General features: G+C 71.7%; 40 protein-coding genes and 1 pseudogene (1 of these 41 running past the window's edge). 15 read left to right on the top strand and 26 right to left on the bottom strand.

The features are described 5' to 3' along the window. Positions 1 to 277, top strand: the 3' portion of a protein-coding gene (gene soxR, locus ACFC09_RS07320; RefSeq protein WP_376524664.1) for a redox-sensitive transcriptional activator SoxR. Its footprint begins 209 nt before the window's first position; the window shows 277 of its 486 coding nt (coding positions 210-486); its start codon lies off the left edge, out of view; it ends in the stop codon at positions 275 to 277. A gap of 102 nt (positions 278 to 379) precedes the next feature. On the opposite strand, the gene ACFC09_RS07315 is transcribed toward soxR, so the two are convergent. Next, positions 380 to 1021: a TetR/AcrR family transcriptional regulator gene (locus tag ACFC09_RS07315; protein WP_376524663.1), complete on the bottom strand. Its 642-nt coding sequence runs from the start codon at positions 1019 to 1021 to the stop codon at positions 380 to 382. Positions 1022 to 1390: 369 nt separating this feature from the next. Between ACFC09_RS07315 and ACFC09_RS07310 the strand changes: the two genes are divergently transcribed. Continuing rightward, positions 1391 to 4270 carry an FUSC family protein gene (locus tag ACFC09_RS07310; RefSeq protein ID WP_376524661.1) on the top strand — a complete coding sequence of 960 codons (2880 nt, stop codon included), beginning with the start codon at positions 1391 to 1393 and terminating at the stop codon, positions 4268 to 4270. A gap of 134 nt (positions 4271 to 4404) precedes the next feature. Here the strand turns inward: ACFC09_RS07310 and ACFC09_RS07305 are convergent, their stop codons facing one another. From ACFC09_RS07305 to ACFC09_RS07290, 4 genes are all read right to left on the bottom strand, one after another. Continuing rightward, a complete protein-coding gene (locus ACFC09_RS07305; RefSeq protein ID WP_376524660.1) occupies positions 4405 to 5376 on the bottom strand; it encodes a PfkB family carbohydrate kinase in 972 nt (323 codons plus the stop codon). Continuing rightward, positions 5373 to 6851: a purine-cytosine permease family protein gene (locus tag ACFC09_RS07300; protein ID WP_376524658.1), complete on the bottom strand. Its 1479-nt coding sequence runs from the start codon at positions 6849 to 6851 to the stop codon at positions 5373 to 5375. Before ACFC09_RS07300 ends, ACFC09_RS07305 begins: the two co-directional genes overlap by 4 nt. A gap of 148 nt (positions 6852 to 6999) precedes the next feature. Next, complete coding sequence (locus tag ACFC09_RS07295) at positions 7000 to 7992, bottom strand: ADP-ribosylglycohydrolase family protein (protein WP_376524656.1); 993 nt, start codon at positions 7990 to 7992, stop codon at positions 7000 to 7002. After that, positions 7989 to 8708 carry a GntR family transcriptional regulator gene (locus ACFC09_RS07290; RefSeq protein WP_376524654.1) on the bottom strand — a complete coding sequence of 240 codons (720 nt, stop codon included), beginning with the start codon at positions 8706 to 8708 and terminating at the stop codon, positions 7989 to 7991. The genes ACFC09_RS07295 and ACFC09_RS07290 overlap by 4 nt, the downstream gene beginning before the upstream one ends. Before the next feature lie 507 nt (positions 8709 to 9215). On the opposite strand from ACFC09_RS07290, the gene ACFC09_RS07285 reads away from it, so the two are divergent. After that, on the top strand, positions 9216 to 10184 hold the full coding sequence (locus tag ACFC09_RS07285) for a hypothetical protein (RefSeq protein ID WP_376524653.1): 969 nt from the start codon (positions 9216 to 9218) through the stop codon (positions 10182 to 10184). Between the two features lie 85 nt (positions 10185 to 10269). Here the strand turns inward: ACFC09_RS07285 and ACFC09_RS07280 are convergent, their stop codons facing one another. The 3 genes from ACFC09_RS07280 to ACFC09_RS07270 all read right to left on the bottom strand — a co-directional run bounded on the left by ACFC09_RS07280 (position 10270) and on the right by ACFC09_RS07270 (position 12350). Continuing rightward, positions 10270 to 11238 (bottom strand): aldo/keto reductase, encoded by a 969-nt coding sequence (locus ACFC09_RS07280; protein WP_376524651.1) that lies wholly within the window; start codon positions 11236 to 11238, stop codon positions 10270 to 10272. Positions 11239 to 11671: 433 nt separating this feature from the next. After that, the gene (locus tag ACFC09_RS07275; RefSeq protein WP_376524649.1) at positions 11672 to 11857 is read right to left on the bottom strand and encodes a hypothetical protein; all 186 of its coding nucleotides are present in this window, start codon (positions 11855 to 11857) and stop codon (positions 11672 to 11674) included. 94 nt (positions 11858 to 11951) lie between these two features. Next, entirely contained in the window at positions 11952 to 12350 is a 399-nt protein-coding gene (locus ACFC09_RS07270) for a hypothetical protein (RefSeq protein ID WP_376524648.1), read from the bottom strand. A gap of 462 nt (positions 12351 to 12812) precedes the next feature. Between ACFC09_RS07270 and ACFC09_RS07265 the strand changes: the two genes are divergently transcribed. Continuing rightward, positions 12813 to 13589: a hypothetical protein gene (locus tag ACFC09_RS07265; RefSeq protein ID WP_376524646.1), complete on the top strand. Its 777-nt coding sequence runs from the start codon at positions 12813 to 12815 to the stop codon at positions 13587 to 13589. Between the two features lie 102 nt (positions 13590 to 13691). Beyond that, on the top strand, positions 13692 to 15635 hold the full coding sequence (locus ACFC09_RS07260; protein WP_376524644.1) for a protein kinase: 1944 nt from the start codon (positions 13692 to 13694) through the stop codon (positions 15633 to 15635). 18 nt (positions 15636 to 15653) lie between these two features. Here ACFC09_RS07260 and ACFC09_RS07255 read toward each other — a convergent pair whose 3' ends face one another. After that, entirely contained in the window at positions 15654 to 16193 is a 540-nt protein-coding gene (locus tag ACFC09_RS07255) for a hypothetical protein (protein ID WP_376524642.1), read from the bottom strand. 182 nt (positions 16194 to 16375) lie between these two features. On the opposite strand from ACFC09_RS07255, the gene ACFC09_RS07250 reads away from it, so the two are divergent. Next, positions 16376 to 17143 carry an FHA domain-containing protein gene (locus tag ACFC09_RS07250; RefSeq protein WP_376524640.1) on the top strand — a complete coding sequence of 256 codons (768 nt, stop codon included), beginning with the start codon at positions 16376 to 16378 and terminating at the stop codon, positions 17141 to 17143. A gap of 143 nt (positions 17144 to 17286) precedes the next feature. Here ACFC09_RS07250 and ACFC09_RS07245 read toward each other — a convergent pair whose 3' ends face one another. Then, positions 17287 to 18285 carry a LacI family DNA-binding transcriptional regulator gene (locus ACFC09_RS07245; RefSeq protein ID WP_376524639.1) on the bottom strand — a complete coding sequence of 333 codons (999 nt, stop codon included), beginning with the start codon at positions 18283 to 18285 and terminating at the stop codon, positions 17287 to 17289. Between the two features lie 490 nt (positions 18286 to 18775). On the opposite strand from ACFC09_RS07245, the gene ACFC09_RS07240 reads away from it, so the two are divergent. From ACFC09_RS07240 to ACFC09_RS07220, 5 genes are all read left to right on the top strand, one after another. Beyond that, positions 18776 to 20113: an ABC transporter substrate-binding protein gene (locus ACFC09_RS07240; RefSeq protein ID WP_376524637.1), complete on the top strand. Its 1338-nt coding sequence runs from the start codon at positions 18776 to 18778 to the stop codon at positions 20111 to 20113. A gap of 7 nt (positions 20114 to 20120) precedes the next feature. Then, positions 20121 to 21068 carry a carbohydrate ABC transporter permease gene (locus tag ACFC09_RS07235; RefSeq protein WP_376524635.1) on the top strand — a complete coding sequence of 316 codons (948 nt, stop codon included), beginning with the start codon at positions 20121 to 20123 and terminating at the stop codon, positions 21066 to 21068. A gap of 47 nt (positions 21069 to 21115) precedes the next feature. Further along, complete coding sequence (locus tag ACFC09_RS07230; RefSeq protein WP_376524735.1) at positions 21116 to 21922, top strand: carbohydrate ABC transporter permease; 807 nt, start codon at positions 21116 to 21118, stop codon at positions 21920 to 21922. Between the two features lie 88 nt (positions 21923 to 22010). Further along, positions 22011 to 24737 carry an alpha-mannosidase gene (locus ACFC09_RS07225; protein ID WP_376524633.1) on the top strand — a complete coding sequence of 909 codons (2727 nt, stop codon included), beginning with the start codon at positions 22011 to 22013 and terminating at the stop codon, positions 24735 to 24737. Between the two features lie 56 nt (positions 24738 to 24793). Further along, positions 24794 to 27781 (top strand): glycoside hydrolase family 2 TIM barrel-domain containing protein, encoded by a 2988-nt coding sequence (locus ACFC09_RS07220; RefSeq protein ID WP_376524631.1) that lies wholly within the window; start codon positions 24794 to 24796, stop codon positions 27779 to 27781. A 115-nt stretch (positions 27782 to 27896) separates the two neighbouring features. Here ACFC09_RS07220 and ACFC09_RS07215 read toward each other — a convergent pair whose 3' ends face one another. Next, the gene (locus ACFC09_RS07215; RefSeq protein WP_376524629.1) at positions 27897 to 28571 is read right to left on the bottom strand and encodes a TMEM175 family protein; all 675 of its coding nucleotides are present in this window, start codon (positions 28569 to 28571) and stop codon (positions 27897 to 27899) included. 423 nt (positions 28572 to 28994) lie between these two features. Between ACFC09_RS07215 and ACFC09_RS07210 the strand changes: the two are divergent. Next, positions 28995 to 29331: pseudogene (locus ACFC09_RS07210) on the top strand (SAM-dependent methyltransferase); the annotation flags it as partial. On the opposite strand, the gene ACFC09_RS07205 reads toward ACFC09_RS07210, so the two are convergent. Continuing rightward, the gene (locus ACFC09_RS07205) at positions 29318 to 30355 is read right to left on the bottom strand and encodes a PP2C family protein-serine/threonine phosphatase (protein ID WP_376524628.1); all 1038 of its coding nucleotides are present in this window, start codon (positions 30353 to 30355) and stop codon (positions 29318 to 29320) included. The pseudogene ACFC09_RS07210 and the gene ACFC09_RS07205 overlap by 14 nt on opposite strands. A gap of 308 nt (positions 30356 to 30663) precedes the next feature. Between ACFC09_RS07205 and ACFC09_RS07200 the strand changes: the two genes are divergently transcribed. Further along, on the top strand, positions 30664 to 31926 hold the full coding sequence (locus ACFC09_RS07200) for a MalY/PatB family protein (protein WP_376524626.1): 1263 nt from the start codon (positions 30664 to 30666) through the stop codon (positions 31924 to 31926). A gap of 38 nt (positions 31927 to 31964) precedes the next feature. On the opposite strand, the gene ACFC09_RS07195 is transcribed toward ACFC09_RS07200, so the two are convergent. The 10 genes from ACFC09_RS07195 to ACFC09_RS07150 form a co-directional block, all read right to left on the bottom strand. Beyond that, positions 31965 to 33113 carry an ROK family transcriptional regulator gene (locus tag ACFC09_RS07195; RefSeq protein WP_376524733.1) on the bottom strand — a complete coding sequence of 383 codons (1149 nt, stop codon included), beginning with the start codon at positions 33111 to 33113 and terminating at the stop codon, positions 31965 to 31967. Positions 33114 to 33302: 189 nt separating this feature from the next. Beyond that, complete coding sequence (locus ACFC09_RS07190) at positions 33303 to 36434, bottom strand: alpha-mannosidase (RefSeq protein WP_376524624.1); 3132 nt, start codon at positions 36432 to 36434, stop codon at positions 33303 to 33305. Continuing rightward, entirely contained in the window at positions 36427 to 38421 is a 1995-nt protein-coding gene (locus ACFC09_RS07185; protein ID WP_376524622.1) for a DUF2264 domain-containing protein, read from the bottom strand. Before ACFC09_RS07185 ends, ACFC09_RS07190 begins: the two co-directional genes overlap by 8 nt. Then, entirely contained in the window at positions 38418 to 40046 is a 1629-nt protein-coding gene (locus ACFC09_RS07180; RefSeq protein ID WP_376524621.1) for an ABC transporter substrate-binding protein, read from the bottom strand. Before ACFC09_RS07180 ends, ACFC09_RS07185 begins: the two co-directional genes overlap by 4 nt. An 8-nt stretch (positions 40047 to 40054) precedes the next feature. After that, positions 40055 to 40996: a carbohydrate ABC transporter permease gene (locus ACFC09_RS07175; RefSeq protein WP_376524619.1), complete on the bottom strand. Its 942-nt coding sequence runs from the start codon at positions 40994 to 40996 to the stop codon at positions 40055 to 40057. Continuing rightward, a complete protein-coding gene (locus tag ACFC09_RS07170; protein WP_376524617.1) occupies positions 40993 to 41970 on the bottom strand; it encodes an ABC transporter permease in 978 nt (325 codons plus the stop codon). The genes ACFC09_RS07175 and ACFC09_RS07170 overlap by 4 nt, the downstream gene beginning before the upstream one ends. A 122-nt stretch (positions 41971 to 42092) precedes the next feature. After that, a complete protein-coding gene (locus tag ACFC09_RS07165; RefSeq protein ID WP_376524616.1) occupies positions 42093 to 43109 on the bottom strand; it encodes a hydroxyacid dehydrogenase in 1017 nt (338 codons plus the stop codon). 48 nt (positions 43110 to 43157) lie between these two features. Next, positions 43158 to 46187 (bottom strand): alpha-mannosidase, encoded by a 3030-nt coding sequence (locus tag ACFC09_RS07160; protein WP_376524614.1) that lies wholly within the window; start codon positions 46185 to 46187, stop codon positions 43158 to 43160. Between the two features lie 107 nt (positions 46188 to 46294). Further along, positions 46295 to 47392 carry a Gfo/Idh/MocA family protein gene (locus ACFC09_RS07155; RefSeq protein ID WP_376524613.1) on the bottom strand — a complete coding sequence of 366 codons (1098 nt, stop codon included), beginning with the start codon at positions 47390 to 47392 and terminating at the stop codon, positions 46295 to 46297. After that, positions 47377 to 48033, bottom strand: a complete 657-nt coding sequence (locus ACFC09_RS07150) for a ThuA domain-containing protein (protein WP_376524611.1) — start codon at positions 48031 to 48033, stop codon at positions 47377 to 47379. The genes ACFC09_RS07155 and ACFC09_RS07150 overlap by 16 nt, the downstream gene beginning before the upstream one ends. A 685-nt stretch (positions 48034 to 48718) precedes the next feature. Between ACFC09_RS07150 and ACFC09_RS07145 the strand changes: the two genes are divergently transcribed. After that, positions 48719 to 49972, top strand: a complete 1254-nt coding sequence (locus ACFC09_RS07145) for a glycoside hydrolase family 71/99-like protein (RefSeq protein WP_376524610.1) — start codon at positions 48719 to 48721, stop codon at positions 49970 to 49972. Between the two features lie 39 nt (positions 49973 to 50011). On the opposite strand, the gene ACFC09_RS07140 is transcribed toward ACFC09_RS07145, so the two are convergent. Together ACFC09_RS07140 and ACFC09_RS07135 are read right to left on the bottom strand one after the other, a co-directional pair. Further along, positions 50012 to 52180: an ROK family protein gene (locus ACFC09_RS07140; RefSeq protein ID WP_376524609.1), complete on the bottom strand. Its 2169-nt coding sequence runs from the start codon at positions 52178 to 52180 to the stop codon at positions 50012 to 50014. Then, on the bottom strand, positions 52173 to 55193 hold the full coding sequence (locus tag ACFC09_RS07135; RefSeq protein WP_376524607.1) for an alpha-mannosidase: 3021 nt from the start codon (positions 55191 to 55193) through the stop codon (positions 52173 to 52175). The genes ACFC09_RS07140 and ACFC09_RS07135 overlap by 8 nt, the downstream gene beginning before the upstream one ends. Before the next feature lie 427 nt (positions 55194 to 55620). On the opposite strand from ACFC09_RS07135, the gene ACFC09_RS07130 reads away from it, so the two are divergent. Next, positions 55621 to 55761: a hypothetical protein gene (locus tag ACFC09_RS07130; RefSeq protein ID WP_376524605.1), complete on the top strand. Its 141-nt coding sequence runs from the start codon at positions 55621 to 55623 to the stop codon at positions 55759 to 55761. 54 nt (positions 55762 to 55815) lie between these two features. Here the strand turns inward: ACFC09_RS07130 and ACFC09_RS07125 are convergent, their stop codons facing one another. Then, positions 55816 to 57096 carry an enolase C-terminal domain-like protein gene (locus ACFC09_RS07125; RefSeq protein WP_376524604.1) on the bottom strand — a complete coding sequence of 427 codons (1281 nt, stop codon included), beginning with the start codon at positions 57094 to 57096 and terminating at the stop codon, positions 55816 to 55818. A 128-nt stretch (positions 57097 to 57224) separates the two neighbouring features. After that, complete coding sequence (locus tag ACFC09_RS07120) at positions 57225 to 57590, bottom strand: IclR family transcriptional regulator (protein ID WP_376524603.1); 366 nt, start codon at positions 57588 to 57590, stop codon at positions 57225 to 57227. Between the last annotated feature and the right edge of the window lie 81 nt (positions 57591 to 57671).

Here is a 57671-nt window from a genome sequence, read left to right as displayed (position 1 = left end):
CGCGGCCGTGTTCACCACGCTCCCCGGCGACCGCGCCCCGACCCATCAGGACTGGCAGCGCGTCTCCCTTGCCTGGAAAGGCCAGTTGGAGGAGCGCCGCCGGGCCATCGAGAACCTGGAGCACGAACTGACGGGCTGCATAGGGTGCGGGTGTCTGTCGATGAAGGCGTGCCTGCTCCTCAATCCCGACGACGCCCTCGGCCCGCAGGGCCCCGGGCCGGTCCGCCTCCAGGACGGCGGTTCCGTACGACCGCCGCGCCACTCCGGCCGCGGTTAGCCCGTCGCACACCGCGAACGCCGTGCCGACGGGGCCGCGACCGGCGTCCCCTTGGCCGGTCACGGTCTCGTGGGCGCGGGCCGGTGCGGTGGGGAATGCCGTTCAGGTCGATGTGGTCCGGTCGGCGAGCAGCCGGTGTACGGCGGTGACGATCGCGTTCGCCGCCAGTTCGGCGGCGAGTTCGGCGGTCCCGCCGGCCTCGTGGACGACGGTGTGGGTGAACAAGGGGCTCAGATGCACGGCCATGATCTGCCGTAGTCGTTCCGGTGCCGCTCCCCGGCCGCCCGCGGCCTCCCACAGGGTGGCCGCGATGCCCGCGTGCACGCGCTCGATGGCGCCCCGGTTCTCGGCGACGGATGCCGCGAGCCGCGGCGGCAGGCGTCGGGTTCTGGCCTCCCAGCTGAGCCGGCCCGCGTCGGCCGCCACCCGATGCATCACGGCCGTCACCTCGGCGAGCCACGCCTCCCAGTCGCCGCCGGGGTACCGGGGAATGCCGCGCAGGTGGTCTTCGGTGCTGGCGGCCAGGGCTGCGAGCAGAAGGTCGTCGCGGGTGGCGAAGTGCCGGAACACCGTGCGCCGCCCCACGTCGGCCAGGGCCGCGATGTCGTCGACGGTGACGTCGAAGCCGTACTCGGTCAGCCCGCGCTGAGCCGCGTGGACGAGTGCGTCGACCGTGACCTGGCGCTTCTGGCGCTGGAGGGTCGTCTGTGTCCCCGTCGGCCCCTGTGCCGGCCCGGTCTCCATGGCGGCCCACTCCCGATCCCCGATTTGACATCCTTAAGTGTCACGATAACACTTTCATATGTCTTGAGTGGCACTCATGAGTGCCACTTCGGGTCCGGCAGAGGGAGGGGGCGCGTCCCGTGCCGGTCCAGCGCGTGCCGGACCGGTCGCCGCGGCGGCTCGGACGAGCACCGTTCCTGCACCTCCCGGTGCGGACGAGGAGTGGATCGTGTGGATCGTCCTCCGCACCCTCCTGGTCGCCGGGTCCGCCGGACCGGCTCCCCGCCGCGGTCACCGCGGCGGGCGGGCGGATCCGGACCACACCATGCCGCTCGCAGATACGGCGGACGGCTGCCCGTCAGATGTCAAGGCGTCCCCCTGGGAGACCGGTTGTCCACTCCAGCTGCTGACTCCACTGCGACCGTGGAGGCGGCCCGCCCCGCTCCCCTGCACGTCCCGGACCGGGTCGGCGGGCCGAGACGCTGGTGGGACTGGATCCTCGCCGCCGACCCCGGGCTGGCCGCGTTGCAGGCGGGCTGGCGTTCGCTGGTGTCGATACCCGCCGGTCTCGCGGCGGGCTACGCGATGGCACACGCCGTGGACGTACCGGCCATGTTCGGCCTGATGGTCGGCGGCATCATGGGGCTGGTCACGTCGATCGCCGTCGCCGAGAACTCGGCGCTGCGGCTGGCCAACGCCATCCTGTGGCTGCCGTTCCCCTTCGCCGCGGCGCTGGCGCTCGCGTCGTGGCTGCACCCCCACCGGACGCTGGAGACGTGCCTTCTGGTGGTCGCGATCGCCCTGCAATTCCTGCTGATGCGCTACGTACCGCCGTTCGGGCTGCTGACCGGCATCGCGCTGCTCGTAGGCTTCATGATCGCTTCCATCGCGGTCGTGCCGCTGGGCATCTGCGGCTGGATCTTCCTGGTCGCCGCGGTGACCGCGGTGGCCGTGCTCGCCGCCCGGCTGCTGCTCTGCTTCCCCATGCCCCGCGAGGACCTGCTGCGCACGCAGCGCGCGTTCCTCATCGAGGCACGCAGGGTCATGGACGCCGCCGCGACCGCCCTGCACACGGGCCAGGCCACGGCGGTCCGCCGGATGGGGCGCGCGCTGAAGCGGCTGAACGTCACCACCCTGACCGTCGACGGCCGCCTCGCCCAGCCGGAGGTGGCCGCCGACGCGGACATGGCGGAGCTGTTGCACCGGCACCTCTTCGACGCCGAACTCGCCCTGGAGGGGATCGGCCGGGCGATCGATCGGATGACGAGCCGTCAGATGTCGTCCCGGCTGCGCGAGGCAGTGGTGTTCGCCCTGGTGATCGCCCGTGACGCGCCGCTCGGCCGGTCCGACTCGCTGCACACGGCCGCCGAGCTGATCCGGCAGATGACCGCGACGGCACCCGCCGCACCGGACCGGGACGCCGACGACGCGGAGGTCCGCGCCCTGGCCCAGCGCGTCGCCGCCCTGCTGGACTCGCTCGCCGACGCCCTGGGCAACTGGCTGCGGCTGGGAGAGAGCTCGCCCACCGCGCGCGTACGGGTGCCGTTCCAGCCGACGGTCGTGCTCCAGGGGAACCGGCCGGCCGGCAGCGGCCCCGCCGCCGCCCGCGCGGCCGGCGCGTCGGACGGCCCCGTGTGGCGGCGCGTCATCGCCCAACTGCGCGTCCCGCTCCAGGCGACGATCGCCGGAGCCGTCACCTTTCCGATCGCCCATGCCATCGATCCGTCCCGCTCCTACTGGGGACTGGTCGGGGTGATGGTCGGCCTCACCGGGAGCAACACCACGACGGAGCGGGTGCGCCGGCTCGTGCACCGGGTGGTGGGCACGGTCGTCGGCGCGGTCATCGGGATCGTCCTGGTCCACGTCATCGGCCCCGGGCACGTCTACTGGACGCTGGCGGCCATCGTGGTCCCGCTCGCCCTCGGCTCGTGGGGCATGCCGTATCGGTACGCCTACTTCGTCACCGGCCTGGTCATCGCCCTGGTGCAGGTGTACGGCATGGCCCAGCCCACCGGATCGCTGGACTCGCTGCTGGCGAAGCGGGTGCTCGACAACGCGCTGGGCATCGCGGTGGCCGCCGTGTGCGCGGCGGTGGTCTTCCCGGTCTCGACCCGCAAGATCACGCGGGAGGTCGACCGTGCGTACTTCTCGGCGCTGGAGGAACTGATCGCGCAGGTCGCGCGGCGCTGGCAGGAGCCCGCCAGCCCGGTCCGGCTGCGCGGCGCGGCACGCGCGGTGGATGCCGCGCTGCATCAGGTGCAGAGCGTGGTCCGGCCGCTGGTCCGGATGCCGGTGAGCGCACGCGGCCGCCGCGACGAACACCTCCTCGCGCTGCTCGGCACGGCCACCTGGCACGCCCACCGGCTGGCCGCCGCGGCGGATGTCGATGTCCGGCTCGCCCCGTCGCCGCTCGCGCAGGTCGAGCGGATCGCCGAGGTCTTCGGTGCGTCGCTGCGCGCCCTGCACCAGCAGGTCGCGCCCGGTGAGCACAAGGGACGGTGGGTGCGGGTCGGCCCGCTCGTCGGTGAGCTGCGATCCACGCTCCGGGCCGCCGCGGGCCCGCGGACCGACCGGCTGCACAAGGCGCTGCTCGAACTCGCCGCGATGGACGAGGTGCTGGCGAGCCTGGCCGCCGACCGGGGCCTGACGGTCACCGTCCCCGCCACGCCCCGCGCCGCCGGCGCGGGCGCCGCAACGGAGACGCCGCCCGCGGCCGCCGAGGGAGGTTCCGCGTTCTCGTCGGACCGCCAGGCGCCGACCGCGCAGGGCGCCGACGCCCACCCGCCCACCACGACAGGCCGTCACGCGGCCCCCGGCCGGGACGACGCCCACGGCCCGGCAGCCGCAAGTACCGCTCGCGACGCCGAGGACCGTACGGCGGGCCGCGACCGCGTCCCGCCCCCGGCCGGGAAACACGCGGCCGTGCCGCACGGACGGCAGACCGACGCGGCTCCCTCCGCCGCGCGGACCACCACGTCCACCACGTCCACCGCGTCCACCACGTCCACCGCGTCCGTGAGCGGCACCCTGCGCTGCCGGCGCCACCCCGGCGGCTGCAAGGGGTGGATCATCGTGGTGTCCGGTCTCGGCAAGCGCCAGGCCCGGGTCGATTCCACGGACGACGGCCGCTACCGGATCACCGGCCTGGCTCCCGGCGCGTACACGCTCATCGCGTCCGGCCCGGCGCACGCGCCACGGGCCGAATTCCTCCTGGTGGACCGGGGTTTCGGCACCATCCACCGTGACATCGGACTGCACCCCGCGGCTTGAGCCCGTCCCGTCGTCCGGGGCGGTCCCGACTCGGTCGCCCGCGGGACCGAGGACGGCCTGTGCCGGACCCGGGAGGTGTCGTGCGCCGCGTCGGCCGGCCCGAGGGTCCGGTGTGCGCTGTCGTCTCGCCGCCCTCAGCGGCTGCCGGCGCCGTCGGACAACCGCTGCGCGAGGGGGTCCTCGCCCAGGAACGCGGCCAGCGCCGCCCGGTCCGGCGCGGTGGCGGGGCCCCGGCGGCCCACGGCGTAGGCCGCCGCCGCGTTGGCGCCACGGGCGGCCGTCAGGGGGTCGTGCCCCTGGCTGAGCAGGGCCAGGAAGGAGCCGACGTGGGCGTCTCCCGCGCCGTTGCTGTCCACCGCGTCGACCGGGAACCCGGCCACATGCGTCGGTTCCTGGCCGGGCGCCGCCAGCCAGCAGCCGTCCTTGTCGGCCCGTACGATCACGCCCGCACCCGGGCCGAGCCGGTCCCGCAGTGCCGCCGCCGCGGCCCGCGGGTCCTCGTGCCCGGACATCAGACGGGCCTCGCGGGCATTGGCGCTGAGCCAGTCCGCGCGGGCGAGGACCGGCGCGAGGACGGTCTCGGGGATGTCGGCGATCAGGGGCGCCGGGTCGAAGCAGACGGTGATGTCCGCCGGGAGTCCGGCCGTGAAGCGGGCGAGCAGCGGGCCGTTGCCCGGCATCACCAGCCCGTAGCCGGAGAGCTGCACCAGATCACCGGGGCGCAGCCGCGCGGCGACCGTCTCGACGTCCGGCTGCGTCAGCGTGGCCTCGACCCCGAAGCTGGTGACGAAGGTGCGTTCGCCGCCGCCGTCGATCAGGGCGACGGTGAACCCGGTGTCGCCGTCCGCCCGCACGGGCAGCAGCGTCCCGACGTGCTCGGCGGCGAGCGCCGCGCGTACCAGGTCGCCGTAGGGTCCGGTGCCGTGCAGCCCGGCGAAGACCGCTTCCGTGCCGAGGCGGCGGGCCGCGACCAGGGTGTTGAAACCGCCGCCCGCGGTCGTCTCGGTGCGGGTGCCGATGACGTCGCCGCCGCGTTCGGGCAGCGCGGGGACCTCGATCACCAGATCGGCGATGACGTTCCCGGCGAGGACCAGACGCCCGTTCACCGTCCGGCCTCCTGAAGTGCCGGAGAAGCCGGTTCGTTGCCGTCGGCCGCGGCGGCGCCGGGACGGCCGCCGAACAGCGCGTACACCGCGCCGGCGACGACCATGGAGATCGCCCAGCCGAGTCCGTTCACCCCGAGCCAGGTGCTGGAGAGCGGGCCCGCGAACCAGACGTCGGTCGCGCTCGTCGATGCCTTGGTGAAGAGGAGACCGGCGACGATGGCGGCGACCCAGCCGAGGACGGAGGGCAGCCGGAATCCGGCCGAGAACCAGTACCGGCTGGAGCGGCTGGTGTCCATCAGCGCCTCCGGGTCGTACGTACGACCGCGCAGCGAGTCCACGATGATCACCCCGGTCCAGGCCGAGATGGGTACGGCCAGCAGGGACAGGAAGGTGGAGAACGGCCCGTAGAAGTCGTCGGCGATCAGCATGAAGTAGATGCCGCCCGCGAACATCACCACCACGTCCAGGGCGACGGCGGCGGCACGCGGGACGCGCAGCCCCAGGGTGATCATCGTCAGCCCGGCGGAGTAGGTGGAGAGGTGGTTCGACATCAGCAGACCGCCGAAGGCCGCGATGAGATAGGGGATCGCCATCCAGGAGGGCAGCATCGCGTTGATGGCGGCGACCGGGTCGGAGGCGGTGGCGAGCGTCCGGTCGCCCGCGGAGAGCAGGGAACCGAGCGAGATCAGCAGCAGCAAGGGGATGCCCGCGCCGAACGCGGAGGCGCCGATCAGCCGGCGACCGGGGATCTCACGGGGCAGGTAGCGGGCGTAGTCCGCGCCTGCGTTGGCCCAGCCGATTCCGGTGCCCGCGGCGATGAAGCCGATCCCCGCGATCACCCCGCTGGTCGGACCCGCCGAGACGTGCAGCACCTTGGACCAGTCGACGGTGGCGACGAGGAAGCCCATCACGACCAGGTTGAGGATGCCGAAGACGACCGTGGCCCACTTGTTGATCCACATGATGGTGGCATGGCCGAGTCCGCTGATCAGCAGCGTGCAGCCGATGAAGACCAGCAGGCAGACGAGGGTGAGCGGGGTGTTCTGGCGGACCCCGAACGCGGTGTGCAGCAGTGCGAGCAGTGCGTACGCGGCGGTGGTGGTGGAGATGGTCTCCCAGCCCACCCGGCTCATCCAGGCGATCAGCGTCGGGCCGGCGTTGCCGCGCTGTCCGAAGACCGCGCGGGAGAGGGTGAGCGCGGGCGCACCGCCCTTCTTGCCTGCCAGGCTCAGGACTCCCACCAGGGCGAACGAACCGAAGGAACCGAGGGCGGCGACGAGGACCGCCTGCCAGATGTTCAGGCCGCGGAAGGCGACGAGGGTGGCACCGAGCGGGAGCCCGAGGATGCTGATGTTGGCGGCGAACCAGGTCCAGAACATCTGGCCGGCATGGCCATGCCGCTCCTGGTCGGGGACCGGTTCGATCCCTCTTGTCTCTATGGCACCGACGCGATCGTTCGTCTTCGAAACGGCCATGACGGAACCTCCTTGCGGGGTGGGGACGTGCGCTGTGGGGACGTGCGGGGTGGGGACGTGCGGGTGGTGGGTGTGGGGAGATGTGCCGGGTTGGGCGGCGGGGACTCGGGAGGCGGTTCGGCCCCGCCCGGCTTCGGGTTCGGGCGGCTCAGCGGAGTGCGAGCAGCCGGGCGGTCAGTGGTTCCAGGTCGAGGGAGTTGACGGTGCGCAGGGTCCGGACGGCTTCGGCGGGCAGGCCCGAGAGCCCGGTGACCGACCCGGCGACCGCACCGGCGATCGCCGCGATGGTGTCGCTGTCGCCGCCGAGGTTGGCGGCGAGCAGGCCGGCCCGCCAGGGGTCGCCGTCGGCCACGGCGAGCACCGCGAACGCGGCGGGCACCGACTCCTGGCTCGCGACGCTGGTACCGACGAGCGCGACGATCCGGTCCAGGGCGGCGGCCTCGGGGAGATCCCGCACCAGGTCCCACGCCCATGCGATCCGGGACGCGATGTCGGCGCCGGCGATCCAGTGCCCGCGCCGGGCACCGGCCCGTGCGGCGGCCACCGCGACGGTCACGGCCTCGTCCAGCGAGCCGCCCGCGACGCCCGTGCTGACGGCGGCGGCGACGGCGGCCGCGCCCGCGATCCCGATGCCGGTGTCATGGGTGACCTGGCAGGACTCCACGACATGGTCGAGGAAGGTGTCCAGCGGCTCGGCGGCGAAGGCGATCCCGACCGGGGTGACGCGCATGGCGGCGCCGTTCGTCGTGCCCTGCTTGCCGGCCTCCTGGATCGGGACACCGCGGGCCACCGCCTCCAGGGCGGCCTTGGTGGACGGGCCGAGGAGATCGAAGGAACCTTTCGCCTTCATCTCCTTCTCCCAGTCGAGCAGCTCATGGGCGAGGCGCAGCGGGTCGATCCGGCCGCGGCCCTCGTCGATCAGCCGGCCGACGATGAGTGCCTGGTCGGTGTCGTCGGTGACGGACCCGGCCGGCATGCCCGCGCTGACCGGGTTGTCGGGGCGGGCGGGCTCGAAGCCCGTGAGGGTGCCGTAGACCCGGACCACCTCCTGTCGGGACATCACCTGTGTGGGCATGCCCAGGGCGTCACCGAGGGCGAGTCCGTAGTAGGCACCGAGGGCGCGGTCGAGTCGGTCGGTCACAGTCGGCCTCCTCGGCCCGAGCGTACGTGCAGTTCAAACCTGGCGGGGTCGAGCAGGCTGGTGACCTGTTCGACGACGGACCCGTCGGCGGCCCGGTACACCTGGACGAGCCGCAGGAAGGACTCGCCGGGCGCGCGGTGCAGGACGGCGGCCTCCGCCGCGTCGAGCCCGCGCACCGACACCACGCCCTCGCCGGAATCGGCGATCCGGCCCGCGGCGATCAGCGCCCGGCTGAGCGAACCGCCGTCGAGGCCGCGCTCGGGCAGCCCGGACAGGTCCCCGGTGGCCGGGACCCTGCTGTGTTCGAGCGACACGCCGGGCCCGTCGGCCAGCCGTCTGACCCGGTCGAGGGCGATGAACCCACTCGACGCGAGTCCCAGCTCGGCGGCGAGTCCGGGGTCCGTCACCTCCTCGAAGCGGAGGGTCTCGGTCGTCAGCTCGGTGCCCTGTTCGGCCAGGGCCCGGGTCCAGCCGAGGCGGTTGTCGAGCGGCGTTCCCTCGAAGGTGACGAAGGAGCCGATCCCGGCGTGGGTGGAGATGAGCCCTTCCTCACCGAGAACCTGAAGTGCCTGCCGCAGGGTGGTGCGGCTGACACCGAACCGCTGGGTCAGCGCGTACTCCCCCGGGAGTCTGCTTCCGTCGGTGTGGACCCCGGCTCGGATCTCGTCGGCGAGGACGCGTGCGATGCGGTGATGCTTGTGTACCTGTCCAGGCATGTCTAGACAGTAGATGAACAGGTCGCTCCGGTCCATAGCCGACGGAGGATTCCTCCCGACCCGGAAACAGACCCGGGGAGGGCACCGGACCGGAAGCGGCCCAGGCGCCCCCGTACTCACAGCGCCACGTCCGGCGCGACCGGACATCCCACGCCTCTCTCCCCCCGGCTCGCGGTCAGGACGCGGACGACGGGGCCGAACCGGGACGGCCGAGCCGGCGCCCCGGCCGGACCGCCCGCCGATCCGTCCTCCGCCCCCGCCCCACCACCGCGCGCGGGCCCGGGACCGGGAGCGGGTGTGTCCACGCCTCGCGGGAGCGGATGTGCCCACCCCTCGCGGGAGCGGATGTGCCCACCCCTTGCGCGGGCGTCGGTCGCGACAGCCTCCGACATACCCCCTACCTGTATACGCCCGATACGGCTCACCGACTTGACTTTCTACCCCCCGGGGGTATGTTGATGGGCGTCGAACCGCCCACAGCGGCACATCAGGAGACCAGGAGTGACCATGAACACCGGGCTGCGGATCACCGTCTTCGCCGCCGCGCTCGCCGCCACGTTCGGCACCGCCTACGGCGTGGGCAGCGGCATCGGCGAGATCTCCCCCAAGGCCGACAGCGCGGCACACGACCAGCACACGGACACCTCGCACGGCGAACACGGCAGTGCGGCACAGGCGTCGGCGGCGCTTCCCGGCGGACTGCAGATATCCGAGGCGGGCTACACCCTGGACCTGAGGACGCCGGTCGTCGAGGCAGGGAGGACGACCGAGCTGCGGTTCGCGGTCCTGAAGGACGCGAGCGGACGGGCGCTGACCGACTATCAGCAGGAGCACACCAAGGAACTGCACCTGATCATCGCCTCGCGGGACCTGACGACCTTCCGGCACCTGCACCCTTCGCGCGCGGCCGACGGGACCTGGTCGACGCCCGTGACCCTGCCCGAGGCCGGCGCGTACCGGGTCTTCGCCGACTTCACCCCCCGCGGCGGCGACGGACTCACCCTCGGCGCGGACCTCACCGCGACGGGCGCGTACGCCCCCGCTCCGCTCCCCGCACCGAGCCCCACGGCCACCGTCGACGGGTACGAGGTGCGCCTTGACGGCGAGCTGACACCCGCTCGGGCGAGCGAGGTGACGCTGACCGTGACGAGGCAGGGCAGGCCGGTCCGCGACCTCCAGCCCTACCTCGGCGCCTACGGCCACTTGGTGGCACTGCGCTCCGGTGACCTCGCCTATCTGCACGTACACCCGAACGGCGAGCCCGGCGACGGGAAGACCCAGCCGGGCCCGGACATCTCCTTCACCGCCACGGCGCCCAGCGCGGGCACCTACCGGCTGTTCCTGGACTTCAAGCACGACGGCGCGGTCCACACCGCCGCGTTCACCGTGCGGACGGATGCCGCGGCGAAGCAGCCGGACGTCTCCGGGACGGAATCCACCGCGCCGGAGGAGACCCGGTCCGGACACGCGCACTGAACGCCGCTCCCCGAGTCCGCCGCCGTCGGCATCCCCCGGCACGGGCGGGTGCGACGACGGCGCTCGCCGTGCCGGTGTCGCTCCGCTACTCCACGCCCTCGGGAGCGGCGCCCGCGACCTGGACGGCGTCGGCGGTGATCCGCTCGATCTCGGCGACGTCCCCGCCGGTCAGCTCCACGTCGGCGGCCGCCAGGCTGTCCTCGATGTGCCGCGGGCTGCGGGCACCGACGATGGCCACGTGCACACCGGGCTTGGCCAGGGTCCAGGCGATGGCCAGTTGACCGACCGTGACGCCCCGGTCCGCCGCGAACGCCTTCAGCCGGTCGACGATCCGCAGGTTGTGCCGCAGGTTCTCACCGGTGAAGGCGGTCGACCGCGACCGCCAGTCGTCCGGGGCGAAGGTGGAGTCCGGGGTGAGGGCGCCGGTGAGCAGGCCGCTGCCCATGGGGCTGTAGACCAGTACGCCGATGTCGTGCGCCCGGCAGTACGGCATCGGGTCGGCCTCGATGTGCCGGCGGAAGAGGTGGTACGGCGGCTGAAGGGTCTCCGCCGGCCGGACGGCGTCGAAGGCCGTCAGTTGCCCGGTGTCGTAGTTGGAGACGCCGGCATGGCGGATCTTGCCCTCGTCCACCAGTTCCTGGAGCGCCCCCGCGGTCTCTTCGGCCGGCGTGTCGGCGTCCGGCCAGTGCACCTGATAGAGGTCGATGTACTCGACGCCCAGATGGCGCAGGCTGTCCTCCACGCCCTGCCGCAGAAAGGCCCGGCCGGCGTCGCGCGGCCGGTCGCCACCGGGACGGACCCCGCCCTTGGTGGCGATCAGCACCGAGTCCCGGTCCCGCTTGAGTTCTTCCCGCAGCGCTCGTCCGAGCAGCGCCTCGGAGCGGCCGAAGCCGTACGCCTGAGCGGTGTCGAAGAGGTTCACGCCCAGTTCCCGGGCCTGCCGGATGGCGCGGGTCGCCGTCTCCTCGTCGAAGGAGCCCCAGTCGCCGCCCAACTGCCAGGTGCCGAAGGCGATCCTCGACACCCGCAGTCCGCTCCTGCCCAACGTCGTCATACGCATGATCTTGAGTTGCCCTTCAGTGTGCGGTCGCGCGCCATGGTCACATACGCCGGCCCGGAAAGTCCGGTGTGGCGTACCGGCGGTGGCGCCGTCCACCGCGCGTCGCTTTCCCGCAGACCACGGTGGCGCCGGTTGCCGCCCGCCGCAAAGGCGAGCCGGACGGATCCGGCGACGCGGACAGGTGAAGGGAAACAGCGCGAGATCACCCCGAGATCACGGCGAGATCACCCGGATGTCCGCGGCACCCGCAATTCAGCGATCGTTTCCGCCGGTTCCGCGGCGCGAACCGCCGAAGGCCGGGGAGGGGAGTGTGCCGTACACAATGCGCGGCACAAACGGCCTTCGACGGTTCACACGCGCGACGGCCGCCATGACCGACCGCTTCTGCGCCCGCCGGAGTCCGGCACGGCGGATCGAGCCCGGTCCCTCAGGACGCCACCCTGCCGGAAAGAGGCACCGGCGTGTCGTCGGTGTCGGGGGACGCTGAGGACACGGGCGGTTCCTTCTCCGGAGCCGACGCGGGCTCAAGGGGTTTCTTGGCGGCGACGATCGCGGTGCGGGCGACTTCGGCGCGCACCAGCGCGCGGATGACGGCATAGCTGTCGTACGGCATGGGGGTGCTCTTCCTGTGTGGGGAGTTGCTGTGGGCGGCAGGCCGCGCGCCCCCGGGAGCCGCCGGGGGATCCAGGGGCGCGGGCCGGGCCCGGTCAGCAGCGCAGGAGGGCACTCCGCTGGAACGGCTCGCGGACATCCGCCGAGGCAAGGCCCGGTGGGGCGTTCTCGGGCGGCAGGAGCGTGGCGAGCGTGGCCGGGGTGTCGGTGACGACCGGGGCACTCGGGCTGTGCACCGACGTGCGGACGACCCAGTGCTGCGGATGCGACGGTGTCTGAGCACCGTGCTCGGAGCCGCTGGAGCGCAGTTCGACGCGTTCCACCGCGGGCACGGCCGTCGGTGTTTCGAGGACCGTCCGGCCGACGGAGGTGACGTCCAGGCGAGCGGGTCCGACGCTGAGGGCGCCGTGGACGAGGACGAGCATCACCAAGCACGCGATGGCGCACGTACCGTTGATCGCCGCCTTGCGGACGGCAGCAGCCCACTGCCTCATGCGGACCCCCAGACCTTCGCACCCAGGTAATCCCCAAGAAGCCGCAGAATGCCGAGATCCATCCCTCGAAATAGGGAAGAATTTCACGCTCAGGAGTGAAGAATCCAGGGACGTTTCAGCAGTCCCATTCGCTATGCACGGATCCTGTGGGCGACCTGGCGACCGGGCACAGCCGTCGGGTTCACGGTGCGGTCAGGCATTCGCCGTTCGACGGCAGGAGTTCACCCACCGGGATAAGGCACCAGGACGGCCTAAAACGCGACAACGCGATGAAATGATGAATTGCGGTGGGCGAACTCGACCTCCCCTACCGGGTGTTTCTCCTTCTCGTGCACCGGCTGCCCCGCACCGGTGTCGGCCACTCGCGCCGGGACCCCTCCCGGGCGCCCGCTCCTACGGTGCTGCCGCGCACCGGCCGGCCGGGCGGAGTGCGGACGGGTGATCGAGGGCGAGCGAGGGACGATGACCATTGACGAGGACGCGCACTTCCCCGAATACCGGGCCCCGTCCGGGTGCGTGGGCGGGCTGGCCCTACCCAGTACGGGGCTGGTCGGGATCACCGCCGGCCTGGCCCAACTGTCCCGCAACGGCGCGCCGTTGTGGGTGTTGCTGGGACTTCCGGTCTTCCTGGTCCTGTTGTTCCTGCTGATGCGGATCGGGGCCGGTCGCCTGGCGACCCTCACCGGGCCGGACGGCATCACGGCGAAGCGGCCGTTCGGAGCGCGCCGCACGGCGTGGCGGGACATCCAGGCCATCGAGATCCACTCCGACCCGTCCGCGGTCGTGGACTCCTCAGTGATCGCGGAGTACGTCGTGCTCTACGACCGTGACGGACGGCGGGTGCTGCTTCCGCATCTCAACAGCAGGACGGTGGCCACGCTGCGCGAGGACGTCGCGAAGCTGCGGGCGCTCTGGGAGCGGCTGCGCGGTGCGGACTGGGTGGCGTCGCCCGGGGTCGCCGAGAAGATCACCGCGACGCGGCGGCGCACCGACCGGCAACGCGGTGTCGTGGTCGGCGTGGTGGTGTGCAGCGGTGTGGTGATGGTCGGGCTCGTGCTGTTCCTCGTACTGGTGCTCACGGGGGCCCTCGACGACGCCGGGGAGAACGCACTGGGCCTGACCGTCCTGGGGTTCGCGGTGGTGGGAGTGGCGGCGGGGGCGGTGCTGGGCCGCCGACTGGCACGCCGGGGCGCGCTGCCCGCACCCGCGCGACCGCGCGGCAGGGGGCGGCACGAGTGAACGCGAACATCCGGTGAAGGCCCTGGGTGACTGCCCGGTAACCCACTACATTCGGTTGCCGCAGGCAGCGGTTCTGCGGAGCGTGGGTGAGGGGTCGTGCCGGTGCGCCTGGGAACGACGATGGGTGGGCGCTACCGGCTCACGCGAGGTCCGCTGCGCGGCGGCATGGGCGAGGTGTGGCTCGCCCGCGACCTGCGGCTGCCACGCGATGTCGTCCTCAAACGGCTGCTCGCGGCGGACGACCCCGCGTCGTTCGACGGACTGGAGGCCGAGGCCCGCGCCCTGGCCCGCTTCGGCCATCCCCACGTCGTCACCCTGCACGACGTGCTCAGCCTGCCCGCCCCGAGGATGCGCCGGACGGGACGCGGACCGGGCGGACGCGAGTCCTGGCTGGTGATGGAGTACGTCTCCGGGGGCAGTCTGGAGAACCGGCCCCCGCTGTCGCCGGAACGCGCCGCCCGGGTCGGTGCCCAGATCGCCGACGCCCTGGCCGCACTGCACGCACAGGGCCTCGTGCACGGCGACGTGAAGCCGGGCAATGTCGTCGTCACCCCCGACGGTCTCGCCAAACTGGCCGATTTCGGGGCGGCTTACCGCGTCGGCGGCGCCGAGACCATCACCCCGAGGCACAACGTCGGCTACACCCCGGACTACGCCGCACCCGAAGTCGTTCTCGGCCGCCCCGAGCCCGCATCGGACATCTTCTCGCTGGCCGCCACCCTGCACCGCCTCGTGACCGGCAGGCCGCCGCGCCCCGGCGGCACCGCCGCGCCCGCCGACCCGTACGTGATCGCCCGGCAGGCCGCCCGCGGTGAGGTGGAACTCGCCCCGGATCTCGGTGTGTTGAGCACCGTCCTGCCGCCCATGCTGGCCCGGGACCCCGAGCACCGCCCGACCGCGGAACAGGCCCGTCTGCTGCTCGCCGAGATCGCCGGGGCACAGGAGCCACTGCCGCCACCGGACGACGCGGGTGAGGGCACACCGGTCCCGGAGCCGCCGTCCGTCCGGCGTGGCGGCTCGGCCGGACCGGTGCTCGGCGCGCTCTCCGGGACCGGGCGATCCCGGAGATCCCTCGTCGGGCTGGGCTCTCTCGTCGTGCTGGGCGCGGTCGCGGCCTTGGTGGCCGGGCTGCTGGCCGGCGACCGTGGCACAGCGGCACCGTCGGCCGGCACCCCGACAGGAGCCGCACGCACCGCGTCCCTCTTCGGTGACCACCGTACGGCCGACCCGTGCGCGCTGGTCGAGCCGTCGGTGTTCGGCCGGTTCGGGACGGTGGAACTGGATCCCGCCTACGGCAACTTCGACCGCTGCGACGTCCTGGTGGACACCGGCGGCGGCGAACCCGTGGACGTGGAGATCCTGTTCGAGAACGGCGACGGCTCGGACCTCGCCGCACCCGCCCGGACAGTCCACGGCGTCGGCGTGGTCGAGGAGGCGGCGGACGACCAGGAGTGCGTCAAGGACCTGCTGCCCGCCACCGATCCGGGCACCCGGGTCATCGTCCAGGCCAAGCGGGACGAGCAGCAGGACGACGGCAGGTCGCTGCTGTGCACGATGGCCGACACCGCCGTCGACCACGCGCTGCGGGTACTGGACCGCGGCCGGATCGCCCGCCGTACTCCCCCGGCTGCCGACTCGTTGATCCGCCAGGACGCCTGCACGCTGCTCGACTCGCATGCCCTGGAAGCCGTCCCCGGTGTCGATGCCGACCATCCGGACGTCTCGTTCGGCAGCTGGGGCTGCCAGTGGCACAGCACCACCGGCCCGCTCTGGGTGGGCCTGCGCTTCGACCGCGGCCGGCCCCTCAGCGCGTCCGACGGTGCGCTCACCCGTATCGGCGGACACACCGCCGTGGTCGAGCCGGACGCGGACGGCGACCGCACCTGCCTGATCAGCGTCGCCCACCGTTCCTTCACCGACATCGGCGGCGACGCGGCGGTCGAGACGGTGGAGTTGACGGTGGGCGGCGATCCCTCCGCGGCACAGCTGCGCGGGCTGGCCACGCAGTTGGCCACCGCGGTGGTCGCCCGGCTCCCGCGGGCCTAGCGCGGTGACCGGAAGGGGCTATTTCTTCGGGAAGAAGTCGAGGACGGCCTGCCCGTCGTGGAGTTCCGCCACCCGGAAGCTCAGCCCGTTCAGGCTGCCGGTTCCGCCCTCGCCCACCGAGGTGGACAGGAACACCCCGCCGCCCGATGCCTGGACCACCACCGAGCGCGCCGTGATGCTCGTGACCTCCAGCGAACCGACACCGAACCGGTCGTCGACCGGGATGCGCGTCGGCTGCCCGGTCACCCGGACCTCGCAGCGCCCGTCGAAGCAGGCGGCGACGTCGCTGCCGTCGTCGGTTCTCCGGGCACCGGCCGGCGGGACGGAGCGGGAAGCGGCGGCGGGCCGGGAGACGGACGGCGCGGCGGTCGGAGAGACGGACGAGGCGGACGATGCCGGTGAGGTGGACGAGGCGGCTGCGGACGGGGACGGCGGCTCGGACCCCTGTGCCGAGCCGCCGTGCCCCGAGCCCGCGTCCCCCGACCCGCAGCCCGCGAGGACCACGGCCGTACCGAGCCCGACCACGGCCAGGACACCCCGCTGTGCGCCGATCCCCATCGCTGTGCTCCTCACCGTCCGCCCGTCGCCCGTACCGCACGGGCCTTTCACGGTCTGTCCGTTCCACGGCCTTTCTAGGGGCACACCGTGGGGACGGGTCCCGAACACAGCGGCGCACCCTGGCGGGGCGTACTCGCGTCACCCGGGGACAGGCCCTGGGGCCACCACCTGAGGAGACCGCGATGCACTTCTCCGACGACAGCCTGGCGCGCGGTGTCGCCCCCGCGGGACCCGGCACCCTGCACGCCCGCACCGTCACCGGCGGCCTCCGGGTCAGGCCGCGGCCGGGGCTGACGATCTGCTTCGGCCGGGGCGAGGAACCGGACGTCGACCTGGGCGTCGGTGTGGACGACCTGCGGGTCAGCCGACGACACGGCGAGCTGACGTACCGCAGACGGCAGTGGTGGCTCACGAACACCGGGCAGCAGTTGCTGCGGTTGCCGCGCGGTCGGATGGTGCACAGCAGCAGCGAGCCGGTACCGCTCGCACCGGGGTACACCCCACTGTTCGTGAAGGGCTCCGGTTACCGCGAGCACCTGGTCGAGCTGTACGTGACGGGCCACGACGACCCGGGCCTGGTCTCCCGTCGCCGGGCCGACACCATGGCACCCGACCGCTGGCCGCTGGCGGAGGACGAGCGGCTGCTGCTGGTGGTGCTGGGCCAGCGCTACCTGCTGTACGAGGAGGAGCCGCGTCCGCTGAGCTACGGCCGGGCCGCCGAGCAGCTCGGCTACCTGTGCCCCGGGGCGGGCTGGAGCGAACGCAAGATCGAGTACCGCATCGAGGCGGTGCGCCGGCGCCTGCACGGCACCGGATTCCCCTACCCGCTGATGCACGACACGTCGGCCGGCCGGCCCTCGGACAACAGCCTGTTGCACAACCTCCTCAAGGGCCTGGTGGAATCGACGACGCTGGTGCCGCCGGACCTGGACCTGATGGAGGAGGACTGACAGTGAGGATGTGTGGTGTCTTCTCCGCCGGGTCTGACTCACACCGACCGTGATGACCGCGCGGGCGAGGGGGCCCGCGCGGTCGATCAGGGCGCGGCACCGGCGGAGGACCGCGGCGGGCGGGCCGGATTCGCCGGGTGACGCTACGCGGACTCGCGCAGCCGCAGTTCCGCCCGGGTCACCAGGTCCTCGGGACTGAGCGGGTCGCTGCCGGTGAGCAGGCGGGCGGCCTGTTCGACGGCGAGAGCCCCGAGCCTGCGGGTGTCGAGCGCCACACTCGACAACTGGGGCTCGACGAGCGTGCCGAGGCCCACTCCGTCGAAGCCGATCACGGCCAGGTCCCGGGGAACCTTGCGGCCGATCCGGCGCGCGCCGCGCAGCGCGCCGATGGCGATGACGTCGTTGAAGGTGAAGACGGCGGTGACCTCGGGATGCTCGGTGAGCAGGCGTTCCAGTGCGAGGTCACCGCCTTCCACGCTCTGGTCGGCGCGGCACACCGGGCCGGCACCGAGTCCGCAGGCGGCCATCGCGTCGGCGAACCAGGCGTGGCGCACGCTCGGCTCGGCCCGAGCGGCGTGGTCGAGCATGCCGATGTGCCGATGGCCGGCCTCGACGAGGTACGAGATCGCCGCCCTGACTCCGTCGCGCCCGTCGATCCGGATGGAGCTGAACCGTTCGGCGTCGCCCTCTCGGTCGATGAGTACGACCGGCAGCCCCCGGGCGAGCCGTTCGATCTCGCCCTCGGACCGGCTGAAGTAGCCGACCACGGCGTCCACCTGCGAGGCGATCACCTGGAGTGTGCCGAACTCCTCCTGTGCGCTGTCCGCGGTGTCGTAGACGACGACATGCCAGCCGCGGGCCCTGGCCGCTTCCAGGGCCGCGTGGGCGACCTCGGTGAAGAACGGGTTGAGCAGGTCGGGGATCACCAGGCCGACGGTGATCGTGTCCTGGCGCACCAGGCCCCGGGCGAACCGGCTCGGCCGGTATCCGAGGGCCAGGGCCGCGTCGAGCACGCGCTGCTTGGTGGAACGGTCGATCTCCCCCTTGTCGTTCAGCGCACGTGACACGGTCTGCCGGGACACACCGGCAGCGCGGGCGACGTCATGGATCGTCACCCTGCGGGACTCGGTCCCGGACGGCACTATCGCTCACCTCCACACATCAGACGACACAGCTGCGTCGCGGCGGTCCGAGTATGCCTCAGCCCCGGAGTGAGGCATGTCTCGCCCAGTGCGAGGCAGCCGGGCGGGCTTCCCGCAGAGCCGCTCGTACACCCGCTGACCAGCTATGAGTCTGCTCACCCCCAGCGGTCCCGGAGTCCGGCCCGAACTGCTGCCCGGCGGTTCCGCGTAACCTGCCCGAATCCTGTTTGACCCGAAAGTCTTGACACTCGACCGCACCGGAGCGCACACTTCCGAACACTTCACCACAATTCGTGAGCGCTCACGTGAACGTTCACGGGAACGCTCACGGACCAAAAAATACATGACAGGGCCAACGAAGCGCCACGGTGTTCGACCGCCGTGCCGACGCCCGTTGCGTCTCGTCCATTCCAACCAGAAGGCATATCGCCCGAGGTGTCAACGTCGACCCGTCTAGCACCACCGCTAGTCGTTCTCTGGAACGGAAGATATGAGCAGCACAGTCACGCGCATCCGCCTTGCCGTCGCCGCGGCAGCCAGTATTGCCGTACTCGCCGGATGCTCGTCGTCCCCCGCTTCATCGGGTAAGGATTCCGCCGCGGCCTCCTGCGAGCCCTCGAAGGGCAAGGTCACCCTGCAGTACTGGAACACCGTTCCGGGCATGGACAAGGTCGTCGACCTGTGGAACAAGAAGAACCCGGACATCCAGGTCGAGATGAAGAACATCTCGAACGACCAGTACGGCACCATCAGCAACGCCCTCAAGGCGAACAAGGCGCCGGAGCTGGCCCAGGTCGGCTATGACGAGCTGCCCAGCCTGCGTACCCAGGGCGCCTTCGTCGACGCCTCGGCCTGCAAGGAGGCGACCGCCGCCAAGTCGAAGTTCGTCCCGTGGACCTGGTCGCAGACCAGCTTCGGCGACACCGGCGTGTTCGCCATGCCGCAGGACACCGGCCCGATGGCCCTGTACGTGCGCTCCGACATCTTCAAGAAGTACGGCATAGCGGTCCCCAAGACCTGGGTCGAGTACCAGGCGGCGGCGCAGAAGCTGCACAAGGCCGACCCGAGCCTCACCATCACGTTCTTCGACCCGAACAACGCCGAGTGGTTCAACGGGCTCCTCTGGCAGAACAACGCCGAGATGTACAAGTACTCCGGCGACAAGTGGCAGGTCTCGGTCGTGTCGGACCAGAGCAAGCAGGTCGCGGACTACTGGCAGAAGCTGATCTCCGACAAGCTGGTCCGCACGGACCTCGCCAACGGTTCGACCCAGATGTACGCGGCGTACCAGAAGAACCAGATCGCCACCTACGTCGGTGCCGCCTGGGGCTACAGCATGCTGCGCGACAACCTGCCCAGCCAGTCCGGCAAGTGGTCCGTCGTCCCGATGCCGACGTGGGGCACGAACGGCGCGTCCGGTGACTGGGGCGGGTCCACCGTCGCGTTCATGAAGGGCAACAAGCACCTGTACGAGTCGGTCAAGTTCAACACCTGGCTGAACACCGACCCGGAAGCCCTCGCGCTGGAGAACAAGCTCGGCGGTCTCTACCCGGCGGCCACCGACGGCCTGAAGCTTCCCGAGCTGTCGAAGGGGGTTCCCTTCTACAACAACCAGAAGATCTTCGACGTCTTCGCCGAGTCCTCCAAGAAGATCGACACCAACTTCGCCTGGGGTCCCACGCAGAAGACGGTGAACCTGACGCTCCAGGACGCACTGGCCAAGGCGGCGGCCGGCAGCGGCACGCTCAGCGACGCGCTCACGGCCGCGCAGAACTCCGCGCTGAAGTCGATGAAGGACCAGGCGATCCCGGCAGCGGCGGGCAAGTGACCGCGGCATGACCGACATCACCCATCGCGCAACCCGCGTGGCGTCGCACAGGGGCCGCCGTCGTCGTCTCAACGGCGGCGGCCCCCGGGCGGGCACCATCACCGCGTTCCTGACCCCGTTCTTCCTCCCGTTCGTCCTGTTCTACCTCGTGCCGATCGTCTACGCGCTCTGGCAGAGCTTCCGCGTGGTGCGCCGCTCCGGCGGGCAGTACGGCACGTCATACACGACCTTCGGCGGGTTCGAGCAGTACTCGCAGGTCTTCCACAACTCCGAGTTCTGGTCCAGCATCGGCCGTATCGGACTGTTCGGCATCGTGCAGGTGCCGGTCATGCTGTTCGTCGGGCTGATCATGGCGCTGCTGCTCGACAGCCCCCTGCTGAAGATCAAGTCGTTCTTCCGCGTCACGGCGTTCATGCCGTACGCGGTGCCCGGTGTCATCGCCGCGATCATGTGGTCGTTCCTCTACTCGCCGCAGCTCAGCCCGGTCGTGGACATCCTCCAGGGCGTCGGTCTGCATCCCGACTTCCTGGGCCCGGGCGCGGTGCTGTGGTCGGCGGCGAACGTCTCCACCTGGCTCTGGACCGGCTACAACATGCTGATCATGTTCTCGGCGCTCCAGGGGATCCCGCAGGAGATCTACGAGGCCGCAAAGCTCGACGGTGCGAGCAACTGGAAGATCGCGTGGCGGATCAAGGTACCGATCATCGCCCCGTCGATCGTCCTCACCACCGTCTTCTCGATCATCGGCACGCTGCAGCTGTACGCCGAGCCCGCCGTGCTGCGCCAGATCTCGTCGAACATCTCCAGCACGTTCACGCCGAACATGCTGGCCTACGCGGTGGCCTCCGGGAACAACTACCAGCAGGCCGCGGCGATCTCCGTGGTCATCGCCGTCATCACCTTCGTCTTGAGCTTCGGGTTCATGCGACTGACCTCGAAGAAGGCCGGACTGTGAAGAACCAATCCCCGATCCGCGAAAGCCGGGTCAGCCGAACGGCCGCGATGGCCGTGATGTTCCTCCTGGCGATCTACTTCCTGCTGCCGATCTACTTCCTGATCGTCGCGGCGACGAAACCGCAGGGCGATCTCGCCTCCACCAACGGGCTGGCGTTCTCGCACTTCAACCTGTTCGACAACCTGAACACCCTGTTCTCCCGCGGCGACGGCATCTTCGGGCGCTGGGCCCTCAACACCGTGATCTACGCGGTGCTGGGCGCGGCCGTCGGGACCCTGGTGTCGGCGCTGTGCGGATACGCCCTGGCCAAGTTCAGCTTCCGGGGCCGTGAGTTCCTGTTCTCCGTCATCCTCGGCGGCGTACTGGTTCCCACCACCGCCCTCGCGCTCCCGCTGTTCCTGCTGTTCTCGGCCACCGGGATCGTCAACACCTACTTGGCGGTGTTCCTGCCGAGCATCGTCAACCCGTTCGGTGTCTACCTGGCACGCATCTTCGCCAACGCCTCCGTCCCCCAGGAGCTCATGGAGGCGGCCCGGCTGGACGGTGCCGGCGAGTTCCGCACGTTCTTCTCGGTGGCGCTCAAGCTGATGACACCGGCGCTGGTGACCATCTTCCTGTTCCAGTTCGTCACGATCTGGAACAACTTCTTCCTGCCGATGGTGATGCTCCAGAAGGAGTCCCTGTTCCCGATCACCCTCGGCCTGTACGAGTGGAACGGCCAGACCGCCCGCGTCCCGCTTCTCCAGGAGTCCGTGATCACCGGCGCGCTCGTGTCGATCGTGCCCGTGATCATCGTCTTCATCCTCCTGCAGCGATTCTGGCGCACCGGAATCGCCGCCGGCTCCCTCAAGTGACACCTCGGCAGTGACACCTCGGCACCGCCGACGTCACACCCCGCTTCACCCCCCTCCTGCCCGCTCAGCCCAGAAGGTTCCTCTCGCCATGCCCAATTCCGCCGTCTTCGTGCCCCATTTCCACTGGGACCGCGAGTGGTACGAGCCGTTCCAGGTGTTCCGGCACCGGCTGGTCACCGCTCTCGACACCGTGCTGGAGACGGCCGAGGCGAACCCTGACTTCCGGTTCACCGTCGACGGGCAGATGGCCGCGGTCGAGGACTACCTGGAGATGCGGCCGGAGAACCGCGACCGGGTGGTGGCCCTGGTCAAGGAGGGCCGGCTCGCCATCGGCCCGTGGCTCATCCTGCTCGACGAGTTCCTGTGCTCCGGCGAGACCATCGTGCGCAACCTTCAGATGGGCTGGGCGGCAGCGGCGGAACTCGGTGGTTCGATGTCCACCGGTTACCTGCCGGACATGTTCGGCCACATCGCGCAGATGCCGCAGATCCTGGCCCGGGCCGGCATCGAGCACGCGGCGCTGTGGCGCGGGGTGCCCGGTACCGTCGACGGCCACGCCTTCCACTGGCGCGCTCCCGACGGCTCCCAGGTGCGCACCGAGTTCCTCTTCGACGGCTACGACAACGGCCTCGACGTCCTGCTGGTGCCGGACCAGATCGGCCGCGCGCTCGGCGAGTACGCGGAGATGACGGCCGAGCGCTGGGGCAACGACCCGGTGCTGGCGATGGCCGGCACCGACCACAACGCGCCCGACCCGCAGTTGGCGGCCTGGCTGCGGCGGGCGTCCAGCGAGGAGCGCGCCATCACCATCGCGACGCTCGACGAGTACATCCGTGAGCATGTTCGCGACGAGGTGTCCGCGGTCGTCACCGGCGAACTGCGCAGTCATGTGCGCGGCAACATCCTCCCGGGTGTGCTCTCCGTACGGCTCGGGCTCAAGCAGCGGATGGCCCTCGCCGAGCGCACCATCGACCACGCCGAGCGGGTGAACGCCCTGTGGTCCGGGCGGGACGACACGCCGTTCCTCTCGCTCGCCTGGCACAAGATCATCGAATCGACCGCGCACGACTCGGTGGTGGGCTCCGGGACCGACGAGACCTGCGACCAGGTCGAGGCCCGGCTCGCCGAAGCCGCCCAGACCGCGCGCGCCGTCCGGGACGCCGCACTCGCCGAACCCGCTGCCCGGGTGCCGAGCGACGGCCACCTGGTGGCCAACCCGCTGCCGTTCCCCCGTACGGCGCTGGTCGAGGTGGACGTCGTGGCCCCGCCCGAGGGATCCGCGCTGGTCGCGACCGCCGCCGACGGCTCGGTGCAGCCGGTGCAGCTGATCTCCGAGGCCCCGACGGTGCTCAGCGACGAGCGCATGGACGCCTCGCAGCTGGAACGCGTCCTGCGCCGCATCCACCGCCGTGAACTCTTCGGCCGGCTGATCGACCACTACGAGCTGACGGCGGGCTCACTCGTCTTCCACCTCGCCGAGGTGCCCACCAGCGGCCCGTTCGACCTGCTGATCCTGCGCCGCGAGGTGGCCGCCGCGGCCGCCGCGCACCCGGGCGAGTGGCGGGTGCTGACCCTGGAGGAGGCGCGGGCCACCGCGCTGGTGCCGGTGCGGGTGCCCGCCTCCGGGCTCGCGAGTTTCCGGGTCTCTCCCGGCGAGGCGCCTGCCGCCGCACCGACGGGCGCCCCCGCGACGGCGACGGATCGCACGCTCGCCAACGGCCTGGTCGAGGTCGTGGTCGCCGCCGACGGCACGCTGACCGTGACCGGGGCCGACGGCACCGTGCTGTCCGGCGTCGGCCGCCTCGTCGACGGAGGTGACCGCGGCGACAGCTACAACTACGCTCCCCCGGCGCGGGACGTGCTCGTGTCGGAGCCGACGGAGGTCGCCGTCGAACTCCTCGACAGCGGCCCGCTGCGCGGGAGGCTGTGCGTCACCCGCGTCTACGAGTGGCCCGCGGCGCTCTCCCCGGACCGCGACGTGCGCAGCGGCCGGACCGTGCCGACACCGGTGGAGACGCTCGTGGAGGTACGGGCCGGCGAGCCGTTCGTCCGCGTCTCCACCTCGTTCCTGAACCAGTCCGCCGACCACCGGCTCCGCTTCCACGTGCCGCTGCCCGCGCCGGTGGCCGTCTCCGCCTCCGCCGGCCAGTTCGCCGTCACCGAGCGCGGCCTCACCGCCGAGGGCGGCTGGGGCGAGTACCCGATCCCGACCTTCCCGGCGAGTTCCTTCGTGTCGGCCGGGGCGGCCAACGTCCTGCTCGACCACTCCGCCGAGTACGAACTGGTCGGCGACGGCTCCGAACTCGCCCTCACCCTGCTGCGCGCGATCGGCTCCATCAGCGTCAACATCCATCCCCTCCGCGACGAGCCCGCGGCCAGCGAGATCCCCACGCCCGGTGCGCAGGATCTCGGCATGCGCATCGAGAACCGGTTCGCCGTCGTTCCCTCGGCCACCGGCTGGCAGGGCGCGCACGCGGTCGCGCTCGCCGAGGAGTTCCGCAACGACGTCCTCGTCGCCCGCGGAACCGCCCCCGCCGGCGGCACCCTGCCGCCGGACACCACGGGCGTACGGGTCGACGGCGAGGACGTCTTCGTGTCCAGCATCCGCCGCGTCACCGACGCCGAGCGCGGGGCCGGTACCGAGGTGCGGCTGGCCGCGATGAGCGACACCGGCTCGACCGTCCGTGTGACGGGCGCGTTCACCGAGGCCACCACGGTCGACCTGCTCGGCCGGCCCCTTGCCGGGGCGCCGGTCGACAACGGGCTGGAACTGGTCCTCGGCCCCTGGGAGATCCGCACCGTGGTGGTCCGCTGACCGGCCGCGATCGACGTTCGGACCCCCACCCGCTACCAAGAAAGCGTTGTGACCCCTTGCCCTCCGATCTCTCCGCGTATGTTTCGGACATCGCACCGGGACGTGGCGCGCTGCGCCCGGCCCGCTCGTGGCTGCGCTCCGACGCGCCCTCCCGCTCGCTCAACGGCCCCTGGCGCTTCCGGCTGTCGCCCACGGCGTCGGCGGCGGAGGATTTCGCGGCCGACGACTTCGACGACGCCGGCTGGGACAGCATCCCGGTGCCCGCTCACTGGGTGCTGCAGGGCGACGGAGCCTACGGCCGGCCGATCTACACGAACAGGCAGTTCCCGTTCCCGATCGACCCGCCGCACGTCCCGGACGAGAACCCCACCGGCGACTACCGCCGGCACGTCGACATCCCCGCCGACTGGTCGGACGCCGAGCGCGTCGTGCTGCGGTTCGACGGGGTCGAGTCCCTCTTCAAGGTGTGGGTGAACGGCGTCGAGATCGGCAGCGCCGCCGGCAGCCGCCTCACCCATGAGTTCGACGTGACGTCGGCGGTACGCCCCGGTGACAACGTCGTCAGCGTACGGGTGCACCAGTGGTCGGCGGCCAGTTACGTCGAGGACCAGGACCAGTGGTGGCTGCCGGGCATCTTCCGGGACGTCACCCTGACCGCCCGCCCGGCCGGGGGCATCGAGGACGTCTGGCTGCGGACCGGCTTCGAGGACGGGCGCGGGCGGGTGGACCCCGAGGTCGTCGCCGACGAGGCGGCGTTCCCGGTCACCCTGCGCATCCCCGAACTCGGCGTGGAACAGGTGTGGACCGCTCCGGCGGACGTGGCGCCGCTCGACATCACCGGTGTGGCGCCCTGGTCCGCGGAACTGCCGCGGCTCTACGACGCCACCGTGTCGACGGCCGCGGAGACCGTCGCCCTGCGCATCGGTTTCCGTACGGTCGAGATCCGCGGAGACCAGTTCCTGGTCAACGGCCGCCGGGTCGTCTTCCACGGGGTGAACCGCCACGAGGCGCACCCCGAGCGGGGCCGTGTCTTCGACGAGGAGCACGCCCGAGCGGACCTGGCCCGCATGAAGCGGTTCAATGTGAACGCGATCCGCACCAGTCACTACCCCCCGCATCCGCGGCTGCTCGACCTCGCCGACGAACTCGGGTTCTGGGTCGTCCTCGAATGCGATCTGGAGACACACGGTTTCGACGCGGTCGACTGGACCGGCAACCCGAGCGACGACCCGGCGTGGCGTGCGACGTACCTCGACCGGATCGAGCGCACCGTCGAACGCGACAAGAACCATCCCAGCATCGTGATCTGGTCGCTCGGCAACGAGGCCGGCACCGGCAGCAACCTCGCCGCGATGTCGGCCTGGGTCCACGTCCGCGACGCCGAGCGCCCCGTGCACTACGAAGGCGACCACACCGGCGAGTACACCGACGTCTACTCGCGCATGTACCCGTCGGTGCCGGAGACCGAGGAGATCGGCACGGACGGCTCGGGTTCGACGCTGCTGAACTGCACCCCGGCGCAGAGCGCCCGGCAGCGCGCCAAGCCGTTCCTGCTGTGCGAGTACGCCCACGCCATGGGCAACGGGCCGGGGGCGTTCGACCAGTACGAGGCGCTGGTCGACCGGTATCCGCGGCTGCACGGCGGTTTCGTCTGGGAGTGGCGCGACCACGGCATCCTGACGACGACCCCCGACGGCAGGCCGTACTACGCGTACGGCGGCGACTTCGGGGAGGTCGTCCACGACAGCAACTTCGTGATGGACGGGATGCTGCTGAGCAACGACGTCCCGACCCCCAGCCTCCACGAGTACAAGGCCGTGGTGCAGCCCGTCCGCTTCGTCTTCGAGGCCGACCACGTCACGGTGACGAACCTGCGGCACTCGGCCGACACGTCCGATCTGCGTTTCCGCTGGCGGGTCGAGCACGACGGCGCGCAGGTGGCCGACGGGGACCTGGACGTCCCGGTCGTCGCGGCGGGCGAGTCGCTGCGGGTGCCCCTTCCCCCCGTCCCGGTGTCGGCGGACGCCGAGACGTGGCTCACCGTCGACGCGGTACTGGCGTCCGGCACCGCGTGGGCGGACGCAGGACATGTGATCGCGACCGCGCAGCTGGACCGTTCGGCGCACCGTCCGGTGCCGGGTGTCCGGCCCCGGAACCCGTGGCGGGAGAGCGAGGGAACCCTGACGCTCGGCATCGCCGAGTTCACCGGCGGGTCCCTCACGCGCCTCGGCGGCCGGGCGGTCGGGGGCCCCCGACTGGAACTGTTCCGTGCGCCGACCGACAACGACGAGAGCGCTTCGGAGGAGGTCGACGGGAGCGACGCCAGCGTCCCCGGTGTCTCCAACGCCGACCTGTGGCGCCGCGACGGCCTCGACCGGCTGACCACACGGCGGCTGTCCGTGGAGTGCACCGCGGCGGCACTGCGCACGGTCGACAAGGTCTCCGCGGCGAACTCCGCCTTGTCGGTGCTGGTCGAGACCGTCTGGTCGGTCGAAGGCGACGAACTGGAACTGCGTGTGGAGATCGAGCCGTCGCACGGCTGGCGGACGGTGTGGCCGCGGATCGGGATACGTTTCGAGCTGCCGGACGACGCGGCCGCGGTCGACGGCGCCGAGTGGTTCGGGCTGGGCCCGTTCGAGTCCTACCCGGACAGTCTGCGCGCGGCTCGCGTCGGCCGTTTCTCCGCCACCGTCCACGACCTCTCCGTGGACTACGCGCGGCCCCAGGAGACCGGGCACCGCTCCCAGCTCAGGCAGCTCGTGCTGACGAGTGGCGGCAGCGAGGTGCTGCGTGTCAGGACCGTCCCGGACACCCAGGGACGACGCCCCGGATTCACGCTCAGCCGTCACACCCCCCAGCAGATCGCACAGGCCCGGCACCCGTTCGAGCTTCCGGAGTCCGAGAGGAGTCACCTCTTCATCGACGCGGCCCAGCACGGACTCGGTTCACGGGCCTGCGGACCTGATGTGTGGCCCGAGTTCGCGCTGCGCCCGGAATCCCGCACGATCCGGCTCCGGATCAGCGGCCCTCGTCCGCGGGGGTGACGGGCGGGCCCCGGACGCCTGCACGGTGACTGTGCCCCGGGGCCGGGCTCGACGCCCGGCCCCGGGGCACAGCCCTGCAACTCCTCGGCCGTCCGACGATCGTGTCCGGCCGAGGTCAGGCCGGTTCTTCCGTGGTCACTGCCTCCTTGGCCGGCCGCTGAGCGTCCGCGGGCTGCTTGCGGAACAGCAGCCGGGTCAGGGCTGCCAGCAGCCACCAGTACTTGGCGAGGTCCGGGGAGTAGAACGCCCAGGGGATCGACGTGCCGAAGACCAGGACGAGGACGATGCCGTGGCCGAGCGATCCCTTCAGCTCCTCGACCGTCGCGTGCGGTGCGGCGAGCGCGGGGGCGGCCAGCAGACGCAGGTACATCCCGCAGTTGAGGGAGATGGCCAGGGTGATCGCTCCCGCGTAGAAGGCGGTCGCCGTGGTGGTCCCGCCGTACTCGCTGATCAACCGGGTCGGGTAGGGCAGGGCGGCCACGACCGCGAGGAGGGCGAAGTAGCAGTAGAGCAGCCAGCGGTCGACGGTCGCGACCAGGCGGAACAGGCCGTGCTGGACCCGCCAGAGCACTCCGATGACTGCGAAGCTCAGCAGATACGCGCCTATGGCGGGTACCGATTCCCGGACGGCGTGCGCGACTTCTGCGTCGGGCAGGCCCTCGGGAACGGTGATCTCAAGTGCGAGCAGGGTGATCGCGATGGCGAACACGGCATCGCCGAGCATCGACAGCCGCTCGGGCCCCACGAGGGTGTCGCGGTGGCGAAGGCCGGAGAAGGGGCGGTTGGACATGGAGAGGGCACCAGGGATTCGTTCGCGGACAGAGGACGCAAGGCTTACCACGGGGTCCTGTGCGCGGGACGAGCCCGAAGGAGGCGTCGGAACCGTCCACGGCGGCGACGTCTCCGGCGCGGGGTCGGCGGCGTCCCCGGCGCAGGACAGCACGTGAGGATAGCGCCCGCGCCACAAGGGCGACTCCGCCTCTGTCCATGCCACTCCACACGTGAGCACGACAAGGCCATGGTTTTCACAGCCCTCTCCCAATCCGCCCGTCAGGCCGTGCTCGCCACGTGAACCGGGCCCCTCGTCGGCACGGTCCGAGCCCGGACGGGCGGGTCTCGGAACGACCGGTACGGCCTCCGCGCCCAACCCCGTCCAGCGTTCTCGAACTTGCCGGTGGGACAAGGGTGTTGGGACGTAGGCCGGGCCGGGACGATGCCCGCCCCGGCGGAGGGACGGACACACGACTCGAACCACTGGCTCGGCGGCGAGGACGATCACCCCCTCGACGAGGAGGCCGGTGACGCGTACACCGCCGTCTTCCCCGGCATGGTCACCGTCGCCCGCAGCAGCCGCGCGTTTCTTCACCGCACCATCACGTATCTGGTCGGCGAGGCGGGCGTCCGGCAGTTCCTGAACGTCGGCGCCGGCCTGCCGACCGCCCAGAACACCCACGAGGTCGCCCGGCGTACTCGCCCCCGAGGCACGGATCGTCCACATCGACAACGAGCCGACGGTTCGGTCAAGCGGTCGAGCGCTCAGGCGGTCTTCCGGATGGCGAGGGCGGCGATGTCGTCGTTCAGGTTGTCCCCGCTGTGTGCCAGCAGGGCGTGGTGGAGACCTTTCAGGACGTGCCAGGGTGGTCTGTCCAGTTGGTCGCGGGCCCAGGTGGTGAGGGGGAAGAAGGTTCCGTCGGCGTCGCGGGTCTCGCTGACGCCGTCGGTGTAGAGCAGCAGTTGGTCGCCGGTGGCGAAGGCGAAGCGGCGGGGGCGGAAGGTGGGGGTGAGCAGGCCGCCGAGGTTGAGGGGGGCGCCGGGGTCGTCGGAGTCGAGGACGTGGACGTCGCCGTGGCGGCCGAGCAGGGGTGGGGGGTGTCCGCAGCTGAGGATGGTGGCGTGGGTGGCGTGGCGGGGGATCTCGGCGAGGACGGCGGTGGCGAAGAGTTCGGCGGGGTCGCCCTGGGCGAGCGCGGCCGCGTCGTCGCGACGCAGGGTGGTCTCCAGGCAGCCGGCGATCTGGGTGAGGTCGGTGGCCTCGTAGGCCGCTTCCCGGAACGAGCCGAGCACCGCCGAGGCCATGGCGAGGGCGGGCAGTCCTTTGCCCCGGACGTCGCCGATGATCAGGCGGATCGCGTCGGGGGTGTCGGCCAGGGCGTAGAAGTCGCCGCCGACCCGTGCGTGCGGGGTGGCGGTCAGGTAGAGGCTGCCGATCTCCAGGGGTCCCACCCGGCGCGGGATGGGCCGCAGCAGCACCTTCTGCGTGGCGTCCGCCACGGTACGGACCTCGGTGATCGTGTCCTCCCGCTGCAACCGCAGATGACTGGCGTAGGCCGCGGCCACGGTGACCAGCCCGATGGCTGCCGCGGTGAACAGAGTGGGGTGGTCCGACGACATCACGGCGTAGACCGAGACGCCCAGCGTGCACGCCAGCCCGAGGACCAGGGTGGGGCCGACCGGCCACAGCGCCGCCGCGAGCGCGGGCGCCGCGGGCAGCAACCGGGTGATGGGCACTTCGGGCGGTGTCAGCACCGCAAGAAGGGAGAGCAGCACCGTCAGGAGCGCCGGGGAGATCAGCATCGGATCCTGACGCACTCTGGCCGACCACCGTGCGCTATGCCCACCATGCACCCTCATAAGGGGAAATATAGGTAGAAACACACATTGGTGGGTGCGGTCACGGCATCCGGGGCGGCGCGGACGGGGACGATTCGCGGGCGCCCGTGCCTTCCTTCCGTGCCGTCTCCCCGGGATCATGCCGAGGGCGGGACCTCCCGGCGTACTCCTTGTCCGGGACACCTTCGCGGGGCGCCCGGAGCAGCCGGTCCGCCCGCCACACCGCCGCCGCACGCCCGGTCCGGTCCCACCGGGCGAGGGGGGAGCACCGCGTGAACGCATCCGGCAACCGCCCGCACTCCGAGTCCGCGGACCGCGGCCGGACGGATCCTCTCGTCCAGCTGTCCGTCGAGCAACTGCGCCGGCGCACCAGCATGAAGTGGCGCGTGCATCCCGCGGACGTCCTGCCCCTGTGGGTGGCGGAGATGGACGTCCCGCTGGCGCCCGCCGTCGCCGAGGCCCTGCACCGGGCCGTCGACCTCGGCGACACCGGATACCCCCACGGCACGGCGTACGCCGAAGCCTTCGCCGCGTTCGCCGCCCGGCGCTGGCGGTGGGACGGTGTGCGGGTCGAGGACACCGCGATCGTGCCCGACGTGATGACGGGCATCGTCGAAGTCCTCCGCCTGATCACCGGACCGGGCGACGCCGTCGTCGTCTGCTGCCCCGTCTACCCCCCGTTCTACGCGTTCGTCTCCCATGCCGACCGGCAGGTCGTCGAGGCACGCCTCGGCACCGACCTGCGGATCGACCTCGGCGCCCTTGAGGAGGCGTTCGTCCGCGCGCGGCGCCACGGCCGCCGCGCGGCGTTCCTGCTGAGCAACCCGCACAACCCGACCGGCGTCGTCCACACCCGGGCCGAACTGGAAGCCGTCGCGGCGCTCGCCCGCACCCATGGTGTGCGGGTGGTCTCCGACGAGATACACGCCCCGCTGGTGCTGCCCGGGGCCGTCTTCACACCGTTCCTCGGTGTGCCCGGTTCGGCGGACGGTTTCACGGTGACCTCCGCGTCCAAGGCATGGAACCTCGCCGGCGCCAAGGCCGCCCTGGCCGTCGCCGGTCCCGATGCCGGGGACGACCTGCGGCGCATGCCCGAGGAGGTCGGACACGGCCCCAGCCACCTGGGCGTCATCGCTCACACGGCGGCCTTCCGTGACGCCACTCAGTGGCTGGACGAGCTTCTGCTCGGACTCGACGCGAACCGGAGCCTGCTGGGGCAGCTGGTGGCGGAACACCTTCCGGCCGTGCGGTACCTTCCGCCCGAGGGCACCTGTCTCGCCTGGCTGGACTGCACCCGGCTGGGACTGCACGACGACCGCGCACCGGACGGTCCCGGCACCGTCAGCGATCTCGCCGGACCCGCGAAGATGTTTCTCGACGAAGCCCGTGTCGCCCTCAGCTCCGGGCATGTGTTCGGCAGCGGCGGCGCGGGATGCGTACGGCTCAATTTCGCGACGTCACCGGCCGTCCTGCGCCGGGCCCTGGCCGCCATGGGACGCGCCGCCGCCGGCCACGGCCGGGCACCCCGCCCCTGACCGCCCCGCCCCGGCGTCACCGGGGCGGGGCAGCGGGTTCACCCCAGCAGCAGGGACCTGGGCTGGGCGGACAGGGCCCGGTCCAGGACCAGGGACGCCGCGCCCACCGCGGCCACGTTCTCACCCAGCGTGGTGGAGACGACCGTCGTCGGATGGGTCGCCCTGACGAACGGGGACCGGGCGACCATCGGCTGGATGGTGGTGAGCAGCCGGTCGGCGAGGACCTGCCAGGTCGGTCCGCCGAAGACGATGGTGTCGACGTCCAGCAGCGTCGCCGCCGCGCAGACTCCCCTGCCGATGCGGATGGCCAGGCGTTCTATGATGCCGTCCGCTTGTTCCTGCCCCTCTGCGGCGAGTTCCGCCAACCGCTCCAGACCGCGCTGGGCGTCGGCCGGGTCCAGCACCGTGTACTCGGGGTCGAGCACGCCCAGGGCGATGGCCTCGTCGACGAGGGTCCGCGTGGAGGTGGCCGCGCCGAGGCCGCCGACCTCGCCCGCGTTGCCGGAGACACCGCGCAGCACGGTGTCCTCGACCACCAGTCCCATACCGGAACCGGTGCCGAGATAGAAGAACAGCAGGTTGCGGCTGTCGGTGGCCGCGCCCGCCCAGCGTTCGGCGACGACGGCGGCGGTGACGTCCTTGTCGAGCAGGGCGGGGAACCCGGTCGCCTCGCTGAGCCGGTCCCGCAGCGGGTAGCGGCCCCAGCCCTTGAGCTCCGGTGGGTCCACCACCCAGCCGGCGGCGGCGTCGATGGGGCCCGGGGCGGCGATGCCCAGGCCCAGCACCCGGGCGTCGTCGACTCCCGACTCGGCCACGAGCGCGGACACCGAGGCGGCCATGTCCGCGGCGATCCCGTCGGTGTCGCCGCCGCTCGGGGTGCGGTGGCTGTGCTGGGCGACGACCGTGCCGAGGAGGTCCACCAGGACACAGGTGATCACGGCGGGGTCGAGGTGGACCCCGACGGCGTAGCGTGAGGTGGGGACGATCTCAAGGAGAGTCCGGGGCTTCCCGCTGCCGGTGTTCTGCTTTCCGGACTCGCGGGCCACACCCTGGTCGAGGAGCCGACGCGTGATGTTGGAGACGGTCTGCGCGGACAGACCGGTGGCCTGAGCCAGCTCCACCCTGCTCAGGCCCGCCGGGTGCCGGCGAATGGCGTCCAGAATCACGGACTCGTTGAAGTCCCCCATGCGCGGCAGGTTGGTGCCGCGCCGGATCGCGCTTTTTCTGGTTCTCACCGTCTTGCTCGTCAACGTGCCTCTCCCAGCCTCGGGCGGGCGGCAGCAGCAGGAGTGCGGCGCCGCCCGCTCCGACGGCAACAGATCGATGGAATGGTACGACGGGTCAGCGGCGTGCCGGGCGGATCAGGCCCGCCCGGCTCAACTGCCCGCCCGGTCAGGTGACTTCGTCTCCGCCGCGGCGGGACGCAGTCGCAGGGTGCGGATCTGGAAGGGCCGGAACGCGAGATCGACGAACGCGCCGTCCGCGGTGCGTCCCAGCTCCCGCTCCGGTTGCTCCAGCAGGTCGCAGTCGAGGGCGGCGGCGAGCGGGAAACCCGTGGTCAGCCGCGCCGAGACCGCGCCGCCGCACGCCTCGTACAGGCGGACCACGACGTCGCCGCTGCGGTCGTCCGCGAGCTTCACCGACTCCACCGCCACATCGGTGGTGTCCAGCGCCACCAGCGCGCGGGCCGCGGCCGGGGCGGGTCGCAGGGGCAGGTTCAGCGCGTAGCCCCCGGCGACGGCCTCCTCGATCCCGGCGCCGGCGAGCAGCGCGTAGCTGAAGCTGTGCCGTCCGCGGTCGGCCTGCGGGTCGGGGCTGTGCGGGGCCCGCAGCAGGGAGAGCCGGACGGTCGTGGTGGTGCCGCCGTCCTCCCGGGTGTCACGGCGCACGTCGTGCCCGTAGGTGGAGTCGTTCAGCAGGGCGGCGCCCCAGTGCCGCTCCCCCACGTGCACCCAGCGGTGCGCCCACAGCTCGAAGCGTGCCGCCTCCCAGCTGGTGTTCTCGTGGGTGGGCCGCTGCACATGGCCGAACTGGATCTCAGCGCTCTCCCGGTCCGCGTGCACATCGAGCGGCCAGGCCGCCTTCAGGACGGTGTCGCGTTCCTGCCAGTCGATGTCATTGCGGACCGTGACCTGACGGCTCTCCGCGGTGACCTCGATGTGCTGCACGAACCGGGAGGATCCGCCGGCGCGCTCGACCCGCACGGACGCCAGCAGCGGCCCTTCGTCCACGAGCGTCACCGACTCGGCCTCGTCGAGGTCGCGCACGGTGTCGCGGTAGTACGAGTCGATGTTCCACGCCGACCACAGGTTGGGGTCGTCGGGGTGGAGCTGGAGGAGGTTGCCCGCGGCACCGGGGGCGATCGCCTCCCGGCGTGCGGTGTGGTCGTACACCGAGGTGATCAGGCCGCGCCGGTCCACGACGACGGTCAGCACGCCGTTGTCCAGGACGAAGCCGCCGTCCCGGGCCGTGGCGGTGACGGCCGCCCGGGGCGTGTCCACCGTGCCGCCCGAGGCGAGCGCAGGGACCTCGGCGAGGACGGCGGTGCGCCCGTCCGACAAGGACTGGCCGCCCGGGAACGCGGGGGATTCTCCGTCCGCGGGCAGGACGGCGACCTCACGGCGGGCGTACGGCCCGGCGTTGAGGAGCGCGGGCCCCGCGGACAGCCGGCCGACCGCGTCGGCGATCACCGTGCCGAGTTCGGCGTGGATCTCCCCGTACTCGCGTTCGGCCTGCTGGTGCACCCACGCGATGGACGAGCCCGGCAGGATGTCGTGGAACTGGTTGAGCAGGACGCGCCGCCAGATCGATTCCAGGTGCTCGTACGGGTACGGAGCGTCGGCCTGGACGGCGGCGGTGGCGGCCCACAGTTCGGCCTCGCGCAGCAGCGCCTCGCTGCGCCGGTTGCCGCGCTTGGTACGGGCCTGGCTGGTGTAGGTGCCGCGATGGTTCTCCAGGTACAACTCACCCCGCCATACGGGGAGTTCGTCGCGTTCCGCACGAGCCGCCGCGAAGAACGCGTCGGGTGCCTCGACGACGACCTTGGGCGATCCTTCGAGGTCGCGCAGGCGGCGGGCCTTCTCCAGCATCGTCCGGGTGGGGCCGCCACCGCCGTCGCCGTAGCCGAACGGGACCAGCGAGCGGCTGGCCACTCCCTTGTCCGCGAAATTGGTCTCGGCGTGGGCGAGTTCGCTCGCGGTGAGGGACGCGTTGTAGGTGTCGACGGGCGGGAAGTGGGTGAAGATCCGCGTTCCGTCGATGCCTTCCCAGGCGAAGGTGTGGTGCGGCAGCTTGTTCGTCTCGTTCCAGGAGAGCTTCTGGGTGAGGAACCACCGGGCGCCGGCCAGCTTGGCGAGCTGCGGGTAGGCGGCGGTGTACCCGAACGAGTCGGGCAGCCATACGCCGTGCTGCTCCACGCCGAACTCCTCGGCGAAGAAGCGCCGCCCGTAGACGAGTTGGCGGGCCAGTGCCTCCCCGCCGGGCAGGTTGCCGTCGGCCTCGACCCACATGCCGCCGACCGGCGCCCAGTTCCCCTCGGCCGCGGCCTTCTTCATGCGGGCGAAGACCTCCGGCCGCTGTTCCTTCATCCACGCGTACTGCTGGGCCGAGGAGCAGGCGAAGACCAGCTCGGGGTACTCCTGCGCCAGCGTGGTCATGTTGGTGAAGGTACGCGCGCACTTGCGCACGGTCTCCCGGACCGGCCACAGCCACGCCGAGTCGATGTGGGCGTGGCCGACGGCGGAGACGGTGTGCGCGGAGGCGTGCGCGGGCCGGGACAGCACATCGGCCAGCCGCTGCCGGGCCGCCGCGGCGGTGCCCGCCACGTCGGCCGGGTCGACGGCGTCGGCGGCACGGCGCAGGGCGTAGAGGATCTCGTGGCGCCGGGAGGAACCGACGGGCAGTTCGTGCATCAGCTCGTCGAGCACCTCGATGTCGTGGACGAGGTGCCACACGTCGTCCTCGCGCACCGCGATCTCGGCCTGCTCCAGCCGGTAGATGTGCTCGGTGCCCGCGGTCTCCAGGGAGCCGTGGTGCAGGTGCAGCCCGGCGCTGCCGACGATGGGCGGGTTGGCGGCCAGCTCGATCAGCAGGTCGACCCGGTCGCCGCCGGTGGCGGAGCCGGCCAGCAGCACACTGCGGTTGTACGGGTGCAGGCCCTGCAACGGCGCGCCCTGCGCGTCGTGGACCAGGCCCTCCGCCTGGCCGCCCGGTCCCTTGGTCAGGTCGAAGCCCAGGTCGAAGACGGCCTCGACGCGCCGTCCCGCCCACTCCTCGGGGACCTCCGCGCTCGCCCGCAGCCAGGTCGTCGACCAGGGGCCGCCCCAGGTCTCGCCCACGGTGAAGGGTGTGTAGTCGGCTCCCAGCGCGTCGGCCACGGGAACCGGCTCGCCGTCGACGAACCAGGCGCTCAGCTCGAAGGGACGCGCGGCACTGTAGAGAGCGGGACGGATGATCCGGTCCAGCAGCTTGCGGATCCGGGCCTCGATGATCCGGCGGTCGTCATGCACGGAGCTGGTCCTTCCAGGGGTCGTACGAGGGATCGGGGGCGGGCAGTCGGATGGTGTCCCGTGCGCCCTGTGGCCAGGCCACCTCCACGAGCAGGGTGCTGCCCAGGGCGCGGGTGCTGACCTCGGGCAGGGCGGCGGGGTCGGTGCCGCCCAGGTGGACGAGGGCGACGTGGGCGGCGCCGTGGGTCACGGGGCCGTCGGTCGCGACGACCGGGGTGGCGGACGCGGCGCCGAGGGCGTTGCTGTCGGTGCCGGTCAGCACGGCGGCGCCGGGCAGTCCCTGTGCGCCGACGACGACGGAGACCAGCCCGTCGGCGCCCGCGACCCGGGCGGTGGCACCCTCCGTCGTTCCGGCCGCGACCGCGGCACCCGGATCGACGGCCAGGGCCCAGCCGCCGACGCGCAGCACGTGTCCGGCTCCGGCCGCGTCGTCGCCGGAGGCGGGGTCGACGCGTACGGCCCGCACCTCGACCGAGCCGCGCAACGCGGAACCGACGGTGATCCAGGGGCCGAGCGCGTACCGGGTGGCGGGACCGCCGAACGGATCCCAGGTGGCGTCCTCGGGCCAGTGCGCGCGGGAGCGCGAGACGGCCGTGGCGCCGTCCATGGAGAGCCTGGTCGCCGGACGCCGGTGGGAGGCGCGGCCCGCCGCGTCGAGCAGCACCACCGCGTTGTCGAGCGGGTCGGCGTCGGCGCACGAACCGGGGCTCGCGGTGGGGTCGCCCGGGGTCTCCGGCGCGGCGTGCGTGGAGTAGGCGAACCGCGCGTAGCAGGGGTCGTCCGCGTGCGGCCGGGCCGGGTCGGCGTGGTCCCCGCCGTGGTTGACGACGCGTACGACGCCGTCCGCGGCGGTGCCGGAGACCAGCCAGCCGGGCGCGGTCAGGGCGCGGTGGAAGTCGCCCTGCTCGACGGGGAGCGGGGTCTCCTGCTCGGTCCACACCGGGTGGTCGGGCGGCAGGGCCAGACCGATGAAGCCCTTGCTCGCCCAGTACGGCGAGGCCGGCCCCGAGTACACCTGGAGGATGCCGCGGAAGGGCCGGTGCCAGCCGAGGGTGAGCAGTCCCTCGGCGTCGGTGGCGCCGTGGCCGGTGAAGTGGTCGAGCATCCGGCTCGCGATGGCCCGGGTCTCGCCCGGCGCGAGCGGGGTGGCGTCGAACAGGGCGCCGGTCCACAGCGGGGCGAGCGCGGCGTGCCGGTAGGTGAGCGAGCGGCCCTGGATCAGCGGGGAGCCGTTGGCGCCGACCAGGAGCCGCTGGTCCGCGAGGAAGCGGCGCAGCCGGTCCCGGTAGCGGTCGAGGAGCCCGTCGGGCGCGGCGTCGCCGAGGATGCGGCAGAACCACAGCGGGTACAGGTGCATGGCCCAGCCGTTGTAGTGGTCGAAGTTGCGCCGCTCCCCGCCGGTGAGCCCGTCGGAGTACCAGCCCTCCCCCGCGTACCAGCCGTCGGTCAGCCCGATGACCCGGTCCAGGTCCTGCTGGCGCCAGTCGCCGCCGACGGTACGGGCGAATGCCTCGGTGACGCCCTGGAACCAGATCCAGTTGTTCCCCGGCATGGGGTCACCGACCATCGGGGCGAGCCAGTCGAGCACCTGCTGTCTCACCCGGTCGGTGAGGCGGTCCCAGATCCAGGGCCGCGTCTCGTGCAGCGCGAGCGCGATGGACGCGGCCTCGACCTTGGCCTGGTTGCGCTCGGCGAAGGTGGGCCAGCGTTCCGGGTTGTCCGGATCGGTGCCGGCGGCGAGGCCGGCCGCGTACCAGCCGGCCAGGTCGTGCGGATCGCTGCCGCCCGCACCCGCCAGCCGGAAACCGGCCAGCAGAAAGGTGCGGGCGAAACCCTCCAGCCCGTCGCTGTGCTCGCCGCTGCTGCTCGGCACTCCCGGCAGCCGGATGAGGGCGTGCCGGTCCGTGGCGTGCGGCCGTACGGCGAGCAGCAGCCGGTCCGCGGTCCGCTCCCAGTGGGCGCGGTCCTCGGCGGGGGTGCGGTTCATGACTGACGGGCCTCCCAAGCCTGTTCGAACTCGGCGCGGATCTGGTCGCCGGCCTCCTTGCGCCAGGTCTTCATGGCGTCGTCCCACTCGCTGAGCGGGAGGCGCCCCTGCATGATGCCCTTGCGGGTGTCGTCCAGAGTCGTCTGCATGAGGAGGGTCTTCTGGGAGTCCGTCGGCGAGTACAGGGGCTCGGCCGGGTTGGGGATCAGTTCCTTGACGGCTTTCGTCTGGAACTCGTACTGCGTGGGTACGATCTCCGGCTTCTGCGGGTAATACAGGGTGAACGGCGCGTCCGTGGCGAAGATGGTGGGCAGGTACACCTCGGACTGGCCCTGCGGGGTGAGGATCGGGTCGGTCCCCTTGAGCGTGTGGTCCGGGCCCTCGACGCCGTATTTGCGCAGCAGGTACGCATCCGTGCCGAAGGGAGCCGCCAGGGCGTTCATCGCGCGCAGGATCTGCTTGATGCGCGCCTTGGGCGCCTTCTTGAGGATGAGTGTGGCGTAGTTGGCCGAGCCCGCCCACTGGCCGCCGCGACCGCCGTCGTAGCCCGGCGCAAGCATGTAGCCCACGTCGAAGCCCTTCGTGGCCGGGGCGTACGTGGTGTAGTAGTCGTTCCACGCCGCGGGCGCATCGGGGTTCATGACGGTCCGACCGGTGCCGAACCAGTCCTTGGCCTTGCCCAGGACGGTGTACGTGTCGGGATGCATGACACCGGCCTTGGTGAGCTGGCGGACCGCGTCGAGGGACTGCTTGGCCTCTTCGGTCTCGAAGTACCAGGTGAACTTGCCGTTCTCCTCGGCCCAGTTGTTGGGCCCCCGGAGCATCTGCATCACGAAGTTCCACGCGGTGACGCTGTCGCCGAGGGCGTACTGCTGCTTCTTGGGGTCCGTCACGTCCTTGCACAGCTTGGCGAACTCGTCCCAGGACTTCGGATTCGGGTCGAGTCCCCGCTCGTTGATCAGGTCGAGGCGGGTGTAGTTGGGACCTCCGGCGAGCGGCCGCGGCATCGGGATCGCGTAGATCCCGCCGTTGCGCACACAGGGAGCCCAGGAAGCGCTGGGAATGTTGGCGAGATACGGGTAGTCCCGGATGTTGTCGCCCGACAGGTGCTCGGTGAGGTCCTCGCACAGGGTGTCCAGCATGTCCGGAGTGGCCGCGGTGTTGCTCTTGGGCGGCAGCATCAGCATCGCGTCGGGCAGATCGCCGCCCGCGATGGTCACGGCGAACTTGGCCGGATAGTCGCCGACGGGCGTGATCTGGAAGTTGAGGTCGCAGCCGACGCTCTTGTTGAGGGCCTGCCACATGACGTTGCGGTTCAGCGGCGGCGGCACCGGGTTGAAGATCAGGGTCATGATGTCGATGGCGGGCCCCTTGGCAGGGGGGCCGTCCGGGAATGCCTTTGCCGGGTTCGCCGGGTACTTCATATAGCCGGCGGCGACACCGTCGGCACTCGACGGCATCGATGTCTCAACACCCTTGTACGGGATGTACGAGGGCAGTTGCGCCGTCGCGTTGGCCTTGCCGGCCGAGGGCGGGCGGTAGTCCCCGCAGCCCGCGAGCGTCAGGCCGGCCGCGACACCGGCGGCGGACGCGAGGAAACCTCTACGGCTCAGACGTGGGTTCATGCTCGTGTTCATCCCTTCACCGCCCCGACCATCACGCCCTTGTTCATGTGCCGCTGGAGGAAGGGGTAGACGATCACGATGGGCACGATCGACAGCACCAGGATCGCGGCCTGGAGCGACTGGGTCGGAGGCGGGACCGCACCGGCCGCGACGTTCAGCTGGCCGCCGCTGAGCTGTGAGTTGTTGACGACGTAGGTACGCAGGACCATCTGCATGGGCCACTTCGACGCGTCGTTGATGTACAGCAAGGCGTTGAAGAACGCGTTCCAGTACGTCACCGCGTAGAAGAGTCCGATGACGGCGACGGACGCCTTGGACAGCGGCAGGATGATCCTCGTGAGGATCTTCAGCTCGGAGGCGCCGTCCATCCGGGCCGCGTCGATGAGCTCCTGGGGCAGATTCATGAAGAAGGAGCGCAGCACGATCACGTTGAACGCGTTGATCACGGTCGGCAGGATCAGCGACCAGTAGCTGTTGATCAGATGGAGCTGCTTGACCATCAGATAGCTGGGGATGACACCCGGCGCGAAGAGCATCGACATCAGCAACAGCATGAGCACGGGCTTGTGCCCGAAGGAGCCGGGGCGGCTGAGTCCGTACGCCAGCGTGATGGAGCAGACGAGGCTGAGGGCGGTGCCGACGACGGTCACACCGACGCTGACGAGCATCGCCTTGGACACCAGGCCGCCCGAGAGCAGCGCGCTGTAGGAGTCGAACGTGACGTGGTCGGGCCACAGGACATAGCCGCCGGCCTTGGTGACCTGGACGGGGTCGGCGAGCGACGTCGAGACGATCGCCAGGAAGGGCAGCAGGACAAGGACGACGCAGATCAGCAGGATCAGTGACTTGAAAGCGCGCCACGGCAGGGCGCCGGGGGTCTCCCCGGGAACCGCGCTGTAGGACTTGCGCGGCTTGCGGCGTACCGGGTGTGCGGGTGACAGCGTGGTCATGAGCGGTATACGCCTTCCTCGCCGAAGAAGTGGGCGATCTTGTTGGCGCCCAGGACAAGGACGACTCCGACGACTCCCTTGACGAGACCGACGGCGGCGCTCACGCCCCAGTCCCCACCGACCAGGCCGTGGTTGTAGACATAGGTGTCCATGACCTCGCTGTTGTCGAGGCCGACGCCCTGCTGCTGGAGCAGGATCTGCTCGAAGCCGACGGACAGGGCGTCGCCGAGGCGGAGGATCAGCAGCAGGATCACCAGGCCGCGCAGGGCGGGCAGGGTGACGTGCCAGGTCTGGCGCAGGCGGCTCGCGCCGTCCATGGCGGATGCCTCGTACAGGTTCTGGTCGACGCGGGAGAGCGCGGCGAGGAAGAGGATCGTGCCCCAGCCGGTGTCCTTCCAGATGATCTGGGAGGTGAGCAGCGACTTGAAGAGATCGGGGTTGCCGATGATGTTCCAGGTGCCCATGTCGTGTGCCTGGAAGAACAGGTTGAGCATGCCGTCGTTGCCCAGCATCTGCTGGAAGAGGGAGACGACGACCACCCAGGACAGGAAGTGCGGCAGGTACAGGACGTTCTGTATCCACTTCTTGACCCGTTCGCTGACCAGGCTGTTCAGCGCGAGCGCCAGCAGGATGGGCGCGGGGAAGACGAACACGACCTGGATGAGGGTCAGTTCCAGCGTGTTGATCAGCGCGTGCACGAACTGCTGGTCACCGTTGAAGATGACGGAGAAGTTGTCGAACCCTGTCCACCGGCTGTGCATGATACCGATGTAAGGTTGGTAATCCTGAAAGGCGATGACGTTGCCGAGCAGCGGGATGTAGTGGAACAGCAGCAGGACCACTATGCCCGGTATCAGGAACCAGAACAGGGCCATGTCGCGGCGGCGACGTGGGCGCAGGAACCGGAAACGGCCCTTGTCCGGCCGCCTGTCCTCATTGGCCGAGGCGGCGGCCGGTTGTTCAAGCGTTGTCATGACGTGACGCCCTTTCACCGGGGACGGACGGCTTCGGCCGTCCCCGGGTTGGCAAGGTTTATCTACATTTGTTCGATGATCCAGCGTCCATCGGGTTGATACTGCTTTCCTGGTTGTGTGTGTCAGGCCAGGCGCGGGAGCGCTTCGCGGGTGACTTCACCCTGTAGCGGCTCCCCCGCCACCCATCGTTCGACCTCCGCGACCGCGTACCGTCCGAGTCGTGCCACCTCGCTGCCCTGAGCGCCGGCGATGTGCGGGGTGATGAGCACATTGGGCAGGGACAGCAGGGGATGGCCGGACGGCAGCGGTTCGGGATCCGTCACATCGAGATACGCTTCGAGACGGCCGGAGGAACACTCCCTGGTCAGGGCCTCCGTGTCGACGATGGCACCCCGGGCGGTGTTGATCAGAACACCGCCGTCGGGGACGAGTGCGAGCATCTCGGCATCGAGCAGGCCGGTCGTCTCGGGCAGGAGCGGTGCGTGGACGCTCACCACCCGGGACCTGCGGCACAGCTCGGCCAGTTCCACTCGCTGCGCGCCGAGCCGGCGGGCCTCCTCGTCCGTCACGTACGGGTCGCTCAGCAGGATCTGGTGACCCGCGTCGGACCTGACGAGTTCGGCGATGACCCGGCGGCCGATGCGCGAGGCGCCGATGATGCCGACGGTGAGACCGTCGGCGCCCGATCGGCCGGCGAAGTCCGGCCACTCGGCGGAGTAGCCGGCCGCCATGGTCAGCGTGCGCCGGGCGGCGAGCGTGACGAGGGCGAGGGTGTAGGAGACGACCGGGCCCGCGTTGGCGTCGGCCGCCGACGAGACGACGATGCCGCGTTCCCACACCGCGTCGCTCACCAGCGACTTGACCGTGCCCGCCGCGTGCACGACGGCCCGCAGCCGGGGGGCCCGCGCCAGCACCTCGGGGGTCAGGCGCGGGCACCCCCAGCCGCTGATCAGGACCTCCGCGTCGGCGAGCGCGTCCGGGAACGCGGCGCCGGCACCGGAGCCCACCTGGTCCGGGGCGAGCCGGACCAGCGACGCGAGCCGTGCACGCAACTCCGGCGGAAGCACGTGATCGGCGACGGCCGGGTCCATCACGCAGACCGCCTCGGGAAGGGCGGAGCGTGTCGCTCGGACTGTCATGGTGGGCTCCCTTTCGGTACGTGCTGGTCGTGCCGGTACGGCGGTTCGTCAGGCGCGCGGCAGGCGCAGGGTCACCATCTGGAACGGCCGCAAGGCCAGGACGACCGTGCCGTCCGCCGTGCCGGGCCGCCCGGTGTCGGCGAGCGGGCGTTCCAGCAGGTCCGTGAGGACGGCGCCGTCGGCGGCGAAACCGTCGACGGAGACGGTGGCCCGGGCGCGGCCGCCGTTCGCCTCGTAGAGCCGTACCACCAGGTCGCCGCTGCGGTCGTCGGCCAGCTTCACCGCGCTCACCACGACGGCGTCGTCGTCCACGGTCACCAGCGGGGCGACCGCTTCGGCGGTCCCGGTGACCCGGCGCTCGGGCAGGTTGGCGCGGTAGCCCTCGCGGACCGCGTCACCGATCGTCGCGCCCGGCGCCAGGGCGTGCCGGAACCGGTGCACACCCTGGTCCGTCTCCGGGTCCGGGTAGCGGGGCGCGCGCAGCAGCGACGCCCGTACGGTGGTCGTGGTGCCCTCGTCGGTGCCGGTCCGTACCGCGCGGGTCACGTCGTGGCCGTACGTGGCGTCGTTGACGATCGCGACGCCCCAGCCGGGTTCGTCGACGTGGATGAAGCGGTGGTTGCACGCCTCGAACTTGGCCCACTCCCAGCTCGTGTTCTGGTGCGTGGGCCGGTGCACGTGGCCGAACTGGGTCTCGGAGGCGTACCGGTCGGCCTTCACGTCCAGCGGGAAGGCCAGCTTCAGGAACTTCTCCCGCTCGTGCCAGTCCACCTCGGTGTCGATGTCGAGCCGCTTGTCACCGGCCGGCACCGACAGGAGCTGGGTGACCCGCGAATCGCCGAAGGCCCGCTCGATCCGCACCGTGGCGCCGTCGGCGCTCAGTCCGGTCACCTCGGTGAGGTCCGTGCCGACGTTCCGGTAGAAGCGGTCGACGTCCCACGCGTCCCACTGGTTGGGGAAGTCGGGGTGGAGCTGGAGCAGGTTGGCCGCCTGCCCCGGCGCGACGGCCTCCCGGTCCGCGGCGATGTCGTAGGCGGAGACCACCAGCCCGCGTCCGTCGATCTCGACCCGCAGCAGGCCGTTGTCGAGGACGTAACCGCCTCCCTCACGCGGGACGGGGACCACGGCGTCCGGGGCGGTGAGCGCGGCGGCGCCACCGGCCGGGACGCCGCCGCGGGCGTGCGGGGCCGAGTTGAACACCAACTGTCCGGCGCCAAAGGCGTCACCGGCGAGCGCGCGCTGCGCACGCTCGATGATGCCTTCCAGCTCCCCGGCGAGGCGCGCGTAGGTCTCGCGCGCCTCGCGGTGCACCCAGGCGATGGAGGAGCCGGGCAGGATGTCGTGGAACTGGTGCAGCAGCACCGTCTTCCAGATCCGGTCCAGTTCCTCGTAGGGGTAGGGCGCGCCGGCGCGCACCGCGGCCGTCGCGGCCCACAGCTCGGCCTCCGTCAGCAGGGACTCGCTGTGCCGGTTGCCGCGCTTGGTCTGCGCCTGGCTGGTGAGCGTGGCGCGGTGCAGTTCGAGGTACAGCTCGCCGACCCACACGGGCGGGTCGGGGTATTCGGCCTCGGCCTTGGCGAAGAAGGCCGCGGGGGACTCCCACTCGACGGCCGGGGCGCCTTCCAGACTGCGCATGCGGGCGGCCTTGGCGACCATCTCGCGGGTGGTGCCGCCGCCGCCGTCGCCGTAACCGGTCGGGGCGAGGGACCGGGTGGCGACGCCCTTCTCCTTGAAGTTGCGGGCCGCGTGTGCCAACTGGCGACCGGACATCTCGCAGTTGTACGAGTCGACGGGCGGGAAGTGGGTGAAGATCCGGGTGCCGTCGATGCCCTCCCACTGGAAGGTGTGGTGCGGGAACTTGTTGGTCCGGCTCCAGGAGATCTTCTGGGTGAGCAGCCGCTGGGAGCCGGCCGCCTTGATGATCTGCGGCAGGCCGGCGGCGAAGCCGAAGGTGTCGGGCAGCCAGGCTTCGTCGTTCTCGATGCCGAACTCGTCCAGGAAGAACCGCTTGCCGTGCACGAACTGCCGGGCCATCGCCTCCGAGCTGGGCATGTTGGTGTCGGACTCCACCCACATGCCGCCGGCCGGCACGAACCGGCCGTCCGCGACCGCCTTCTTCACCCGGGCGTACACCTCGGGCCGGTGCTCCTTGATCCAGGCGAACTGCTGGGCCTGGGACATGGCGAAGACGAAGTCCGGCTCGTCCTCCAGCAGGGCCGTCATGTTCGACGTGGTCCTGGCCACCTTGCGGACCGTCTCGCGCAGCGGCCACAGCCACGCGGAGTCGATGTGCGCGTGACCGACGGCGCTGATGCGGTGCGCCGCGGGAACCGCGGGCGCGGAGAGCACTTCGGCGAGTTGGTCCCGGGCGGCCTGGGCGGTGCCGCCCACGTCCTGGAGGTCGACGGCGTCCAGCGCGCGGCCGACCGCGCGCAGGATCTCCCAGCGGCGCGCCCCGTCGAGGGGCAGCTCCCGCATCAGCTCGCCGAGCACCTCCAGGTCCATGACCAGGTTCCACACCGTCTCGTCGAAGACGGCCAGCCGCATCTCGCCGAGCACGTACTGCGGTGCGTCGCCCGCGGTCGCCTTGTCACCCATCGGCGTCGGCTGGAACGGCACCCCGCTCGCGTCGAGGTCGGGGTTGGAGGCGGCCTCGATGTGCCAGTGGACCTGCTCCCCGCCGGTGACCGGCGCCCCGACGCGGATGTACGCGTTGCGGGGGTGGAGTCCCTTGACCGGGGTGCCGTCGGGCCGGTAGACGAGGCCCTCGCACTGGAAGCCCGGGGTGCGCGGGGTGAAACCGAGGTCGAGCACGGCCTCGACGGTACGGCCCGCCCACTCGGCGGGAACGGCACCGGTGACCTTGAACCAGCTGGTGCCCCACGGCGTGCCCCAGGGGGTGCCGGTCGCGATGGGGCGGGTGGGTGCCGCCAGGCCCTCGGCCACGGGCACGGGTTCGCCAGGGGTGGACCAGATCTCCACGGTCAAGGGGGTGGTGACGGGGTGGACTGCCGGCCGGATGCGTTCCCTGAGGACGCGGTCCAGGCGTGCTTCGACCAGGTTCCGGTCGTCGTGCATGAAGGGGGTCTCCTGTAGCTGCGAGCGTATGCGTGCAGTCGAAGGTCGGTGGGGCAGTCGGGTTCGGTCAACGGCTGCCGGTGGCGGTGTACGGCGACCGGTGTCGGTCAGTCGCCGGGCTCGGTCACCGGGGCGGGGCGCTCGCAGGTGCTGGTCACCGGGAGCGCGCGGCCCTGGTCCGCCGCGTCCATGAGGGTGAGCATGATGTCCAGGACGTGCGCGGCGAGCTCGGCCGACGCGCGGTGCGCCCGCCCGGCCGACAGTGCCTCGGCCAGGTCGGCGAGGCCCGCGCCGCGTCCGGCGTCCCGGTAGCCGGCGGACACGGGCAGGGTCTCCCAGCCGTCCCCGCGGTTGATCTCGACGGTGCCGTCGAAGCCGTTCGGGTCGGGCACGGACAGCGATGCCTCGGTGCCGTGCACCTCGATCCGCGGCAGCCGCGCGGCGCGCACGTCGAAGCTCATGACCAGCGTGGACAGGGCCCCGTCCGCGTGTTCGAGGACGCCGGTGATGTGGGTGTCCACCTCCACCGGGAAGGTGTGGCCCGCGCGGGGACCGCTGCCGATGGTCCGCTGCTTGCGCGGCCGGGAGGACGCGCCGGTCACCTTGACGACCGGGCCGAGCAGGTGGACCAGGGCCGAGAGGTAGTAGGGGCCCATGTCGAGCAGGGGGCCGCCGCCCGGCTGGTAGTAGAACTCCGGATCCGGGTGCCACGCTTCGTGGCCCTTGGTCGTCATGAACGCGGTGGCCGCGACCGGGGTGCCGATCAGACCGTCGTCGACCGCCTTGCGCGCGGTCTGGGTGCCGGTGCCGAGGACCGTGTCGGGTGCGCAGCCGACCCGCAGCCCGGCCTCGCGCGCCGCCGTCAGTACGGCGTCGGCCTCCTTGCGGTTGGCCGCGAGGGGCTTCTCCCCGTACACGTGCTTGCCCGCGGCGAGCGCCGTGAGGGCGACCTCCGCGTGCGCGGCCGGGATCGTCAGGTTGAGAACGGCGTCCACGTCGTCCCTGGCCACCAGGTCGGCCACGGTCGGCGCCACGGTCACCCCGTCCCCGACCTGGGCCGCGACGGCCTCCGCGCGGCTCTGGTCGAGGTCGGTGACGGCGGTCAGCCGCACGGACGTCAGGCGCTCCAGCGTCGAGAGGTAGGCGCCGCTGATCTTTCCAGCGCCCACGATGCCGATGTTCAAGGGCTTCAGCGACTCGCCCACAGCAGTCCCCTTTCGGTCAACGTCCGGACCTCCGGCACGTCGAAGTCGTCGAGCTTGTGCCCGATGGTCGAGACGAAGACCCGTCCCGCTCCCCACGTCCTGGTCCACACGGCGGGCATCACCGCGGGCCGGTCCCTGAGCTCGTCGGCCGGGAAGGTGGTGGTGGCCAGCACCTCGATGTGCGGGTCGGTGAGCACCCAGTACTGCTCGGTGTGGACGTCGAAGTCGGCGAGCCCAGCGACGACGGGGTGGTCGGCGCGCTCGGGCAGCACGTGCACGGTGTGGTCGTGGAAGCCCGGCGGATGCATGACGAACTTGCCACCGGTCAGCAGGTGGTAGTTGTGGTCGTGGAAGCAGTCGACGATGCCGCCGTGCCAGCCGGCCAGGCCGGTGCCCGCGCGTACCGCGGCGGCGAGGTTCTCGCTCTGCTCCCGGGTGATCGTTCCCATGGTCCAGCACTGGACGATCAGGTCGGTTGCGGCCAGACGCTCCGCGTCGTCGTACACCGCGAGGTCTTCGGAGGTCTCGACGACGAAGCCCTGTTCCTTGAGGAAGGGGACGAAGGCGTCGCTGATCGTCACGGGCTGGTGCCCGTCCCAACCGCCGCGGACGACGAGCGCCCGCCGGGTGTCGGTGGTCAAGGTGATTGCACGCTCCCATCAGCGCCGCGCGGTGGGGCGCGGCGGTCGGGGTCGAGTGGTGTTCGCCCGACGGGTCGGGCCGGAGCAGGAACTGCCCCTGACCGGCGTTGTCGGGTGTGCTGCCATGTGAACTTATGAACCGCCGCCGAAGTTTGTCAATACGTTGTAGTAACTCGGATGTCATGCGTTTCGGCGAGCGAGCCGGGGGCCGGGCGCCGTGGCGGGCGCGGCCGGGTCGGCATCGGTCCGGCACCGGTCCGGCACCGGTCGGTTCGACGGGGGCGCCCCGGCGGCCGCCGGGGCGCCCGCACCCGGACCAACCCGTCGCGCGGGAGGTGTCCGGCGGCCCGCGGAGCCGTCCGCCCACCCGACCGCCCAACCGAGCCGTCCGCCCAACCGACCGCCCACCGGACCGACCTCCCGGCCGACCTCCGGACCGACGCGGACGGCCTGAATGGTCCGCGCCTGCCGCGTGCGACGACCACGGAATGGGCCGGCCGCACGAACGACCCACCCCTGTGTCAGAACACTTATTTTCCATTTCCGTCGCCACCTTCACCCGCCCCCAGAATTCCGGCCATGCATATGAATCTGCACAACAGAATTCGGTTTCAGGGATTGACGTTGGGCAGGCCACTGGGTTTGCTGACAGCCGACAAAACCCCACCCCCACTGAAGGAACTCCATGGCGATCACCAGACGCAGTATGCTCGGCGGCGCCCTCGCGGCCGGTGCCGGAATCGGCACCATGGCCGCCCTGCCGCGGGCCACCGCGGCCGAGTCGGCAGCCGCCGCCGGCCCGCCCGGCGATGTCGTCGGCAAGATCTCGGTCGGATACCAGGGCTGGTTCGCCTGCCAGGGTGACGGTTCCCCCATCAACAGCTGGTGGCACTGGAGCCAGGACAAGAGCAAGCCGCCGTCGCCGTCCAACACCACCATCAAGTCCTGGCCCGACATGTCGGAATACTCGCGCGGTTTCACCACCGCGTATCCGAATCTGAACGGCGGTGGACCCGCCCAACTCTTCTCGTCCTGGGACCAGCAGACCGTCGACACGCATTTCCGCTGGATGCGTGAGAACAACATCGACACGGCGGCCCTGCAACGCTTCAACCCCTTCGGATCCGAGGGGCCGACCCGGGACGGAATGGCGCAGAAAGTGCGCCAGTCCGCCGAGGCGAACGGCCGCAAATTCTACATCATGTACGACGTAACCGGCTGGACCTCCATGCAGTCCCAGATCAAAGAGGACTGGACGTCCAAAATGCAGGCACACACCGCGTCCAGCGCTTATGCGCGGCAGAACGGAAAACCCGTGGTGTGCATTTGGGGATTCGGTTTCAACAGCTCCACGAGGCCCTTCGAGCCGGGACCGTGCAAGGACGTCGTGGACTGGTTCAAGGCCCAGGGCTGTTACGTGATCGGCGGCGTCCCCACCCATTGGCGCACCGGTACGGACGATTCACGCGCCGGTTTCTCGGACGTTTACCACGCCTTCAACATGATCTCCCCGTGGATGGTGGGGCGGATCTCCAGTGCCGCACAGTCCGACCAGTTCTTCACCAGCGTCAACACGCCCGACAAGGCGGACTGCGACGCGCACGGCATCGACTACCAGCCCTGTGTCCTGCCCGGAGATCTCCAGGAGCGCCACCGGGCGCACGGTGATTTCATGTGGCGGCAGTTCTACAACATGGTGCGGCTGGGTGTTCAGGGCATCTACATCTCCATGTTCGACGAGTTCAACGAGGGCAACCAGATCGCCAAGACGGCCACGACCGCGGCCGGTGTGCCCTCGGGTTCGGGGATCTGGGCGCTCGACGAGGACGGCACGGCCTGCTCGTCCGACTACTACCTGCGTCTGACCGGTGACGGCGGCCGGATGCTCAAGGGGCAGATCGCCCTCACCGCGCAGCGGCCGACCGCTCCGGTGCGATGATGCCGAGCGGGGCCGGGGCGGGTGTCCCCCTGCTTCGCCTCAGCCCCGCTCCCGCCCCTTCAGCCGCGGGGTGAACGTGGCGTGGAACAGCGTGGAGGCGGCGCCCACCGCTGCCGCCTCCGCGCTCAGCACGGAGCGTTCCACGTGGACCCGCCTGAGGCGGCGGGCGGTGGGGAACTCGTTGACGGCACGGCCGATCTCGTCGAGGTAGCAGTCGGCGACGTCGTCGGTGAAGAACGGGCCGCCCAGCACGATGAGGTCGATGTCGAGCAGGTCGACGAGGCCCAGCGCGCCCCGTCCGACGGCCCGTGCGACTTCGCGCAGCGCCGCGGTCGCGCCCGGGTGACCGGCCGCCACCGCGCGCCCCACGGACCGGTACGCCGCGGTGCTGCTGCGCGCCGGTGCGGCCGTCCGCAGTCCGAGCCGCTCGGCGAACTGCGGCACGGACACGGGCGGATTGCACTCGGGCAGGATCTCGGGCCTGCCGTCCGCCGCGACGCGGTCCAGGGCGAGCGCGCACAGCTGGCCGAACTCCCCCGCGTTCGCGCTCACTCCCCGGTAGAGGTCGCCGTTGAGGTAGAGGCCCGAGCCGACGCCGGTGCCGAGATAGAGGTAGGCGAAGTCCCGGGCCCTGCGGTCACGTCCGATCCACCGCTCCCCCGCCGCCGCGGCGAGCGAGTCCTTCTCGATGAGGACCGGGCAGGGGAAGTGCTCCTTCAGGAGGTACAGCAGCGGCAGATCCTGCCAGCCGCGCATCAGGGGCGGTCCGAGGACCGTGCCGGAGGCGATGTCGACCGGTCCGGGCACGGCCACGCCGACGCCCAGGAAGCCGTCCTCGCGGACCGCGCCGTGCGCCTTGCCGAGTGCTTCGTGGCCCAGGTCGACGGCCTGCGCCACGAATTCGGCGGGGTCGGTCTCGGCGCTGACGGCCCGCGTGCAGGTGCACACGAGGGCGCCGTCGAGGTCGATGACGACGGCGGTGAGCACCTCCGGGTCGATGTGCAGTCCGAGCGCGTGCGCCGCCGTACCGCACAGCCGCACCGGAGTGCGCGGTTTGCCGGAGGTGGCGCGGCGCTGGGCGTCCTCGACGAGGACACCGCGGTCGAGCAGCGAGCGGGCGATACGTGACACGGACTGCTGGGTGAGGCCGGTCCGGTGGGCGATCTCACCGCGGGTGACGGTGCCCGCGAGGCGCACCGTCTCGATCACCACGCACTCGTTGAACGAGCCGAGGTCGAGTTGGTTGACCCCGCTGAACGCGGGCGCGTCCGGGGCCTGCTCCGCGCCGTCCGGCCGGCTCTGGTGCTCGGCGACGGGCTCGCGCAGCCAGCGGACCGGGCGGCCGTCCGGTTCCGTGGGACGTTCGAGCGCCGCCACGAGGTCGAGGAACACCCGGCGCGACGACTCCGGGTGGCTCGTGCTGTCCAGGGCGATGAGCGCGTTCAGGAAGCCGCGCCAGCTCGCGCGGACGGGCAGGTCGTGGTGGCTGACGGGGGAGCCGCCGGGTCGTCCGCCGGCGCCCGGCCACAGGGCGACGGCATGCAGGGCGATGTCCGGGTGGCGGGCCGCGGCGTCGGCGAGGAACGCGGCGAACTCCTCGTCGCTCGCGGCGGGTTCCAGGCGAAGCCGGTCCAGCGCCCGGTCCAGTCCGGCCACCGCCCGCGCGTCGATCACCGTGGCGGCGGTCGCGGGACGGCTGGTCTCCGCCCGCGTACCGACGAGGAGTACGGCGCGGTCCGCGTCGGCGTACAGGCCCATCACCCACACGTCGGTGCCGGGCAGGGGCGGACGGGTCGGGACGCGGGGGACGAGCGGCTGGTCAGGACCGAGGTTCCAGCGTCGGCGGATCGCCGCCACGGTGGCGTGGGACAGGCCCAGTTCGCGGGCGATGGCCCGGCTGGCACCGCTGCCGCCGGGTGCGAGCAGGGTCCGGGTGACGACCTCCGCCTCGTCGACGGTGACGGGTCTGCCGGTGCGCGGTCGCTGCCGGAGACCGGCCAGACCGTCGCTGTGCCAGCGGTGGCGCCAGGTGCCCACGGTCTGCCGGGAGACACCCAGCCGGCGGGCGATCTCCGCGTCGCGCCAGCCTTCGGCCGTCAGGAGCACGATCCGGGCGCGCAGGGCGAGAGCGCCTCCGTTCGCGGCCCAGTCCCGCAGTGTGGCACCGGTCTGCGGCGTCATGGTGTCCGCGCGGTGGGGTTCAGGCACCGGGTGGCTCCTCGTCGGGCTGGGCTCGGGTGATCCGCAGGGTGCGGATCTCGAACGGACGGAGATTCAGCGGAATGCGGGAACCGGCGTGCGGAGCGGGCTCGGCGTTCTCCTCCGACAGGTCCGTCGTGCACACGGCCGCGACGGCGAAATCGACGGTGAGCGCGGCGCGCACGGCGTTGCCGCGGGCTTCGTAGAGGCGTACGACGACGTCTCCGCTGCGGTCGTCGGCGAGTTTCACGCTCTCCACGACGGCGTCCGGGTGATCGGTGCTCACCAGGGGGTCCGCCGCCGGCGCCGCCGTCCCCGGACGCAGGGGCAGCGCGAGGAGATAGCCGTCCTCGACGGCGTCGCCTGCCGTGGCGCCCGGCCGCACGGTGTGCCGGAAGCGGTGCGCTCCCCGGTCGGCGTACGGGTCGGGTCCGCGCGGGGCACGCAGGAGCGTGTGGCGTACGACGGTGCTCGTGCCCCCGTCGTCCCGGTCCCGCCGGACGATGTCGTGGCCGTGCGGGGTGTCGCTCGCGAAGCCGACGCCCCAGTGGGCTGCGCCGACGTGGATCCAGCGCTGGAGGGGTCTCTCCGCTCCGTCGGCCGGAGGGTGGCTCGTGTGTCCGAAGGGGATGCCGCACCGGCTGTGCCCGGCCGGTCCGTCCAGGGGCCAGGTCTGTTTGAGCGCGGTGTCGCGTTCACGCCAGTCGACCTCCGTGTCGACCACCAGGGAGGGGCTGCCCGCGGTCAGCGTCAGGTCCTGGGTGAAGACCGAGCGGCCGTTGCCGCGGCTGATCCGCACGGTGGCCACCAGGGGTCCGGCCGCGACCAGTTCGATCCCCTCGGCCCGGGTCAGGTCCCGGCGGGTGCGTTCGCTGCCCAGGGCGAGTGTGCGGGCCGGGTCGGTGACGGGCTCGTCACGGTGCAGTTCCAGGAGGTTGCCGGCCCATCCCGGGGCGATGGCGTCGCGTCCCGTGGCCAGGTCGACGAGGGAGCGGACCAGGCCGTCGCCGTCCACCGTGACGCGCAGCCGACCGTTGTCGAGGATGTGCCGGCCGTCCTGGGTGCGCCGGGCCGTGACCGGTGCCGTACCGTCCAGCGCGATGCCGACGCCTCCGGTGCCGTGGGCGGGGGCCTCGGCGAGCACCGCGCACCGGCCGTCGGCGAGCACCTGGGCGACGGCGGGCAGACCGGCGGGCCCGACGCCGTCCTGGTCCGTCCCTGGTCCGTCCGCCCTTTCGAGCAGGACGGCTTCCCGTTCCAGCAGGACGACTTCACGGCGGGCGAACGGCGCGGGGTTGTGCACCACCGCGTCCCCGCGGGCTCCGAGCGCGCGGTGGATCAGCCGGGTGAGTCGGCGTCCGAGGTCGTGGTGGACGTCCTCGGCGTCCTGCCGGGCCCGCGCGGCGGCGGCGCCGGCGAGGATGCCGTGGCTCTGCTGGGTGAGGACGGAGATCCAGATCCGCTCCAGCGCGTCGTACGGGTAGGGCGTGCCGTTGCGGACCGCCGCGCCCGCCGACCACAACTCGGCTTCGTGGAGCAGCGCTTCGCAGGTCCGGTTGCCGCGCTTGGTGCGTGCCTGGCTGGTGAACTCCCCGGTGTGGGGGGCGAGGTCGAGCGGGCCGCGCACGGCGGGTTCGGCGTCCGGCCCGGGTGCGGCCGGGTGCGTCGGGTGCCAGGCCCGGGTGAGGGGGCGCGGTCCGTGCCGCGGCGGGCCGTGCGGGTCTGCGAGCCGGGCGGCCTCTTCCAGCGCGGCCCGGTCGGGGTGGTGCAGGGTCCGCAGGGGCGACACGGGCGAGCCCTCGTCGCCGTGCGGGTCCGTCGCGCGGCCCGGGACATGGACGAGCACGGCGCTGCCGTCGATGCCCTCCCAGCGGAAGGACTGGTGCCGCGCCGGCCGGTCGGTACGGGAGACCAGCATCCAGTGCGCACCGGCGGCCCGCGCGATCTGCGGCAGTGCGGGCGAGACGCCGCGGACGTCGGTCAGCCAGACGCCGTCGCTGTCGGTGCCGAACTCGGCGCGCAGGAAGCGGCGTCCGTGGGTGAACTGACGCACCAGCGCCTCCCCGCCGGCCAGTTCGGTGGCGGACTGCGCCCACATGGCGCCGACCGGTACCCAGGTGCCGTCGGCGATCATCTTGCGCAGCCGCTCGAACAACTGCGGCTCGTGCTGTTTCATCCAGGCGTAGTGCTGTACGTCGGGTGCGACGCAGACGAGGCCGGGGTATTCCTCGGCGAGGTCGGCGAGTGTACTGAGGTCTCGGGCGACCGCACGGACCGCCTCGTGCAGGGGCAGGGAGCCGAGCGGCACGGGTGGGCTCTCCGCCACCAGCGGGTACGCGGCCGGCAGCGCCCCATCGGCGCCGCCGAGTTCGGGTGCGAGGACGGCGTGGCCGCCCCGGGCGGTGCGGGCGACGGCACGCGGATCGACGGCGTCCAGTGCGCGCTCCAGGGCGTCGCGGATGCGGATCGCCCGCGGTGCGTCCCGCGGCAGGGACCGGTGGATCCGGTGCAGGGTCCGGATGTCGTGCAGCAGTCGCCACACGTTGTCGTCGCGCACCGCCAGGTCGGCTTGGCGCAGCCGCAACGGCGGCGGGTCGCAGGGTGCGTCCGTGACGCCGGCCTCGACCAGGAGGTGCACGGCCTCGCCCCCGCGGGCACGTTCGGCGACGAGGACCGGGTCCGGATGCGGGGCGTGCAGTCCCCGCAGGGGTGCGCCGTACTCGTCCCGTACGAGCGCCTGCGGCCGGGTGACCGTGTCGCCGCCCAGGTCGAACACCGCCTCGACGCGGCGGCCCGCCCAGCGCTCGGGCACCGTCGCCCGCACCGTGAACCAGGAGGTCGACCCCGGTCGCCCCCAGGTGTCGCCCACCGCGAACGGCTCGTGGTCGGCGCGCAGGGCGACCTGCGCGGGCACCGGTTCACCCGGTAGGTGCCAGGCGCTCACATCGAGGGGGATGCGGAGCGGATACAGGGCCGGTCGCAGCCGTTCGGCGAGGAATGCGGCTATGCGCTCGTCAAGCATGGCGGGTCCCCTTCGCGTCCAGCCAGTGACGGCCATGTAAAACCAAGTGTGTTATCAAGTCAACGCTTCGTGCCGCGCGCATTGAATTTGCAGTTGAGCGCGTCGCCGATTGTTTCCGTCAGGCGAATTAGGTTCCGAATCGGGGACGCACGTCAAATAAACAGACTGACAAAACGGGGAACGAAAGGCGACAGGAGCGCACGGCGGGGCGGGCAGCCTGCGGGTGGAACGCGGCGGGGTGTCCGGTTCGTGCGGGCGGCGGGTGTCGTCGCGGACGCGGACGTCGGGGCGCGCGTCACCCTCCGTGTGCCGCACGGAACTTGGGTCTGCCGCACCTGTTGACGTAAATCAATCTGATGGACTTACATGTCGGCGCAGCGGCGCCGCCCGTCCGGCACGCGCCCGACCCGACCGAGGTGTGCCCACCGTGCGCAGACGCCGAACGTTCTTCCGCAGTACCTTCTCGCACCGCGCCGCGGTGCCGGGGCGTCGGCCCGCCGACAGCAGCGCCGACGCCCCGCCCCGGCCGACGGGCGACCGCGACGATCTCCGGATCTGCGGCGGCTGATCCCCGATGTCCGCCGCCGACCTCCGTCCCGGCCCCGCCCTCCTGGCGCGGGACTCAGGGCCGCTGCACGCTCCCGTCGGTGTTGCGCAGCAGCGCCCACCGGTCGTGCCCGAGGGGTTCGGGCACGGGGTGGCGGCGGGCCGCGGACTCGTCGAAGTCGACGCCGTGGCCGGCCGTCGCGGGCGGTACGAGCAGTCCGTCGCGCGCCACCACGGTGCCGGGGAACACGTCGTGGACGGCCTCCTTGAAGACGGCCGCCTCCTGCACGCCGAACGCCTGACTGCTGACGTCGAGCGCGAGGGTGGCGGCCTGGGCGACCGGGCTGACGTCGGCCGGGCCGTGCGGGGCGAGGCGGACCCCGTGCAGTTCGCACAGGGCGGCCAGCTTCCGGGCCGGGGTGAGGCCGCCGAGCGTGGGGATGCGCAGGCGCGCGAAGTCGATGTCGGGCTCCTTCAGGAGGGCCACGAACTGCTGGGGGTCGCTGAAGAGTTCACCCACGGCCAGCGGCACCGGGGAGGCGGCGTGCAGCCGTGCGAAGTGGGCGCAGTCCTCGGGTGCGAGCAGGTCCTCGACGAAGTACAGGCCGACGTCCTCCACTCGGCGCAGGAAGTCCCTGGCCTGGCGCGGGTCGAGCCGCTCGTGCACGTCGTGCAGCAACTCCACTTCGTCGCCGACGAGTTCACGCACCCGGCCGAGGACGCGGGGGACGGTGCGCAGGTAGGCCGCGGAGTCCCACGGCACGCGCCGCTCGCGCACCGCCTCGGGATCGGAGGCGCCGCCGACCCCGTAGGTGTCGGAGCCGGGCACGGCGGCCTGGACGCGCACATGGCGGAATCCCCGCTCCCGCGCCGCGGTCACCTGGTCGGCGATCTCCTCGGCGTCGGCGCCGTCGACGTGGGTGTACGCCTCGGCACCGGTACGCACCCGGCCGCCGAACAGGGTGTACAGGGGCACGCCGAGCCGTTTGGCCTTGAGGTCCCACAGGGCGACGTCGATCCCGCCGAGGGCATTCCCGGTGAGCGAACCGCCGCGCCAGTAGGCGCTGTTGAGGACGAGCCGGTGCAGGTCCTCGATGTCGTCCGGGTCCCGTCCGGCGAGCAGCGGGGAGAGGTAGTCGTCGAGGACCGAACGGACCGCGAGGGTGCGTTGCGGATCGCTGGCGCAGCCCAGCCCGTAGAGCCCGGGCTCGTTGGTCTCGACGCGCACCACGAGATGCGGGCAGCCGTGCGGGGCGGTCAGGAACGTGCGTACGGCCGTGATGCGGATCCTGGCCCCGCGCTCCTCGACCCAGGGGGCCGGAGCGAGCAGACGGGTGCGGGCTTCTGGCTGAGCCATGCGAACTCCGGCGTTCTGGTATCAGAATGACGTACTGCCACCCGAACGTATGGAGTGCGACTCTCGTTTGTCAACGGCCCCTTGGCCCGGGGCACTCGGGCGCGCGCGGGGCACCGGACGCCCGGAGGTCAGTGCTGGCCGAGCCGTTTCAGGAGCATGGTCAGGGAGTGCGCCGCCTCGGTCACCGCCCGGGCCACCTCCTCGATCCGCTCGTCGCCCATCCTGCTGCGGGGCGCCGAGCAGCCCACCGCGTCCCCGCCGTCCGGGGACACGCCGAGCGGAACGGCCACGCACCGGACGTCCACCGCGTTCTCCCCGTCGTCCACCGCCCAGCCGCGCAGCCGCGCCTCGGCGAGTTCGGCGAGGAAGGCGTCCGGGTCGACGACGGTGTCCGGGGTCAGTTTCTCCAGCGGCCAGGTGAGCCGGCGCTGCACCTCGGCCGGGTCGAGCTGGGAGAGCACCGCCTTGCCCAGCGCGGTGGCGTGGGGCCCCAAGCGCCCGCCCCCCCGCCCGGCACAGCCCCAAGCGGGGCCCGCCTCGCGGAGGGGCCGGGCGGCCCGGTGGGGGCGCGCGCG

The sequence above is a fragment of the Streptomyces sp. NPDC056161 genome (assembly GCF_042268025.1).
Lineage (GTDB): Bacteria > Actinomycetota > Actinomycetes > Streptomycetales > Streptomycetaceae > Streptomyces.
The sequence above is the reverse complement of the archived record's forward strand: the minus strand, read 5'-3'. Positions and strand labels throughout refer to the sequence as shown.

Excerpts from the sequence above, each read along its gene's own strand:
- ACFC09_RS07315 (WP_376524663.1), bottom strand. The coding sequence starts at position 1,021 with ATGGAGACCGGGCCGGCACAGGGGCCGACGGGGACACAGACGACCCTC.
- ACFC09_RS07300 (WP_376524658.1), bottom strand. The coding sequence starts at position 6,851 with ATGGCCGTTTCGAAGACGAACGATCGCGTCGGTGCCATAGAGACAAGA.
- ACFC09_RS07290 (WP_376524654.1), bottom strand. The coding sequence starts at position 8,708 with ATGCCTGGACAGGTACACAAGCATCACCGCATCGCACGCGTCCTCGCC.
- ACFC09_RS07285 (WP_376524653.1), top strand. The coding sequence starts at position 9,216 with ATGAACACCGGGCTGCGGATCACCGTCTTCGCCGCCGCGCTCGCCGCC.
- ACFC09_RS07280 (WP_376524651.1), bottom strand. The coding sequence starts at position 11,238 with ATGACGACGTTGGGCAGGAGCGGACTGCGGGTGTCGAGGATCGCCTTC.
- ACFC09_RS07275 (WP_376524649.1), bottom strand. The coding sequence starts at position 11,857 with ATGCCGTACGACAGCTATGCCGTCATCCGCGCGCTGGTGCGCGCCGAA.
- ACFC09_RS07270 (WP_376524648.1), bottom strand. The coding sequence starts at position 12,350 with ATGAGGCAGTGGGCTGCTGCCGTCCGCAAGGCGGCGATCAACGGTACG.
- ACFC09_RS07265 (WP_376524646.1), top strand. The coding sequence starts at position 12,813 with ATGACCATTGACGAGGACGCGCACTTCCCCGAATACCGGGCCCCGTCC.
- ACFC09_RS07255 (WP_376524642.1), bottom strand. The coding sequence starts at position 16,193 with ATGGGGATCGGCGCACAGCGGGGTGTCCTGGCCGTGGTCGGGCTCGGT.
- ACFC09_RS07250 (WP_376524640.1), top strand. The coding sequence starts at position 16,376 with ATGCACTTCTCCGACGACAGCCTGGCGCGCGGTGTCGCCCCCGCGGGA.
- ACFC09_RS07240 (WP_376524637.1), top strand. The coding sequence starts at position 18,776 with ATGAGCAGCACAGTCACGCGCATCCGCCTTGCCGTCGCCGCGGCAGCC.
- ACFC09_RS07235 (WP_376524635.1), top strand. The coding sequence starts at position 20,121 with ATGACCGACATCACCCATCGCGCAACCCGCGTGGCGTCGCACAGGGGC.
- ACFC09_RS07230 (WP_376524735.1), top strand. The coding sequence starts at position 21,116 with ATGGCCGTGATGTTCCTCCTGGCGATCTACTTCCTGCTGCCGATCTAC.
- ACFC09_RS07225 (WP_376524633.1), top strand. The coding sequence starts at position 22,011 with ATGCCCAATTCCGCCGTCTTCGTGCCCCATTTCCACTGGGACCGCGAG.
- ACFC09_RS07215 (WP_376524629.1), bottom strand. The coding sequence starts at position 28,571 with ATGTCCAACCGCCCCTTCTCCGGCCTTCGCCACCGCGACACCCTCGTG.
- ACFC09_RS07205 (WP_376524628.1), bottom strand. The coding sequence starts at position 30,355 with ATGCTGATCTCCCCGGCGCTCCTGACGGTGCTGCTCTCCCTTCTTGCG.
- ACFC09_RS07195 (WP_376524733.1), bottom strand. The coding sequence starts at position 33,113 with ATGGGGGACTTCAACGAGTCCGTGATTCTGGACGCCATTCGCCGGCAC.
- ACFC09_RS07185 (WP_376524622.1), bottom strand. The coding sequence starts at position 38,421 with ATGAACCGCACCCCCGCCGAGGACCGCGCCCACTGGGAGCGGACCGCG.
- ACFC09_RS07180 (WP_376524621.1), bottom strand. The coding sequence starts at position 40,046 with ATGAACCCACGTCTGAGCCGTAGAGGTTTCCTCGCGTCCGCCGCCGGT.
- ACFC09_RS07175 (WP_376524619.1), bottom strand. The coding sequence starts at position 40,996 with ATGACCACGCTGTCACCCGCACACCCGGTACGCCGCAAGCCGCGCAAG.
- ACFC09_RS07170 (WP_376524617.1), bottom strand. The coding sequence starts at position 41,970 with ATGACAACGCTTGAACAACCGGCCGCCGCCTCGGCCAATGAGGACAGG.
- ACFC09_RS07165 (WP_376524616.1), bottom strand. The coding sequence starts at position 43,109 with ATGACAGTCCGAGCGACACGCTCCGCCCTTCCCGAGGCGGTCTGCGTG.
- ACFC09_RS07160 (WP_376524614.1), bottom strand. The coding sequence starts at position 46,187 with ATGCACGACGACCGGAACCTGGTCGAAGCACGCCTGGACCGCGTCCTC.
- ACFC09_RS07145 (WP_376524610.1), top strand. The coding sequence starts at position 48,719 with ATGGCGATCACCAGACGCAGTATGCTCGGCGGCGCCCTCGCGGCCGGT.
- ACFC09_RS07135 (WP_376524607.1), bottom strand. The coding sequence starts at position 55,193 with ATGCTTGACGAGCGCATAGCCGCATTCCTCGCCGAACGGCTGCGACCG.
- ACFC09_RS07125 (WP_376524604.1), bottom strand. The coding sequence starts at position 57,096 with ATGGCTCAGCCAGAAGCCCGCACCCGTCTGCTCGCTCCGGCCCCCTGG.